A 50,059-nucleotide genomic window follows, 5' to 3' on the forward strand; every position below is an offset into this window, starting at 1 on the left:
AGTGGTTCACCGGCCCCGGCAACACTCTCCACAATGGCCTCGACGGAGCCATGTGTCTGGACGGCCAAACCCTCGAGGGCAGAACCCTCACGAGCATCGTTCAGGTCATCCCGTGCAACGGTGGACCCGCGCAGCAGTGGTGACTGCGGGCTGAACATTCGAACCAAATTCCTGCCGATTCCCGCTCAGGCCGGGCTGTTCGGAAAGCGATCGGTTCCCAACACGACGGCACCCGAACGTGAATCGGCAGGATTGTGGTTCGGGTCCCGTGTCGAAAAGGGGTGTTGCGAAGTCGGAGTCCGGTTACACGGTCAGCCGGCCTGCTGCCTGTTCGGCAGTCATGAGGTTGATGAAGGCCGAGCAGCTGATGAGCACGTACCGCGCCAGTGCCTGAGTGATCCGTTCGGCGGGCACCGTCTCCCCGCCGTGCCGGACTCCGTCCTCGTCGCTGGTCCATCCGTAGAGCTTCGACCACGCGTCCAGCAGTGCTGGATGCGCGAAGTTGTCGGTCTTCTTCAGGTGAATCAGTGCCGCCCCGAGGGTATTTTTGCCGGTGATCGGTGCCAAGAACGCCTCGACAGCGCTGATGGATTCCTTGATCGAGTTCGGGTAGTCCGGCTTCTCGCGATCGGCGAGCAGACTCAGCGCGTTCTGCAGATGGTGCGCAGCGGACGGACTTTCGGTGGTCAAGGCTCCTTCGATCTCGGAGAGCTCATGGCTGTCTGCGATCGGCACGACCTTCCCATCGAGCAATCGGTACCCCGCCTTGTACATCTCCAGAACGCTGTTGAAGGTAGTGGCCAGACCCTGGTCGAGCTGCACTAGTTCTTCGAGCAGGTCGTACACCTCGAACCACTCACGGTTCTTGATCCAGTCCTTGATTACCACGTGGATATTGCTGCCGGAGAACCGATCCCAGTCCTGTTCCATCAGAATCGTCCAAATCCCGAAGAACTCGGTGAAGCTGGCCATGTACTGGAACTTGGGCTTGAAGTAGAAGGTGTAGGTGACGTTCCACAGCTGGGTGCGGAGAGCATCGTCCATGCTCTCGATCTGGACAGCGGACCGGACAGGAACCAAACCGCGGCGCTCGGAGAATCGCATCAGACGATGATGACGGAGCGGGCGGACAGGCAGCACTGCCCCTTCACGTTCCGGCGCCCTCCCTCCCTGTCTCTAAAACGACATCGCTTTCGAGATCCGTTGTGCGGCAGCCAGCTTCGCTGGATGGATCGGTCTTGGAACCCCATCTCCGAATCAACGTTTCCGGCGCCCGGGGGCCATGCCCTCTACGGCCAGCTTCCGGTGAACCCTGTTCCGGGAGCGTTCGGAAAAGGATCAGTCGGTGGACCGGCTCACGGGGGTTGGAGATCTGCGATCGCGTTGTAGCAGTAGCGGCACAGGGTCAGCGGTCCAATCGTTTCGCCGTCAGCTTCGACCCGGATCAGCAGGCCTGGCTCGGCTGCAGCGAGGCAGGTCGATTCCCCGTCGCCGGGGTGGTAGAACGCGCAAACGCATCGGCAGCCACCCGGGCGGTGCTGTTCCCAGGAGACCATCGCCCACGGGCGGACGGTCAGTATCGGCGGCGGTTCGGCCATGATGTCGCGGCACCCGGTCGTCAGCGGGTGAGCCTGGACCACCGTTCGTGTGCGGATTGGCGGGTCATGCTCGCGGCCTTGCCGATCGCGTCCCAGGAGGCGCCCTGTGCGCGTGCCGCCCGCACGGCATCGGTGAGGCGGGTCTGCGCCTCGGCCACCTCGTTCGCGGCCAGCTCTACCTGATAGGTGCCCAGGGTGGGTGCGATGTGCTCCTCCCAGGCGTCCATGACCAGGTCCTCGATCTCCTCGGACAACATGGCCTCGTCCGAGTAGATCCGGAGTTCGTCGAGATCCTGCGCCGCCGGGGTCTGCGCCCGCTCCCACAGCGGGCCCTGCCAGTGGGTGCTGCTGCGGGTGGCGATGTCCGAGCAGTCCGAACAGATCGCGCGCCAGCCGATCACCTCGGACTCGGGGCGGTGCTGCCAGTCGTCGTAGTCGAGCGGCTTGCCGTCCGGCCCGGTGGTCGCGATCGCAGTGCCGGCGGAATACGAGCCGCCGGACATGCCATCGGCGAAGACGAACGCGACATAGCCCTCGTGGCGCCCGTCCTCGGTCTGTCGCCCCATAAACCCTCCCAAAGTAATGTAAGGATTTCCTGACATCGTATCAGCACGTCAGGCTTTCCTGACAGATTTCAGGAGAGATTGCCCGCACGCGAGCCCCACTTGCGCCGATGTTCTGTCTCTAAAACGATCGCTTTCGAGATCCGTTGTGCGGCAGCCAGCTTCGCTGGATGGATCGGTCTTGGAACCCCGTCCCCGAATCAACGTTTCCAGTGCCTGGGCTGTGGGCCACGCCCTCTACGGCCAGCTTCCGGGGAAGCCTGTTCCGGGAGTGTTCGGAAAACGATCAGTGGTCGCCCGGAGCGTCGTCGGTGGCGGTGGCCCGGGCCTGGTCGGGTGGCCCTGGTGGAATTCGTCGTACCGTCCGTGCCGGGAACTACCGTTGTGTGCCGATCGGGCCGGTTGTGGTGTCATGTGGGTGTGGGTGGCTCGGCAGCGGGGTGCATGACGGCGTGCCACCACGATTCGAGCCGACTCGGCTCCGGCCAGCGCACCACCGGCTCATCGTCATCGGAACCGCCGGTGATGGCGGGTGCGGTCGTATGCCGCTTTCCCGGCCGGCGAGCGAGCCTGTCACCGCGTTCGCGTGGGGTTGCTGTCATGGCGCACCTCCGAATCCCTGCCCGGCGCCCGGTCTCACCGGGGCGGGCTGGATTCCCAACTCGCGGCGGTGGGTGTACGCCGAGGTCGACCGCGCGCGAGGAAAGCCACGAAGGCCCAAGGGCGGCAATGCCGAGGGGTCTGCGCCACCACAGAGGGAGGCCGACATGCGCCAGCGTAGGCGTTCAAGGTCAACGGCAGGCGACGTTCGAGCCGATTCGCCGGGGTCTACACCCCGAGATCGAACCTGGCGGGCGCGTTCGGACAACGATCGCAGGATCTCCAAGCCACAAGCGACACATACGGATTGGCCCCGCCTGCGCCTGCCTCTCGGTAGCCCGACCCTCAGGTTTCAGCCACGTGGGCGAGGTGGGCTGCGGTAGTCATCGCCGCTGTGCCCGTGGGCTCTGTGAGCCGGTGTCGGCCACCGGCCCGGGGCGCCACCGCGGCGGGGAGCACGACGGTGGGTGGGTCCAGCAGGACGTGCAGGCGGGCGATGAAGACGTCGATGCTGCCGTAGCGCGCGAGGACCTGCGCGAGCAGCTCATGCACGGTCGATCCCATCAGATCGGTCATGTCACCCCATTAAGGTTCACCGACCGGTCGGGCCGGTTCCCTCCGGCATTCTGCACGACAATCTCGATCACTTGGCTAATTCCGAGATGTCGGTGACCATCTGCGCCTGGGCACTCTCGATTCGTGCCACCAGCGCGGTATTCGGGCCGCTCCGGCACACGATCTCGATACGGTGCGGTGCGGGTGAGCCGATCGGGGAGCGTGGCGGAGTTCCGGGTGCGGTTATCGCGCCGCGTTCTCACCTCGGATCACCCCGGCCGGGGTCACAAGTGGACGACTCCGGAATCGGTGCCCCGCTTCGCTGACTCCGAGCGGGGCATCGTGCTCGGCGGCCGGGTGGATCGGCCCTCAGACTCTTTCGATCCACCCGGCCTGAGCAGCAATTGGGCAGCGGGCCATCGAGCGGGTGGCCGAGCGACCAGGCACCGGGAGGGCGTGTGAGGAAATCCGGGCCGGATACTTCACGCTGCCGGCCGGGGCGCACACGCTGTTCTACCGGGTCACCACCGATGATGTCGTCGACATCGTGCGTATCCTGCACCAGCGCACATGAACATCGACCGCCACCTCTGAACCCCGACGCGCGGAATCCGGGCGGCAAGCCCGTAGCCGGTGGACCGCCGCGGCTGCTCGCTGGGAAGGTGATACCGGTCGGGCGGAGAACGCAACGACAAACGCTCGCCTCGCGTGGTGAAGACGAGCGTTTGCCGAGCGGGCCCCGCGTCTGACCAGTGGTCAACCGGCTCCGGCACACGCGGAGTCGGGTGTCCTAGAGGTCGACGGTCTCTTCGATGATGTGGGTGCCCAGTTCTTCGGTGAACAGCGGGTCCCGGTCGGCTGCCGCGCCGGTGATGAGGCCGTCGAACTCGCTGTTCTCGTAGTCGAAGCCCTCCGCGGTGATACCCGGGCCTGCGACCTCGAGTCTGCGGGGGATGGCCGGCCAGAAGCCGACCCTGTTGAGCGCGTCGGCCTCCGCGGCGCTCAGGGTAGGGCTGGCGTAGGACACGAACTGCCTGACCGGGTGGTCCATGCGGTCGGACTCGCACCTGGCCAGGGTGTAGCGCAGTTGCAGGGCCCCGCGCCCGATCCCGCACACCGTGAACGGAGACGAGCCCACGCGCTCGCCGATCACGCGGAGCAAGACCTCCAGCACGCTGCGGTGGGCGGCGCCATCGAGAGTGTCGCTGGTGCCCAGCGACACCAGGATCAGATCGGCGCCGGCGACGCGCAGCGCTTCCCGGAACGAATACCCCGGGCTGTCGAGTTGCCGCGCGAAGGCGCCAGGATCGGCGCCCGTCATGTCCGGGTCGCCCACCAAGATGAACGGTGCTCTCAGCCCGTCGTCCTGGGCGGGAAACACCGCTGCGCTGCCGAGCAGGAGAGGCCAGTTACTGGCTGGTGCCACAGTCGTCATCGTCGAACTCCTCACGTCGTCGGGAAGAGAAGAACCGAACGTGCAATCAGGCAACCCCGCAGAACAAACCCACACGGGGTGCAGGTTGGCAAAGCCTAAACGGCACCACCGGCCAGGTGGTGCCAGGGGTGTGGGGGCCAGATCGGCGAAAAGTCACGCTAAGCGGTTTGGCTATCAATCCGCGCAGCACAGCGGGCGCTACCGCAGATAATTTCCGTAGCCGCCGGCGCGGAGCGCGGTCCGGTCGCGCTCGGAGTCCCCGGTGGTGCTCTGCGGAATCCGGCGCCTAAGCCAGTACCGCAGACAACGTGCTCTTATCGGCGCACCGGTAGCGACCGCCCTAGCTGTGCCGCTCCGGTGCCCTCGTTCGAGGGCGGAAACGAGAAGTGCCAGGCGAGCACCACTCCCTCGATCGGCTGCGGGCGTGTATACACGGACCTGTCGGCGGGTGGTGAAAAGATGGCTGTGACCAGGCGATAAGACCGACACCCGATCGGCTCGAAAAATCTTCGAAAAAGTTTCAGGGTTTTCCGGACCGCCGTGACTTATGAGGGGAAGACACCCGAAGGGAAGGGTGCCATCCCCTCGACTCCGGAGACGCCCGCATGAATCGAGCAGCCCGGCCGGACGGCCCCGCGGCCGATGACGCGCGCATAGAACCGGATCCCTGTGTGCCGGAGCTGTGGCTGGCAGACGCCGAATTCGCCGCCGAAGCCGAGAATCTGCGCCGCCTCGAAGGTGACGAACAGATCCTGCTGACACTACAACTCGGCCAGTTCTCCGATTACGACTGGAACCCGGTAGCGCTCGAACTCGCGCGTTACGGCATCGCGGTGTTGACATCGTGGCTCCGCAGCCGACTCATCTTCGCCCGGGTCAAACAGCGCACCGGCTACCACCTCGCCATGCTAGACAGCTGGCCCGATGACGACACCGCCATCGACCTCGCCCACGACACCGTCACCGACGCCCTGAACTATTTCCGCGACAGGATCCTTATGCCCGGCAAGTGGCGCGCCGAGCGCGGCGCCAGCCTGCGGACCTACTTCATCGGGCAGTGCCTGTTCCAGTTCGCCAACCACTATCGCTCGGCCTACAAGACCGAGATCCAGCGGCGCAGTCACGAACTGCTGACCGATGACGACACCCTGTTCGGCGGGGTGCAGCACGATGTCGAGAACACCATCGTCTCGCGGGACGAACTCCAGTCCGCGTTGGCCCAGATCAACAAGACGGTCGCCCGCGCGGCAATAGATATGAAGGCCCGCGGATACACCATCAAAGAGATCGCGGCTCAGTTCAACAAGAGCGAGAAGCAGATCGAGAACATGCTGCTCTACCAGCGAAAACTGATCCGGAAGGCGTCATGAGCGACAACCACCACATGGACAAGCTGATCGAACAGTCCTCGCTCGGCACCAGGCACGCGAAACGGATGCGCGCCAGCGTGCCGACCGCGACCGGCCGCGCGATCGTCCGCGCTGCGGCGGCCCGGACGCAGGCAACCAAATCGCTGAACGACACCGGGAAGAAGAAGTCGAAATAAGTTTCAGGGTTTTCCGGCCTTCCGACACTTATAGCCCGGGTACCGGGTGCTCAATTCCAAGCCCCGGAGTCATTGAGTGAAGGAGGCCAAGATGGCCAAGGCATACCGTTCGGCGATCAGCGGACGCTACGTCAGCAAGGCGACCGCGGCCCGGAACCCGCGGACCACCGTCGCCGAGACCGGACGCAACCGCAGCAGCGGCACCCACCATCGCTCGGCGATCAGCGGACGCTACGTCACCGGTGCGACCGCCGCGCGGCACCCGGAAACCACGGTTACCGAGCGCGGAAACTGATTGGTCGAGGTCCTGGGCTGGTTGAAGCAGCCCAGGACCTCGGTCCATGCCTACCAGATGCGGAGTTGTGAAGTGACAGAAGTCGATCCCCGGGTCGCGGCAAAGAATGCTTCGATCGAGTCGCGGTTGAGTCAGTACGTGTCCGACCGCCGACATATTGCAGCCGCCGCAGCACACGATCGGGTCCAGCAGAAGTTCATGCGGGAGCACCAGCCCGAGGGCGGGCAGTGGGGCGCGCCCTGCCTGGGCGAGCACGACCAACCGACATCCTGGCCGTGCAGGTCGATGGAGAGTTTCGACGACCCACTGGCCTACATGGATTGAGGGGCACACTACAGAGAAAGGAGTTCCGATGGAACGGCACAGTTTCAAATTGGAGTTGCCTGCCAGTACAAGCTGGGGTGAAGTCAAGGCCATCGCCCTGGAACAGGTCGTGTATCCCCACATGCATCGAGCGGGGAAGAACAGCTACGCCGACCTGATCGTGAACGGTGACACCAGGCCCACCGCGCAGGGCATGAGCACTTTCACCGGCGAATACCTGATCTAGCAACCACGCTGTGCTGCGAGGGCCCGGACCGCGCTCCGCGCCGGCGGCCACGGAAATTATCTGCGGTAGCGCCCGCTGTGCTGCGCGGATTGATAGCCAAACCGCTTAGCGTGACTTTTCGCTGATCTGGCCCCCACGCCCCTGCCACAGCAAGACGTGTCGACCAAGCCATCCCCGTCGACCCCGACCGACATCGACACCGACGCCGCCTCGAGGCCGAATGCGGGATCTCAACGACCATACGGCCGGGTAGGGCTGCAGAAATTCGCCAAGGGCCAACAGATCTCGATACCGTACGGTCCTCACCACCGGAGCCAGGGAAGTCCCATGTCCTCAACACAAGCCGTCAAGTTCACCCCCGTACACGCAGATCAACCGGATGCCCCGACCGCACGACTGGCACTGGACCCTGACACCACCTATTCCGTGGAATACAACCTCGTCGCCAAGGCGGCCGGTGTCGGCAGTTTCGCGACTGCGCGACTGGACCTCAGCGGCACCACCATCGAAGGGTCCGAAGGAACCAGCGCATCGGCCGTAGCAGCGGGTGAGACGCTGGTATTGGCCGGCCGCACTGTCTTCACCACCGATAGTGACGTGGCAAGACTCGAGCTCATATTCTTCCCCGGCCCACCATCATTCGACACCACCTTCGAACAGGCCCAACTGCGCTACGACAAGACCAGCTGAGCGACCGCGGCGACCACGGGCTGCTGACAAGGGGGGTGCAGCAGTTCCGCGCGGCAGCCGAGCCCTGGCCTGCACCACACGAGCCGGGCTGACACCGGCGCCAGGGAAAACGCCGGTAGGCAAGATTGTGAAACACCGGTCGCCGGTACGCATCCCGAGCGATGCCGACGAGCACAGACGGTCATCGATCCGGTGGACCCGGTCTGTGGCCCCGCCCGGCCTCCGGGAAAGAACCGGGCGGGTGGGTATCCCACTCCACAGATGGCCACCGGAGGGGAGGCGACCGAGAAATATCGTAGGTGCGTCGGCCCGATCAGGCCTTTCACCACGCCGCTGCGGAAGTGGTGGCCTAGCCTCGAACCAGGTTGGGACAGCGATGGCCAACCGCCCGCGGCGGAAGGTCAGTTGTGCTCGGGCACCGAGATTTCCGCCGGTGAGCGGTCGAATCGGAGTCCGCGCCAGGACGGGTGGCGCAGGCCGGTGGCGGTGCGTTCGCGGTAGGCGACATCGCCGACCAGGTGCGGGGCGACCCAGTGCGCGGTGGCCACGATCGACGACGGGATCTCGCCGGTGACCGGCGGCGCGGCAACGGCCAGGGCCAGCAGCTCGCGCTGCAGCGAGCGGCGGGTGGCGTCGCTGAACCCGGTCCCGACCGCACCGAGCAGCACCAGGTGCCCGCGCTCGTCGTGGGCGGCGACGAGCAGGGACCCGAACACCTCGCCGCTGGTGTGGCCGGCGAGCCAGCCGACCACCACTACCTCGGTGCAGCGGCGCAGCGGGAGTTTGCGCCATGCCTGCGACCGCCCGGCCCGGTAGGTGCTGTCCACGCGCTTGCCGATCACACCCTCGATGTCGTGCTCGGCGGCGACCGCCAGCATCCGCGAGACCGGGATGTCGAGGTAGGACGGCGAGAGCAGGATCGGGCCATGGGGCAGGCCCAGCCGCTCGAGGCGCTCACGGCGTTCGAGGTAGGTCAGCGTGCGCAGGTCCCGGTCGCCGAAACCCAGCAGATCGAACACGTACAGGCACGCCGGCACCGCCCGGATCAGTGCTGGGCTCGGCCGTGTCACGCCCAGGCGGCGCCCGATGCGGGAGAATCGCGGCACCCCGTCGCGGTCGGGGGCCACCAGTTCACCGTCGAGGGTGATCTCCCGTCCCGCCGCCAGCGACAGCAGGGCGTGGGAGATCTCGGGGAAGGCCGGTTTGAGGGAGTTGCCGTTGCGGCTGGTCATGTGGCACACGCCGTCGGAAATCCATGCCAGGCAGCGGATTCCGTCGTAGGTCCATTCGTAGGCGTACCGGGTGTCGTCGTCGGCGGGAGCGGGCCCGGGCGTGGCGAGCATCGGCGCCGGATGGCGCACCATACCCCGAACCTACCCGCGAAAGATACCGAACGGTCGCATCATTGTGATGCTCCGGAACTCATCGACTGTTGATTACCCTTGATATGGCTCGGGATGCCTACTGCATCAGCCGTTCAGAAAACGATGGATCTGGGCACGGCGAGCTGTGTCCCCTCGCTACGGTGACCTCACTCGTTGACAGACAAGTCCTTTGAAGGACGGATCCCGTGCCTTTTCTCGTTATCGGCATCATCGGCGTCGTGTTCTGGATGATCGGATCCACGAACGGGTGGGACGCGACGTTCTGGATATGGACAGCCGTCATCGTGGCTCTCATCGTGGGCTGGGTCATCTACGACCAGTACGACGTCTGACTCGACTGGCCTGGCAGCCACAGGTTTCCGCGGTGTCGAGAATCGATCGATTCATCGACACCGCAGCGCGCGAACAAGAATCGGCAGGATCTTGGTTCGAATCCGGTGTCGAGAAACGTGTGTCCGCGGCCCGCCCACAGATGCAGACTCGGCCAGGACCGGCGTGGAGTCTGCATCTTGGTGGTGGCGCGACACAGGCCGGCGTCGTCTCCGATTTCCCGGACCGCCTCCAGCCGTTGAGGATCCGCCGGGAACCTGGCCGGCGGTGGCTTCTTCTGCCCCGTGCCATCGACAGTCCAGCCACCTCCGATGATGGCAGTCGGGCTTCACTCGAGAGCATGCCCGGCTCCTGGCGCTACTTCGACGTCGATCCGGTGATGAACCAGTTCAGCGATGCCATAGTGCGGTGAGGGATTGGAAGGTTTGCGGGAATCTGTTGGCAGTGAACAGAAGTCCGCCTGCGGCGATGACCGTGATGACGATGAGGGCGATGAGAGTGACCCGCAGCGTTGCCGGCGCCACAATGGTCACCACGGAGACGGGCAGTGCTGTCAGCGAGACGATGAGGGCCACTCTTACTCCTGATAATTCGGGTTCAGCGGGGTCTGGCTCGGCTACACCGATCCGCTGAGTCGATGTCGCTTCCGATCGCCGGCTGAAGTCGTCGTGCGTGGTTGCATGGCTGGTAGGGCCGTGTCTGAGCCATGGTCGTGTCCTGCGTTGCCGATTGGTCGGAAGTGCTTGGGGTTCGCGCCTTGCTGGTGAGCGTTGATAGAGCTCGGGCCAGGTGCCATCGTCGATCTGGGCGTCGAAGGTCATCGACACCGTGACCACCCGGTCGGCGAGTTTTTCGAGGTCGTCTTGTCTCTGCCCGGCGGTGTCGGAGAGCTGATCGGCGTATCGGCTCACCGTGTCCGCTTCCGAGACCAGGAACAATCCGACAACTGCCAGAAGGTTTGCTGTCACGCTCTGTGCATTGCCTGCCGCGCCATAGGCGCAGCGGAGTGCGGCGTCACGGTCGGGAACGGGCTCGAGCAGTTGATTGTGCTCGCTGCCGAACAGCTCTGCCATGAGGTTTTGCCAGCGTTGAGAGGGCGATGTCGCAGTCGAGCCGTGGCTGCGTTTGGTGCTTCTGTCCAGCTCAGCGTGGGCACTGTCTAGATCGGTGAGAACCGACGATCCCACGACTTCGACGCAATGCCGCACTATGACAGCCAGGATCATATCCAAGCGTCCGTATCGAGTCACAATTACGTCGTTCACGCATTCACTGTCGACGCTGCAAGCCGGACTCACAAGCATTTCTTCGTGAATATCTCCAAAATTCATCGGCAGATACGTGAACCAGAAAACCAATCATGATCAGTTTCGGGAGCCTATTTTTATTCATGAATGGATTCGTGAACGCAAATTCTATTCGTGAACGGATACATGATCGTCTCTCGCCAGAGTGAATGGAAGCGCGAACCGAGAACGTTGATCATGAATCGCCGAGAAGACGAGAATCGATCGCTTCCGAACCCGGCTCGGGAGCTTGATCATTCGTGAACGAGCAAGAATTTTCGTGAATGCGCGGAAGTTGCCCATCGCCTCTATTGACGGCCCCCGGAATGCTCGTCGACAATTCGCGCATGACTGCAATCCGGCCGGTCACCGGCGAGCCCGATCGGCAATCCCGTGACGAGGAGTTCTATCAAGATGTGGTGTACCTCGTGATCGAATCGGCGGGTGCCGGCGCGAATGCCGTTGTCGACTCGGTGCTCGCGCAGTTCGACGAAGCTGGGGTCTCGTACCACCGCGTCTACGTCGATGGGCTCCAGATCGACGACGCGGTGTTCTACGCGGGTCTGGTCGTCGTGCTGCCGGACCAATGGCCGGAGGGCCCGGCGCAGCTCGAGAGGCTGAAGCAGGTCACCGCCTACGTGCGCCGGTACCGGGAAGTCCGGCCCGAGGGCATCCTCGAGGTGAGGAACGGCCGTCCGGGGTTCATGTCCGGCGTCGTCCAGATCATCGGCAGTGCACCGCTTCTCAAACACCCGGAGGTACGGACGCTCGAGCCGCTGTGGTGCCGGCCCCACACCGTCGACCCGTCGTCGAGCTCGCCCACGGTCGACATCATGGCGGCCTATCGGGGGGAGCTGTTGCCCCAGACCGAGTCCCAGGTCGACCGCCTCCAGCAATCGGTGTGGGACTACCTCGAGGGCTGGAACGTCCGTACCCCGGAGCAGGTGGCGCTGGTGCACGCAGCGTTCCTCGAAACCCTGGAGGAGTACGACAACCGCGAGAAGTACCGGCACTTGGCCAATCCGTTGGGAAATCCGAAGCGGGGCAACATGTTCCGCATCACGCTCAACCGGAAGAACGACTTCCGGCCTCCGAGAGGGTACTCGAAGGGGTCGGTGAGCGACATCGACAAGTGGAACGCGGATGCCTCGAGCACCGTGCGGACCTTCGGAGAGATCGTCAAGCGGTACTACCCCGAGATCAAGCTGGCCGGCCTGGGAAGGCGAGGCGCGACCGAGAAGGTCCGCCTGCTGTACGCCAACATCCGCAGGGCGCGGGTGTTCCTCGGGCACGTGCCGGCCATGCCCGAGCCGCCGATCGCGGAGGGACCCGATCGACACCACGAAATTCAGGAATAGAATCCGATTCGGGGAAATTATTCACGAAAATCGAATACCCTCACGAAATGGCTCAGGTTTTCGAGCGTGACTCACGTACGAAAACCTGAGCCATTTCGTTGCTCATGCTTCCTTTGCTGATTCACGATGGACCTGTCGACTAATCCCCGAATATCTGGAGATTGGAGGCATGTCGCTCAACAATGTGCCTCGTGTCAACTGCGTACTCGCGAAGGAATGCCTTACACGGCGTGATGAGTGCCTTCTCCGTCATGGCGAGGCCCAGCCCGATGGCATGGTCGCCCGGACGCGTCGATGTGTGAAGTCGGCGTTCGCGGTGATTTCGGATCACAGCGACGATATTGCGCGTGCTGCCGCCCTCGCCGCCACCGCCGCGAATTTTGCGGCGCTGGCGTTCGAGCATTTCGGATTCCACGGGACCGCGATCGCGCTTCATTTCACCGCGATTGCTCTGCGGGTACTGACCTGCCGAATGATCTACGTGCTGCTGTGGGCCGTGATGAAGCTCGTGATACAGACGGTGCGCCGCATCGCCCTCGGTATCCGGATCGGCCTCCACGCCGCGGCCGACATCGTGGTCGGCACCGCCCGGCGGGCGGTGAAAGCGGCCCGCCGCCTCATTCACCAGGTGAGGCGGCGGGCATAGCGCCAGGCGCTTCTCGACCATCGCCCCCGGGGTCTCGCTGGAGCCCCGGGGGCATTTTCGTGCCCACAGGCGCTCAGCGCGGCGGTGGTCTGCAGCGACACCAGGCTTGTCACCGCTCATTGCCGTACCGACCAAGGACGAGATGGACGCCATGGACGACGAGCCCACCAAGCGCATCGCGAGCAGGGACCCGATGTTCGGCAAGGACGAGAAGGTCGCCCTCCTGCGCAACGCCGTCGAGGCAATGTCGGTGGCCCGATCCCGGTTTGTCAGATAATGGCGTATTACCTGCCGGTCAACGAAGCCGACCCGGCGTCGTGTCGTTTTGGGGTACACCCCAGCACCACGCTCTGACCTCCGCCCAAAAGTGTTGATCTAGGGTCAATTCGGCCTATTTCCTGACATACGTCTGCTGATGTCCTAGACTTCAAGTTGACACTTTTGCTGATGGGAGAGGGTCATGCCGAGATTGATGGCGGTATCGCTGACCGAGCCGCAGGTTCAGGCGCGCACGAAGACGGTCACGCGGCGCATGGGCTGGCGGGGCCTGCGCACTGGGGACCGGCTGACGTTGTGCCGCAAGGTGATGGGCCGCCGCCGCGCCGACGGCCGGGTGGAGCCGCTGGTGCGCATCGTGGACGTGGAGGTCGTGGCCGTGGATCGCGAGCGCCTGGACGCCATCACCCCGGATGAGGTTGTGGCCGAGGGATTCCCGGCGATGTCTCCGGCCGAGTTCGTGGAGTTCTTCTGCGACTCCCACAGGGGCTGTACACCCGAGAGCACCGTGACCCGCATCCAGTGGCGCTACATGGACACCGAGGCAGGGCAACAGCTGGAGCTTCCCACCGGGCCGTTCGACACCGCAACGAGCAAGGAAACGCGATAACCGTGCGAGTGGGCTATGTCAGGGTCAGCACGGTCGATCAGAACACCGTCCGCCAGCTCGACGGGGTCGAGGTCGAACGCACCTTCACCGACAAAGCGTCCGGCAAGGACACCGACCGCCCGAAGCTGGACGAGCTGATCGCGTTCGTGCGCGACGGCGACATCGTGCTGGTGCACTCGATGGACCGCCTCGCCCGCAATCTCGAGGATCTGCGTCAGGTCGTGCGCACCCTCACCGGCAAGGGCGTGCGGGTGGAGTTCGTGAAAGAGCACCTGACCTTCACCGGCGAGGACTCGCCGATGGCGACGCTGATGCTGTCGGTGATGGGGGCCTTCGCCGAGTTCGAACGCTCCCTGATCCTGGAACGCCAGCGTGAGGGCATCGCCGCGGCCAAGGCCCGCGGCGTCTACACCGGCCGCAAGCACGCCCTCACCGACGCCCAAGCCCACCAGCTGCGTCAGCGCGCCGCCGGCGGAGAGAAGAAGGCCGCCCTCGCCAGGGAATTCGGCATCAGCCGCGAGACCGTCTACAGCTACCTCAACGCCAGGCCCGCGCTACCTGCCGACCGGCGTGCGCTGCCTGACGTCGGCGGTGTCAGCCCCACAGTGGTCCACGCCGAAGTGGAGCCCTCCGAACTCAGCCCCTCCGACGTACCCGCACCGGCTCCTGCGCTGGTTCCACCGGTGGCGCCCGCTGCCGCGCCGGCGCGTGGTCGGCGGGCAGATTCCCGTGTCCGGCAACCGAAGTCGCGGCGTGAGCGGTGGCTCGACCCGAAGGCGACGGTGCGGGAGCTGGTCACCCTCACCCGCGACCCGGACACCGGTGATCACCGGGTCACCGATGGCGACGAGTACCTCGGCCGGATCGCTCGCCAGATCACCGCGACCGGCCGCCGCGGACGCTGGCAAGCCTTCGACCCGCACAACACGGTCCTGCGCGCCGGTCCGTGGGGCACCGTCGACGAAGCCTTGACCGGATTACTGACCCACCACCTCGACCTGCCAGTTGGCGACCCCGAATAAGCCGCGAGAAAGCAAGAGGCGCCTCACGTCCCTTAACGTGAGGCGCCTCTTGTGGCTGTGTTCCCAGTGTGGGCGGCGGAGTTCACACTCCGCGCTACGCCCTCTTGAGTACCCGATCAGACTCCGTCGTCGCCCTCTCGTGTCACAGCCGTCCTGCACCACGACGGGGTCGCTGGGTCGGGGCACGGTCCGAGTCGCTGGATTGCGATTGGTTCCGACCGGGCTTCCTAGGTGCATGCTTCACATTACATAGTGATCCCAATGTTGTCAATCTGTGTCTTTACTCTATATATAGATGCGACTATAATGCCCGGCCAGATACCCTTGCGTCTCGCCATGAGATACCCTTATGGTGATGAACGACGTACCTTTGTAGTTAGGTATGGGATTAGTTTCTAGTGCGAAGTAGTAAGGGAACTATGAATTCCGTCGATAACCTGGACGCCACGATAGCACCACAGGCGTCTCCTGAGGGTGCGCTGAGTCCGGCCGACCTGCTGCTGTTCGGGGATCTGGGGAAGCCTCAGTTCGAGGATCCGGCCGAGTCGGTGTCCAAGGATTCACTCGAGGCCGCGCGGGCTCTGGCCCGATCGCTGGGACGACGGGTCGACGGCCCGGTCCGTAAGTCGTTCGTGCGCCCGATGACACCCGAACCTGGCCTGGTCGCCCCGTTGGCGAAGATCTACAGCGGCGGGCGTAGCGGCACGGTCGCGGTCAAGCTGTACCTGGCGCTGCTGTGGCAGTGCGCGGCCCCACCGTTCTCGACCGACAAACCGGCGCGCGCGTGGGCGACACTGCTGGACCTGGAAGATCCAGCAGGCAAGGGCGCCCGCAGGATCAAGGACGCCCTGCGCGCCCTGTCCGAAGCGAACCTCATCCGCCTGCAGGCCCAGCCCGGCTATCCGAACGTCGTCACCCTGCTCGACGAATCCGGCAGCGGGGCGGAGTACGAGCTGCCCTCCAGCGCCTACAGCCACGCCCAGCGTCACGGCGCCGAAGAACTGCGCCTCACGGCGCTGCGCTACTTCAAGGTCCCGCCGGACCTGTGGACCCAAGGGCACATGCAGAAGCTGCGCGGTCCCGGCCTCGTCATGCTGCTGATCCTCCTCACCGAGAAAGCAGGCATCGGCGAGAAGGTCTGGTTCAGCACCGAAGAGTTCCCGAAGCGCTACAACATCTCCCACAAGACCCGTGCCGCCGGCACGCGCGAGCTCCTGAGCAGGGGGCTGCTCACCGTCGAATCCCAAAGCCTCGGACCACGACCCGGCGCCAGCGCCTTCGACATGCGGCGACGCCGGAAGGTGTACCGGCTGACACCGATCGCGCAGGTGCGCGCACCGGAGAACCTTCCCAGCCCGGCCAGCTCCCCGAAGACACCTCAGCCCGCGAGCCAGAGCTGAGATTGCTTCGGGGACAGGAAGTTGCGGGCTTGTCGGCCGATTTCAAGTAGGCGCGAGCAGCACGCCGGACGCGAGCCCGGCTGATCACAAACAACTTCCACATGGTGAGCTGCCCCGCAGGCGGCTAGAGCAACCAGGACACCAGGTGCGAGATGAGGATCGCTGAGAAGACCAGCGTGACGAACCCGAGGGGCAGCATCCACCACCGCACGCGGGTCTCCTCACGCAGTTCCTTCGGCAGGACACCGGCGGCGCGCAGGGCGCGGATCTCACGCAGGGTCTGCCTCTCGCCGGGCGTGAGTTCGGACCGCGGGCGGATCGGGCAGTACGGGCTGTAGTGCCAGCCCATCGTGCAGTGGGTGCAGATGTAGCGGACCTCGTGAACCATGCCGCACCTCCCCGTGTGCATCCCACCGCACCCCGAACCGTGAAACCCCTTCCGTCCCCGAGGGTATCCAGCCCCTACGACAGCCCCGGCCGAATTCACCTCCAGCCCTTGCTGTTCGCAGATACCCCGTGCCCATCAAATCTCTTGCATTCTGGCCGTTAACTTCCGCTATAGACCGGAAAGGCGACAGGCCCTTCGTCCTTCGCTGAGGCTCTGATCAGCCAGAACCCGGACTAGCGGTCGACTGGTGAGCATCGGCCGTCGCGCCAGCCCCGGCAGCGCGACCCCGCCGCTATCGGCAATGTCGACTGTGTCTTGGCATATGGCGGGCCCGAAAAAGATCGACACGACGTGGCGTGCGAATTACCAGACACCTGAGGGCCTTTCCTACACTGACGGCCATGAAGATCGGCGCCGAGCTGTTCGACCGGGTGACTACCGGCGCGCAGAAGGCTGCCTTCGGTCGCCTCAATGAGGCTTTCTCGGTCGGCGCCCTCTCGGTGGCGTCAACGATGAAAGCATTCGCCCCGGAGGCGTCGGTGGCGTCGATGAAAGCACTCCTCCCGGAGATGTCGACGGTGGCGTCGATGAAAGCACTCCTCCCGGAGATGTCGACGGTGGCGTCGATGAAAGCACTCGCCCCGGAGGCGTCGACGGTGGCGTCGATGAAAGCACTCGCCCCGGAGGCGTCGACGGTGGCGTCGATAAAAGCACTCCTCCCGGAGGCGTCGACGGTGGCGTCGATGAAAGCACTCGCCCCGGAGATGTCGGTGGCGGCGCTCTCCGCCTCGTCTGTGGTGCAGGATGTGGCGAAGCAACTCTCTTCCACGGTGTCCACGACGATGGACATGGGTCGGTTCGCCGCCGCTGTGCAGCCCAACCTGGCCCTCCAGGCGGCGGTGCGCGCCTGCCAGCCCGACTTGTCTGCCCCCTTCCTCACCGAGGCCTTTTCCGCTTCTCACTTCGAGCCCCCGAAGGTCTGGAAAGAGCTCGGGGACAGAGTGCAGAGCCTCCCGAACGTCTGGAAGGACCTCAAGGACCAGCTGCGCAGCGCGAGCTCACTGCTCGTCGATGTTCGGGCGCTCCGCGAAGCAGCGGCCCGACGACTCCGGGCATACCGACGGGAAGTCTTCTTTCGGGTCATCCGGTACCGCCAGCGGGCGAAGGCATGGCTGTCCGGGGCGCATCCTGCTGCGAGAATCCGCAGCGAGCACAAGCTGCGCGAGGCTTTCCTCCGTGCGTTCGCGGCCAAACGTGCCGAGATCGCTTACGGGCGAGCACGACTGGCTCTCCGTGAAGTTAGCTGTACGCCGCCTGGGCGACTGGTCGTCGCCCGTCCTCACCTCACCCGTGGCCCCAACTCCTGCAAGTCGATCCGAACTCATCGACCTGCAGGACTTTTACACACCTGACCCGTGGTCGGGCGTGTGGTCCTGCCCAAATCCCCTTGGAGGGACCACATGTTTACCCCGGCTATCGCCTCACTGGCGCCCGGGCTCACCGCGGTGATCTGGTTGGTCGCTGCGCCCGTCCTCGTCATCTCACTGCTGATTCCAGTCGTCGTGGCCGTCGCCCTGTGCGGCAGCCGTGAACGCGGCCTGCGGGCCCGGAACATCCTGCGCGACTTGCTTACTGCGCTGCGGGCCTTGCTGCGGGGAGGCAAGCAGTGAGCGGGCGCCGGCCGGGCAGGCCCATGCTCTGCTCCCATGAGGCGCTGACCTTGATCGTCGATCTGTTCGACGCCGAATGGTCGTACCGGCGCATCGCGGACGCACTCAACGAGAAGAGGCTGTCCACCCCTGCCGGCACCGCTCCCTGGAACGCAGCACACGTTCACCGCCTCGTGAGAACGGCGGGTGCCCGAGAGGTGGCCACGGCCCTCGGCAAAACCCTTGCGCTGAATCGGCGGGCCGCCTGACCGATCGCCGGGCACACGGGTGTCCAGAAAACTGGGCACCCGTGTGCGGTCCACTCGCTATCGGCCAATCCCGTGGTCGGGCCCGCGCCTCAGGTCCGGAAGGTGGCACTTGGCGTCGCGCCGGCCAGCGACGCGTCAGTTGAAGTTGGATGTTCGGTGGTGCCGACGTCCAGATGTAGTCGGCACTTTGCGGGCGCGGGAGTCGGCTCGGTGGCGAACCCTTCGGACTTCCATGCTCGCCATCGGCTCTGCGCCAACTTCATTCGGACAGTGCCATCCACATGCCAACTAAACCTGGACAGTGCCAACTACATCTGGACAGGACATGCATCGCTCCCCTACGTGATCACTTTCCGGACTCGAAAACTCCACACACCTTTTGCACTGTCGTGGATTTCCGGGCAAATTTCGTCCGGCGAAAATCGGTAGGCTCGCTGGATGGCGACCACTCTCTGCCCGCGATGTGGTGATTCCGTGCCCTCGACGGCTGGCCAGCGTGGCCGCCCTCCGGTGTGGTGCTCACCGGAATGCCGACGCCTGGCCTCCGAGGAACGCCGTGCCGCACGTGCCGGCGGGCGCGCGGTCGAGGTACACGAGCAGGTCCGGGAGAAGGTGATCGTGCGCACCCGCTCCATCTCCCCCGACAGCGCAGTGGACAAGGTGCTCTCCGACAGCGCGGCGACCGAGAAACTGCTGCGGGTACTGGCGCACCGCCGACGCCACGATCCGCCCCAGACAACGAACGAGAAGTGGACCGATCAACGGATGCGGCCGTTTCTGTACGAACTGTGGCAGGCCTACCACGACGCGGCCCCCGAAGCGCCAGTCGCGATGCCCGAGACAGTCGAATCGACTGCCGCGACCGCTGCAGCGCACCGTGCCGCGGTCGCCCTGGTGCTCAGTTCACCGCGTTCCATCCGCGAGGTGCTGACCACTCTCGCCGGGTGGGCGCGCGCGGGAACCCTTGCCCGCGGCGAGCATTCGGCGACTGTGCGGGCTGCCGGTGAATTCCTCGACGCGATGCTGGCCAGCCGACTGCTCCGCGCCCGCCGCTGACCTTCATCCCGATCGCTCGCGTGGTGTCTCGGTGGCAAGCCAGCGCAGCTGGGGCGGCAGCTATTCGAAAGGTGACCACCTCGACAACCGCCGGCATCCGCGCCGCGGTCCGCGAGCCCGCCCCACCCCTTCACTTGTTCCAGACGTTCCCGACTGGTTTTCCGTTCCGCCCCGGCCCTGGTTTCTTGACCACCCTCGATTGAGTGCTCGCAGAGCGAGGGTGGTCAAGAAACCGGAAGCCCGCGGACGGAAGGGCCGGGGCGGAACGGAAAACCAGCAGTTCACCCGAACCTTCCGGGTGATGACCAGGGTGATGACCAGCCTGATGACTGGCCTGATGACCAGGGTGATGACCCTGCTATCCCGTCGGTCATCACCCTGGTCACCGGTCTGGTCATCATCCCTGCGGGCCGTGTGCGTTCCGCCTGCTATCGGCCGATCCCGTGGTCAGGTCCGCGGCCCCGATCCAGCGGCCGGTGAGACATCTCGGGCGTGGTACCGGTCGACGGTGACGGGTGCCATTGGGTGGCGTTCTGGGTTGTGGTCTGGGTGCGGGAGGCTGCTTCACGGGCCTGCTCGGCAGGGGTGAGCTTCGCCCGCCGCGCGTGTTCGGTTTCGACGGTCTGCAGGTCCCGCTGTAGCTCGTAGAGGTAGGTGGCATCCTCGTTGGCGTGGTGCTGGTCGGCACTCAGCGCCATGTTCAGCCGCGTCTTCTGGTCTCGCGGGTCGGCGTGCCGCAGTGTCGAATTCCAGTCGTGCTCAGGCACGCCGGCCGCCTTCGCGGCGACCTCGGCGGCTCGGGCGGAACCGGTGACGTGTGGCGCGATGTCGTCGAGCTGGGTGAGGGTCTCAGCGAGCTCGGCCTGCAGTTTGCCCCGTGCCAGGACCTTGCGGCGCGGCAGCTCGGCCAGCTCCTGCTCCAACCGGGTGCGCTTCCCGACGAGTTTCTGCTGCGCGAGGGCGAGCTGAGCGGCGTCGTCGCGGGCCTTCTGCGCGGCGGGAATCTTCTCCGCCGCCCGCGTCTCGGCAGCGAAGGCCGCACGGACCTCCACAGCACGCGGGCCTTGGCCCGTCCGACACGCCTCGACCTCGGCGGCCAGCAGCTCGACCTCGGCCCGCCGATGCGCCAGTTCACCGTCGAGCAAGGCATCGGTCCACTCGCGCGGGCTCAGACCCTCCGACCCGAACCCCCTACTGGCTATCGCCGCCGACCGCAACCCTGCCCGCTCGGTATCGGACAGATCGCTGTAGAACACCCGCCGCTGCTGTGCGGCAACGGATTCCGCTGGCGGTGGCGTGATCGGCCCAGGGGCCGCAGCATCGACCTGGCGCGCGTCGACGTCGGTCGTGTGGTCGGGACCGGTCGGCTGGTCGGTCTCGGGCGAGACAGTGATGGCTGCGGCGGCCAGGCCCCGTTGCGCGGCCCGCCCGGCAGCGGCCGTGAACACCTGCGCGGCGTCGCGGTCCCATTGGAAGCGGCGGTCTTCGAGCTCGCTCTCCCATTGCGCGCGAACCGGATCCAGGTGCTGGTGGGTCATGAGATCGACCTCCACCGCGCGCCCGAGTTCCCCACGCGACCGATGCGCCCGCGCGACTTCGACTACGACCGCCAGCGCCAGCAGCAAGAGCAGAAGCATCAACGCCAGCAGCAGCGCCGCCATCAGCACCGCGGCGTCCTCGCCCGCCTCACGCCGATGGCTGCGCGGGACACCGACTCCGGGGTTGGTCAGCAGCAGTTTCGCCGTGTCCCCGAACACGTTCGACTGCGCCGTACGCGTCGGCCGCCATCGCTGGGATGCGCGTTCGACCTGCGCCGACCGCGTCATTTCCTTCGCGGCCGCCGCGAACGCACCGGGCTGATCGCCCTCGAAGACCTCCGACCAGGCCGCGAAGACGCCGGCGGCCTGCCCCGCCATATAGGCCCACTGGCGCCGGTCACCGTGCGGGATCTGCGCGAGCCGCTCGCGCCATCCCGCGATGTCTTCAGCGGCCCGCTGCCACGCGTCCACGCCGTCCCCACGCTCACGGCGCGTCGTCTTCGACGCGCCGCCGGTGCGCGCATTCCATGCGGACAAGGCTTCTCGGCGGGCCTGGGGGCTGTCGTCCCACTGCTGTTCGCGCAACGCGCGCAAGGTGAGGTCCTTGGCGAGTGTGCCGCCGCCGACCCACGGGCCGATCTCGCTGCCATCGCGACGCCAGCGCACCGAGTAGCCGGTCACCTCGTCGGTGGTACCGGTGGCGTAGCGCGGGCGGATCGAGATCCCCACCGCCCGCAACCCGGTCACGAACTCCGTCTCCGAATCCGAGGCCACCGCGTGCGCGCGCACTAGCCGCCGCAACCGTTCCCGCTCGGTCTCGGGAGCATCGAGGCGTTTGGCGCGCTCGATCTCCGCGCGCGAATTCTGCGACAGCCCACCACCTTCCTTCCGCGTGGTGAGGATCTGCAGCCCGAACTCACGCTCCAACTCCCCGCACACCTCATCAGCGCGCGGCCAGTCGCCCTTGGCCTTGCCCGGCCCGTAGTCGAAGGTCGACACCTTCGACCCGTCTTCGCGGATCAGCGAGGCCGCGATATGGATGTGGTCCTGGCCGTCGCCCTTCTCGCCGGAATGCCCGTGCCGCACCGCCGCCCACCGCGCCTGGGCGACCTTGCCGTCCTTGGTGCCGGTGAATCCCATCCGCGCCATGAACTCATTGACGACCTGCGACCACTTCGCATCGTCGAGCTCCTCCCCCGGCTGCAACGCCAGCACGCAATGCCACACCGGCGCATTGCGCATCACCGACTTCTCGCCCTTCCGCGCGGGCTCGACCACATCCGCACCAAGCTCACGGCCACCCACCCCGACCGCGACTGGCTTGGCCCTCATCCGGGCCTGCGTGCCGTAGAGCGCGCGCGGGATCTCGATCTCGTGCGCCACCGACAGGGCCGCCTCACGCGACGCCGCGGTGACCTCCGGACTCTTGCCGTCGAAATGCTCCAGGAACTGGGCGCGCATCACCGTGGGCGAGCCCGCGATGATGTGCCGGTCCTTGTGTTCGTTGTGGTCGCCCTTGCCCAGCAGGTAGACCATCAGGCCGCCGAGCTTCTGCCCGCGGGATATCTTCGCGATCACGCCGGCCACCTCCGCGCCCGTGGCCACCGGCGGCTCATCGCCGCACCGCTTCCCGCGCCAGCTCCTCCATGCGCTCGGCTCGCTCCCGCAACTCCGCCATCGTCTCGCGCAGTTCCTCGACCACCTCCAGTACCTCTGCGATCTCCCCCGAGGCGACACCGGCGGCGTTGAACGCGTGCGCGATCTGGTTCAGGTTGCCGCCGATCTTCGCCAGCTGCTCCAGCCGCACCTCGTCCAGCGCGCCCGTCGCACTCATCAACGACGCCGACAGCGCCTTGCGCTGCGGCCACGGCAGCCACGGCTTATCCCCGCTCCGATCGCCCTTCGACGACGCCGGCGCCGGATACACCGCCGCCTGCACCACGAACCACGGCACCGTGCAGGACACCTCGTCCGCCAACTGCGCGACCTTCGCGAACTCCGCCGCCGAGAACACCACCTCCAAGGTCCGCTTCTCCCCCTCGATATTCGGGCGCCGCCGCCGCCGGCGCGCCCGCGCCAGGTTCTGCGAACCCCGCTTCCGGCCCTCCGACGACCCCGCCACACCCTGCTCCGCGACCACTCGCGACCACCTCCGCTCGTCGGAAAACCTCGGCCCAGCGCAGCGACCACCCGCCAGGGTGGGCTCCTCCCCCGGAGGAGCACCTCGTTTACCCTGGGTAAACGTTACCTTGCTCCGCCTGGGGCTCAGTATGAGTGTACCGGGAAGATGATCAGGTGGGAGCGTTCGTTGACGTGACTGCATAGGGAGATGGTGGGCGCGGATTCGGCTGATCGGGGGCTGTGTAGGACACGGTGTGGGACGGACACGGTAGGACACGGTGTGGGACGGACACGGTGTGGGAGGTGACAGAGCGGTCGGTTTGCGCGGTGGTCGTAGCGTCGGGTGAATGAGTGGATCGCATGCCGAGCGTGCCGACGAGTTCGCGTTCCAGGCCAAACAGGAATTGCAGATGCTGCTGAAACTGACCGAGTCAGCAGTGATGGCGGACAGCGTCGAGCCCGGGTCGACGTATCGGCTCGCCGCCAGCACGGCCGAGGGCGACAAGGGTCTCCACGGTCGAGGTGCGGTGGATGCGCATCCGAGCGCTCCAGAAGCAGGCGCAGATCCACGCCACGCTCGCGCTCAACGACACCCTGCTCGTGCGCGACCTGTAGTCTCCGAGAACGCGACAGTCCCCGGCGGATACGGACCGCCGGGGACTGTCGCGTTTCTGTGCGAGGGAGGTTATCCGCGCAGGCTGATCACCGGTGCCATGGGGCCGGTGCGCTCCTGCTCGACCTGGGTGGCGAGTGCCAGCCATCGGCCCGTGGTGTCGCGGTGGGGACCGATTTTGTCGCGGTAGATCCGGTCAACGCCGAGGCCCTGCCGGCGGTGGGCGATCAGCACGCGGGCCACATCGGCGACGGCGTACCGGTCCTTGCGAGGAATCCGGGGGTGTACCTCAGCGGCCAGTGCCCACAGTTCCGCGTCGTCCTCACCAGTTCCCTGCTCGGTTGCGGCCTCCTCTGCGCGGTGCTCGGATTTCTCGGGGTGTACGGGTGCACGGTTTCCTCGGGGTGCGCGGTGCACGGCCTCCTGCACGGGTGCGCGGTGCACGGTTTCGGTCACCTGGTCGGGGTGCGCGGTGCTCGGAAACTGCTCGGTTTCCTCGGCGGGGCTCCACGGTTCGGCCTCCGTGACGGTCTCGGCGACTGGAGCCGGGTGCACGGTTTCCTCGGCCTGCACGGTCTGCACTGTCGGGGCAGCGACAGCGGTCTGCGCGGTGTGCTGCGCCGGCGTGTGCTCGATACCCGGAAGGTGTGCAGGTTCGGGCGAGGTGCCGTCGTCCAGGTCAGCGAGGCTGTCACCGAATTGCGCAGGCCCGGTGGTGTTGGCGCTCTGCGCGGTGTGCTGCGCGGTGTGGACCGGTTCCTGCACGCTCAGCTCGGGAGCCGTGGCGGCCTCCTCGCTGGGAGCGTGCTGCACGGTTCCGTAGGCCGTGGTGCGCGGAAACTGCTCGGTTCGGGTCGTGGCGGATTCGGCGCGCTGCACGGTTGCAGTGGCGGCCGGGGCGGCGTGCTGCACGGTTTCGTCGGCCTGCACGGTTCCGACCTCGGGGGCGTGCTGCACGGTTTCGGGTAGTGCGTGCAGGTTGCTGCGCGGGCCTGCACGGTGCACGGTCGGCACCTGCGGCAGGTGCACGGTTTCGCCGGGGGTGATCTGCGCGGCCCAGATTTCGCGGGCGTGGGTGTAGTCCTTGCCGAGGGAATGCAGCACCAGCATGCTCGCGCCGATCATCGTCGGTGCGATGCCGTGCAGGGTGGCCGCGTAGTAGTGGCCGTCCTTCAGGTACGGGTAGGTGTTCATCGCCAGGGCGAACCCGAACAGGGCGATCTCGGCCAGCCGGGTGACGGTCGAGGGCTCGTGGCCTGACTCCTGCACCTTGGCGGCACCGAGGGCGAGGATGATCAGCAGGCCCGAGATCATGCCGTCGACAAGGAACGACGCCCAGAACATCGGGTCGGCGGATCCACCCGGCGCCATGTTGTTCTGCACGTTGATCGCGCTCCACACCAGGCCCGCGCAGATGATCGCCGCGCAGCCGAAGCGGGTCCACCGGTTGTAGCGGTGTAACTCGGCCACCCGGGACGCCGGCGCGGCCGCGCGGCGCTGCGCGGCCAGCGCCTTGCGCGCGTCGACCGCGTCGCGGATATCGGCTTCCCGGATCGTCTTGCTCGCCTGCCGGATCGCCGCGGCGGCCGCCAGCTGGTCGACCAGCTCGGCGCGTTCCAGCTCCCGCAGAGAGGCGCGTCGGAACTCCGCCAGCTCACGCTTGGCGGCCAGCTCGGCCTCCGATGGCACTTCCGACAGCACCGCGTCGGCATCGCCGTCCAGCAGCGCCAAGCGCTGACGCGCCGAGGTCAGCTGATCGGCCAGCGCCTTCGGATCCGGCACGGTCACGGTGTGCCCGCGCGGATCGCGGGGCGGTGTGGTTTTGAGGCGGGAGAACATCAGCGGACCTCTTTCTGGGCGTTGAGCTGGTTTTCGAGTCGGGTGATGGTCTTCTCGGCGGTGGCCAGTGCCCGCTCTAGCGTCTGGGCGCGGGTGTCGGCGGTGGATTGGAAGCGCGCGATCTCAGCGGCATGGTCGGCGCGGGCCTGCTCGCTTTGGGCGCGAGCGTCGGCGCGGACGCCGGCCAATTCTTCCTGCAGTCGGGTGATTTCGGCGCGGTCGCCGGTGGCGCGGGCCTTGGCGTCGGCGACGGCGTCGGAGAGCTGGGTACGCAGCCGTTCGGCCTCGGCGCGCGCGTCGGTGGCGGCCTGCTCGGCGGCGCGCTGCTCGGCCTCGGCGTGATGCTGCGCTGCGACGGCGGCGGCCCGCTCGTCGTTCGTGGCCGTGATCTGCACTGCCGCAGCACGTTCCACCTCTTCGATGCGGTTCTCGGCGGCCCGTTCGGCAGCCTCGACGTCGGCGCGGGCCTGCTGCTGCGCGGTCGCGACCTTCCGCTCGGCGTCTGCGGTGCCCTCGGCCAGCTTGGTTTCGGCCGTTTCGGCGCGGGCGTTCGCGGCGGCGACCTCTCCCCGGGCCTCGGCGAGTTTGGCGTCACGGTCGGTGAGCGCGTCCTCGGCTGCACCTTCGGCCAGCGCCTTGTCCTCCATGGCGCGGGCCAGCTCACGGCGCGCGGTGAGAGCGTCGGCCTCGGCCTCGGCGGCGCGGGCGTTCGCGGCGGCGATCTCGGCGTCGGCGTCGCGGCGCGCGGCCGACACCTCCGCGACAGCGGCATCCGGATCCCCGGCGGTGGCCACGACCTGCTGCGCGGTCGCGAGGATCTCTTCGAGCTGGGCGCGGTGTGCGGTGGTGACCATCTCCCACTGCGCCAGCAGCTCCGCGAGGGAAGCCCGCGCGGAGGTGACCGGGCGGCCCGCAGGCTTGCGGCGCGCCACAGCACCGCCGGCGGCTTCGAGGGCCTCGTCCTTCAGGGTGCGTTTGCGCTGGAACGCCGTCGGCCGGTCATGCATGCGCAGCGTGCCGTCCGGGTCGACGTGCGCCTGCCCGCAGTAGTCCGTCGGTCGGCCCCGGCCCTCCGACGGCGGCAACGGATGCCCCGCCACCTGGTACTCGCCCGTCTCGACGACGTAGGCGACCGGGAATTGACAAACGCGCTGCTTGACCGTGCCGGAACCGGCGGGCCCGGCGCTCTCGGAGTGTTCACTCATACCCCCGATTCTACCATATTTCGTTTCATTTTAAACGTTAAAACAGATTTGAAATACGTTTTAACGTAACGTTTTTCTCGCGGTCGAGCGTCCCCACTGGGGTGCGCGGGGGTCGCGCGTCTGCCGGGGGCCGACGTTGTCCATCTCGGACAGCAAGCTCGGGGGCCGCGCGGAATCTGGGCGGGAGCGTGAGGGGCCCGGTTCTGTGGGGAATCGCTGGCGGCCGGGTGACGCGGCGACTACGACCTGGTCATCATCGACAACCCGCCGTCGCTGCTGCGCCAGCTGCTAGCTAGCACGCCTAGCATGCATAGCTAGGCGTGTTTCGCCTGCTAAGGATGCTTGCTAGTGGTGTTAGGTTCGCTTCGTGAGCATCGACAGCGAGCGGAGTCAGCCTCGGCGGCTCGTGATTGCGAATCAAAAGGGCGGCGTGGGGAAGACCGCGACCGTTCTGGGTCTGGCCAGCGCGATCAAACACGCCGGCGGGCGAGTGCTGATCATCGACATGGACCCCCAGGGCAACGCCACCGGCGGGGTGGGCGTCGAAGTCGAGGCCGAGCAGAAGACGGTCGCGGACCTGTTCGACCGCGGCGTCAAAACCGGCGACCTGGTCGACGTAGTCGTGGCCTCGGAATGGGACGGCGTCGACATCGCCCCCGCCGACATCGAGCTGGGCACGGTCGCGGAGTCCGGCAACTCCGATGTGGTGTGGCGGCTCGACATGGCGTTCGAGGGCGTGGACCTGTCCGCCTACGACGTCGTGCTGTTCGACTGCCCGCCGACACTCGGCACGCTGCTGTTCGCGCCGCTGACAGTCGCCGATGAGGTCCTCATCGTCACCGAGGCCAGCCGCGACAGCCTCAAAGGAGTCAGCGAGCTCGAGCGCACCATCCAGCGCGTGCAGCGCCGGCCGAATCCGCGCCTGAAAATCGGCGCGATCGTCATCTCCAAGTTCAAGGCCCGCGGCGAGCACCTGAGCCGTGAGCCCGAGCTGCGCGAGGCGTACGGGACCCTCGGCGAGAACGGCGGCCTGGTCGCCCGCACGAAGATCCAGGACCTCGGAGCCCGCGAGGACGCCCACTCCGAATCCAGGCCCATGCACGAATTCCGGGGTGGCAAGGCCCTCTCGCTGCAGGTCGCCTACACCGACCTCGCCCGCGAGCTCGGACTCCCGGCAGGGGTGCCCGCATGAACGCCGTGAACCGCAAGCCCGCGATCCAACGCCACCATCCCGCCGACGACATCCCCGAGAAGCCCGCAGCAGCTGCGCCTGCAGCAGAGCCGGAGCCATCGACGGGGCCCGCGCTGACCGTGCAGGCCCCGTCGATGGCGGCCCCAGCGCCAGCAACTCCGCTCCAGGAACGACTGATCGAGCAGCACAACGTCCGCATCCGGCCCTCTACCAAGGAGCGCCTGGGCCGCGCCGTCGACAAGCTGCGCTACGAGACCGGAGACCGGTCGATCTCCATCGCCTCCATCACAGACCAGGCGCTACGCGAATACCTTGACCGCAAGGGCTGCTAACGCCCTGAGCTGCACAAACACGGGCTAGCTAGGTCTGCTAGCGCACCTAGCTAGCACGCGGTGCGATCCCTACTCGCGTGCTCACACGCGGGGAACTCAGGTCACCGACGAACCGTCGCGGGCCTGCTGGGCGAGCTGGCGACGGGCGTACTCGGCCGCGCGTGCCCGGTCGGCGGCCCGGCTGGTGGCGCCCGCGCCGATCGCTCGGCTGTACCGCATGGCCTCACGCCGACCGGGGGAGTCCGGCCCCGCTGCCGCCATCGCCGCGGCCCGGGCTTCCTCGCGCTGGCGGGCCCGGTGCTGGCGTTCGGCCTGCTCGATCTCGGCTTCGCGGGCGCGGTCCAGCGCGGCCGGCGGTGCGTCGATCGGGGTGTGGCCGAGGAGCCAGGCCAGGTAGCGGTATGGGTTGTCGGGCCGGTCGAAGATGCGTTTGCCCGCGATGGTGACGTCGTTGAGCGCCATGTACACGTCGTCGGCGGTCCATCGGGCCAGTGCTCGTTTGGTCACCACGGCCGCCAGGCCCTGGGTGGGCATCCGTCGTACCCAGGACGGGAATCGCGCGTCGGCTTTGATCCTGGAGGCCAGCAGTAGGGCCTCGGGATCGTAGGCTCGGGTCGATTTCTTGCGCGGCCCTTTCTTGTCGATGCCGCGCGGAGCGCGTCTTTCCCTCACGTTCTTGGTGGAAGAGACCACCGTCTCTCGTAACAGAAAAAGGGAACCGCCACTTCGTGGCAGAGGGGTGACAAAGTCCTGTTGGAGAAGGGTTTCCACTACCTGGTTATCCACAAGGTGTGAGTAAGCGGGTGACTCGATAAGGGCGGCGACGGCCGTCCAGCCGCGGTACCGGTCTTCGCGCTCCCAGCCCTCCAGGCGTTCGGCCTTGGTGCGGTGTCGGCCCCGGAAGACCACCTGGCGCAGGTCCATGAGCCTGCCCAGCTCGCGGCAGCGTTTCACGGTGCGGGGGCTGCGTTCCATCACTTTGGCCAGGTGGCGCACCGAGGGGCGGCATCCGCGGCCGTCGATGATGTTGGCGCACTGGGACTCTGCGATCAGCCAGGCCAGGAAGGTGGAGCGCTTCACGCTGGGGGCGCGCAGTGTGGCGCGCAGCTCGTGGTAGAGCTCGTCGTAGAGGGCCAGGCCGACAGCGACCCATCGCCGGCGCGACCACCAGCACGATGGGACGTCCTTGTAGGCGTCCTCGGGCAACTCGAGTCGCAGTGGCGGCAGCGCGAACAACGCAGCCATCGGCCTGAGGCCGCAGCGGCGGCGCCGGACAGGGGAGGAGGTGCAACCTCGTCCAGATACACGAGAGGGCAGCCCGACCGAGACATCCGCAAAATCGTGACCGGCTACACCGGCTGCGATCCTTTGTTGCAGACGTACGGCCTTGCTACCCTGAGAACCGCTTCGCAAAAGCGTGGTCCTATCAGGGTCCTGAAGAGCCCCCAGTTGGCGCTGGGGGCCTTCGCAATTTTGGGGTCAGTTTCCGCGCGTCATCAGCACGCGACTAGCAACTCAGGCTGACATCGGAAGCGATTCTTGGTTCGGGTCACGAACTCCGGGATATTCGGGCAGGCCCAGCTCGCGCCTCAGCGCAATCTCCAGCAGTGCTCGCTTACTCAGTCCTCGCGCACTGACGGCCGCATCTAAGGCGTCGATGACTTCGTGCGAGAGGTTCGTGCCGACAGGTTTCGTGGCGGGGAGCTTCTCTCTAGCCATGACAGCAAGTACTAGTACTTTCCTGGCTGAGAAAGTGGGAGGCGCGCCGATAGTTCGTGAGTAATTGCGGAAGTTCGAGGCCGAGTGCTCATGTCGCAGGCGCAGTTTCGATTGCGGCCCGAACATCACGGGCCTCGATGAGCTGACTGGCCCCCACGAGGCGTGAGATGTGCAGCAGGGCTGAGTTGTGGACCTCTTGCGCAGGGTGACGAGTTGCGTTGGAGGCCACTGCATCTCGCACTACCCACGGGATGTACCCGCGCTCGAAGGCGTCGAGCGCGGTCTTCAAGACACATGCGTCCGTGGCGATTCCGCAGATGACGAGGTCGGTGACTTCCAACTGATCGAGTAAGGCCAGTCCCTCGTCGGTCAGCGCGGTGTACGTCTTCTTGTCCAGGATCTGAGCGCCGGCGCGTGATGTGAGCGGTACCAGCTCCTCGACGATGTCAGTCTCGGGCGGGCCGTAGAGGGCTCGCCAGCCGATCAAGGTCTCGTAAGGGGAGCCCTCATAGTTCCAGTATCGGGTGAAGATGGTCGGTCGCCCTGTGTCGGCCCAGCGGGTGGCCAGATCGAGGATCACTGGGACTGCAGGCGCGGAATGCTCATTGACGAAACCGTTTTGGGCGTCGACGACCAGCAGGGCCGCCTTATCAAGTGAGAGCGTCATCGCCCTGCCTCCTTGAGTGCTTCCATGGCGACGCTGAGTTGTTCGGGCAGGCCGCTGGTGGACACGATCGCGTCGCGCATCGCCTGGTGCTGTCCAGTCTCCTGGGGCCGAGGCGTAAGCAGTACCGAGCGGGCCGCGCGTAGGAATCCGTACCCGTAGTTGTCGAAGATCTGCGGATCTGAGCCGTTTTCGACCTGCTCGTTGATGTGGGCGGTCAGTGCCCACACGGCTTGTAGGCCGATCTCGAGTGCGACGAGGTCCTGTTCGGGCAGTGCTCGCAGGGGGTCGTGTGGGTGGTAGACGACGCCGGACCAGCTCGACCAGGCGCCCGAGACTCCTGGGGTGCTAAACGATTTCATCTCCTGCGGGTGATATCCGGTGGAGAAGAGTTCCTGTTCGACGCGCTCGCCGTTGACCTGTGCAGCGGCCAGGTCTTCGAGGTCGTGGTCGACGAGAATGCGGGGGGCGCAGATCAGGCGCAGCCCAGTGTCGAGCATGGTGCCGACCCAGGGAGCCGAGTACACCCAGTAGAGGCTGAGCACGTAGGAGGCCTGGACGGATTCGCCGGTGAGGCTGCTGAGTTGGGCGCTGGCCCACTCCAGGTTCTCCGTGTAGGACCGGTATCGCCAGATGGCCAGAGTGGTCACATCAGGCACCTCAAGGTCCTCGACGAGGTGGATGATCGCAGTACCCCAGGGCCAGACATGGAGGGTGCACTCGTCGCCGGCGTCTTCCATGCCTACAGCCCAACAGGGTGTTTTGCCGAGGTACCCGGTCATCTGTTCCATACCGAGCTCGGTGCTGAGCCGCTTCGCAGCGGCGGCTCCGATGTGCATGGCGATGAACTTGTGTGAGCGGACCCCGATTTGACTGCTCGCCATGGGTGCGAGGGCACCGACGGCGAGCAGGACATCGCCGGGTGGGGTGGTGCTCGACTCCCACGACGTGACATGTCCAGGCTTGATGTCACGGCCGACGAGTCGGCTCAGCGCTTCGGCGAAGGCTTTCGGAGACAGCCCAGCGGCTGATCTGGCCAGCGCCACACGGTTTCTCGCGATCGAGCGGTAGTCGGGCTGGTAGCTCGATCGCCTCGTGTGCAGTCCTGTGACAGTGCCAGGGCTCTGCGGGAGACGACTGACGTTCACCCTGCCTCCTGGATCGAGGTATCGGAGGCGGGCGAGTGCTCGAGACTGAGGTTGGAGTAGACCTCCTCCATCTGCGTTTCGAGGCGGGCGACCCGTTCCTCCATCTGGGCTTCGAGTCGAGCGACCCGGTCGCGCAGATCCTCGAGCTCGTCGCCGCTGGCGGTGTCAGGCTCTGTCGCCGACCGGACGAAGCTGCCGAGACCGTGGAAGGTCTCGACGAGGCCCTCGTCGCGGAGTTCGGACAGGGCTCGCTCGACGGTGTTGACGGAGACCTCCCACTGTTCGGCGAGGCTTGTCTTGGAGGGCAGCTGGTCGCCTGCAGCGTAGGTACCTGAGCTGACCTGCTGTCGAAGGTCGTCTGCTAGCTGCTGCCATCGCGGACGTCCGGGTCGTTTGGTCATGAAGCAAGAGTAAGTGACCCGGTATGACCCAGTCTCATACCACTCATACCTATTGACTTGGTATGACCTTTCTTGCTGTACTAGGTCATAGGTATCAGTAGGTATGAGTAGTGAGGACATGTCGTGACACAACAGCACACGAGCAGGGAAGTCGAGGCGACAGGGAACCTGATCCGGCTGGCAGAAGGCGCGGCACTGGTGCGCATGCACCCGCGGACCCTTCGCCGCTGGATCGCGCAGGGACGGCTGACCGGCTGGCGGATGCCGTCCGGTCACATCCATGTCGACCAGCGTGAGGTTCTGGGCCTGGCGCAGCCGATGGCGGCCGACACCGCTATCAGCACCTCTGACGAGGGCGCGGCGTGATGAACCTTCGACAGTTGATCCTGCACCCGCCCCGCCCGGGTGCGCCGGCCGCCGACTTCAGTGCGGCGCAGGTCGCTGGGCTGACTGCCGAGGTGGCGCGGCTTCAGGCCGAGCTGCGTTCGATGCAGGTGCTGGTGGATGAGGTGCTCGACCGCGAGAGCATGCACGTCTACGCGCCGGACATGGAGTGCCTGACCACCGCTGCCGTGATGGAGCGCCTCGGCACCCCGCGGGCCCGCCACCGGGCCGCCGCTCTCACCGAGGTGACCCTTCCCGGTCGCGCCGCGCTGGAGGTGGCGTGATGGCCCGCCGCGTAGTCGACATCTACGTCCCGGTCGTGCTGGCCGTGCCTGCGGTCGGTGTCCTGCTGTGGGGCGTGTTCCTCGCGGCGGTGGCGGCGGCCCTGATCGCTGTGGCGGTCAGCACCGCGCACTTCAGCGACGGATCGTCCACCGTCCCCACGACTTTGGGCGATTGCGCCCCGTTCTGCGCGATGCGCTCGGACGCCGCGCCCGCTCCGGAGGTGACCCGATGAACGGGCTCACCGCTACGGATCTGTTCGCCGGTGGCGGCGGTAGCTCGGAAGGGCTGCGCCAGGCCGGATACGACGTGCTGATCGCCGCCAATCACTGGCAGACGGCGGTGGACACGCACAAGGCCAACCACCCCGACACCGAGCACCGCCTGGCGAATCTGTCGGAGACCGATTTCCGGTCCTTCCCGCGCACCGATATCGCCTGGATCTCCCCGTCGTGTGTGTGGCATGCCCGCTCGGGTGGCCGTAAGCAGCCGCCGGTGCAGGCCGAGCTGCGCCGCGCCGATGAGGGATCGATCGACCGCGCAACGGCTTTCGCGGTCATCGCCGCGACCGAGGTGCACGCCTACGACGCGGTGATCGTCGAGAACGTCCCCGAGTTCATGAACTGGGGGCGCGGCGTGATGTACCGCTGGTGGCTCGACGGCATGACCGCGTTGGGCTACAAGCACCAGGTCGTCACCCTCAACAGCGCCGATGTCGGCCCGAACCCGGTGGCGCAGAACCGGATCCGCTTCTATGCGGTCTTCACCCGCCACGGCGACGTGAACCTGGAGGTCACTCCCGGGCCGCGCACCCCCGCGACCGCGATCCTCGACCCCGACCTGGGCGAGCTCAAGACCAGCCACGGCTACGTCGCCGCCCAGGTCGCCGAGATCGCGGTCCCGAACGTGCCGCACCTGACGGTGTACCGCAATCACGGCCGCGCCCGGCGTGCTGACCAGCACCAGCTGGCGACCGTGACCGCGGGCGGCAATCACCACGGCATCGCGACCGTCACCGACGCCGGCGTCTACCGGCGGCTGCTGAACAACCGCGAACGTGCACGCGCGCAGGGCTTTCCGGAGGACTACGTCTTCCACGGCAAGTCCGTGCCGGTGATCAAGAACGGCAAGCGCCGCTATATCGACGAGGTCCGAGCCCAGATCGGCAACGCCGTCTCGGTCAACGTCGCCCGCTGGTTCGGCGAGCGCATCGCCGCTGCTCTGGAGGTGGCATAGCCATGGACCGCAGTGTTAAAGCCCCCGGTAAGGAAATGGATCAGGAGTGGCGCGAGGTCTGCGTCGCTGCTGGTGTCGCGGTCGGTGTCCCGACCCTGGTCGAGGCCGCGGGGTTGTCGGTGTGGCTGGCGCCGGTGTTCGGCGGACCCGCCCAGGACGTGCCGCTCAAGAACCCCGCCGCCCTGGGCTGGCACCTGTTCGCCGAGCAGTCCCTGACCTGGTCGCCCGAAGCGTGGGCGGGGCTGGGAACGGTCGCGGTCTCGACCGTCGCCGGTGTGGTCGGCTCGGTCGTCGCGTGGCGTGCGGCCTGCGAGCAGTGCCGCCAGCTCAAGGCCAAGGCCCAGTCACGCAAGAACGAGAAGGCGGCCCAGCGTAAGAACGGGAAGCCCGCGAAGGCTCCGAAGGCGTTGGCGCTCAAGCCGATCAAGCCTGCCGCGATCGACACGCAGGCCCGCTACATGGGTCGCGGTCACGAGCTCGACGACCTCACCGCCGCTGCCCGTGCGGCCAAGGCTGCCGATCTGAAGGTGCAGCTGAACGACGGCGACGCGCCGGGTGTGCTGGTGGCGCGGGCGGTGCTCGACGGGCGTGAGATCTACGGCTCCTACGAGGACCTGCACCTCGACATCTGGGGCCCGCGTACCGGTAAGTCGAGCTCGCGGGTGATTCCGGCGGTGCTGGACGCACCCGGCGCGGTGGTGGCCACCTCGAACAAACGTGACGTCGTGGACGCGACCCGCGCGGCCCGTAAACAGGTCGGTGACGTGCACGTGTTCGACCCGCAGGGCGTCGCTGGCGAGGAATGCACCTGGTACTGGGATCCGATCGCGTGGGTGTTCGGTGATGGCCGCCCGGCGGGTGTGCAGCGGCGTGCGGTGCAGCTGGCGGGCCGGTTCGCCGATGACGACGACTCCGGACAGCGCGACGCGTTCTTCGATCCCGAGGCCCGCAGCCTGCTGGCGGCGCTGATCCTGGCGTGCGCGGTGGCCAAACGCCCGATCACGCAGGTGTTCCAGTGGGTGACCAAGCTCGACAACGACGAGCCGGTCGAGATCCTGCACAACGCCGGATTCCCGCTGGTCTCCTCAGCGCTGTCGGACCAGTACAGCAGCCCGGTCGAACAGCGCGGCGGTGTCTTCTCGACCGCGAAGAAGATGGCGATGTGCCTGCAGTTCGAGGACATCCGCCCGTGGGTGACCCCGCCTGTCGAGGGTGAGAAACCGCGTCGCGCTTTCGATGTGGAGGCGTTCGTGCGCTCGCGCGACACCCTCTACCCGCTGTCGATGGAAGACGAAGGCTCCGCGGGCCCGCTGGTCACCGCGCTGTGCGCGGCGATCGCCGACGCCGGCGCGACCGAGGGCGGCAAGCACCCGCGCGGGCGGCTGCCGGTGCCGCTGTTGCTGGTCCTCGACGAGGCCGCCAACATCGTGCGCTGGAAGGACCTGCCCAAGCAGTACTCCCACTTCGGGTCGCGCGGCCTGGTCGTGATGACCGTGCTGCAGTCCTGGGCCCAGGGTGTGCGGTGCTGGGGTGCCGACGGCATGACCGCGCTGTGGTCGGCGGCCAACGTCAAGGTGCTGGGTCCCGGCCTGGACGACGCGGCGTTCCTGCGGGACCGCTCCGAGTTGATCGGCCCGCACTACGAGCTGCTGGCCTCCACCTCCCACAGCAGCAGCAAGTCCGGGTCCTCGAACTCGACGAGCACCCAGCGCACCAGCGAAACCACCTTGCACTCCAGCGATCTCGCCGCCCTGCCTGTGGGCCGGGTCGTGCTGTTCATCCACGGTCACCGCCCGGTCCTGGCCGAGCCCGTCCCGTGGTGGGACCGCCCCTACGCGGCCCAGATCAAGGCCGTGCTCGACGAACTCGACAACACCAGCCCGGTCGAGCAGCGCCCGCACCTGCACGCGCTGCCGTCCTGGACCGACGACGAGGAAGGCAAAACCGCATGACCACCACCGAAAACACCACCCCTGAGCCCGTGGCCAACGGGGCCGTGACTGCCGAGAACGACGCTCAGGCCCTCGCCGCTCAGGTGATCCCGGCCGAGGACCTGGGCGAGCTGCTCGAAGGCGCGATCCGCAAGGCCGTCACCGGGCAGATCGGTGCGAAGGCCAAGGAGATCGCCGAGGGCGTGGTCGCGGACATGCTCACCCCCGAGGTCGTCGCCGGCATGCGTCAGACGGCGATCTACGAGGCCGAACTGGCGCTCAACCCGCCGGTCGTGGAGCCCGAGCCGGAACCGGAACCGGAGCCGGTCGCCGAGAACGAAGAGGAGGAGCAGCAGCCGGAGCCGCCGCAGAAGGAGTACCGCAGCGTCAAGGCCTTCGTGGAGAACTACGTCGCGCAGATCTATCGGCGTGAGGTGTCCAAGCCGGGCAGTGAGAAGACGCTGCGCTGGTGCCCGGAGTGGTGGCGCCACGGCGAGGCCACGGGCCGGTTCAAGGCGATGTGGCGGGCCTTCGAGGCGCTGCGCCAGGGCGAGACGGTGGAGCCGTCCAAGTGGTGGCTCGACCACTTCGACCAGCACATGGACCGCCTGTTCGACCTTCAGGGCCCGTTCAAGTACTGCTCGGTCGCTGACGGACACAGCGACAAGCTGGTCAAGCTGCCGTGCACGCCCGCCCCGGAGTCGGTCTTCGGTGAGCACGCTGATGAGCCCACGGCCACCGACAACCCGTTCGAGTACATCACCGCCGCCGGGTTCTACGTGCCCGAGCCGCGCCCGGTCCGCAGCAGAATCGCGTGGGAGGTCCCGGAGTGAGCGCCACCTTCGCGAACTCCGCCTCCCACGCTGCCGCGCAGGGTTCGTGGGAGCGGATCACCACCGCGCTGGAGCAGGCGGTGGGCCCGGGCCGCCCGGCGCGGGAGTGGACCAAGTTCTACTGCCCGGTCCACGAGGCCGACGGCCGACGGCACAACCCGTCGCTGATCGCGAAATACCTGCCGGACGAGGCGAAGACCAAGATTTCGTGCCGGGCGGGCTGCGACGACCGTGAAGTCCTCGCCACGCTCGGCATGCAGGTCCGCGACCTGTACGACCGCCCGCGCACCGCCGGGCCCGGTGCCGGGCGGGCCCGTGCACCGCGCACCCCGGTGCGGCAGCCCACCCGCGCCGACCGCGCCATCGATGCCGCCGGGCTTCCCCTGGTCAAACCGAAAAGAGAGCTGGGCCAGCAGGTTTCGCCGTGGCGCCAGAGCGCTGTCTACACCTACGACCGCGCCGATGGCAGCCCCGCCGGTGAGGTCATCCGCCACGAAGCGCGCTTCGCCGGAGGCCGGGACAAGAAGTTCCATCAGCGCGCCCGCACCGAGAACGGTTGGAGCGAGACCGGTTTCGCGCCGGTCCCGTTCCGGCTGCCGCAGGTCCTGGAAGCCATCGCCGACCAGCGGACCGTCTACGTCTGCGAGGGCGAGAAGGACGTCCTGGCCGCCGAGGCCGCCAACCGGGTCGCGACCACCAACGCCGGCGGCGCGCTGGCCTGGCGTCCCGAACATGCCGAGTGGCTGCGCGGCGCGGGCACGGTCGTGATCGTCGCCGACAAGGACGCGCCCGGCTACCGCCGCGCCGAGCGGGTCATGGCCAGCCTCGTCGGCCGAGTCGGACGGGTGCGGGTCGTGCAGGCCGCGACCGGCAAGGACCTGTCCGACCACATCGCCGCCGGTCACGAAATCGGCGATCTGGAGCCGATCCCGCACCTGGATCCCTTCACCCCCACCGGGCCCGCCCGGACACCGGAAAACCCTGCAGCCGAGACCGATTCCGTCTCGGCTGCTTCGTCTCTGCAGAAAGAAGGACCCGACATGAGCCTCGCCTACGGCGCCAACGAGCACGCCCAGACCCACCACGACGACACCGTCGACCACATCTCCAGCCAATGGTCAGCGTTCCTGCGGGTCATCATGATGCAGCTCATCGAGCGCGTGCGGGCACGCATCGAAGCCGCCCGCAAGAAAGCCGATGACGCGGCCGCCGCCGACCAGGAGGCCAAAGCGCGCGCGGAGGCGCAGCTGGCCGCTGACCAGGCTGCGGCCGAGGCGAAGCTGAACAAGCTGCGCGCCGCCGGGTTCGCCGACCTCAACCGCCGCGAGCTCGCCGACGCCGTCGCCGAGGCGGTCGGCTGGTCGGGCGAGTCCGAAGTCGCCCGCCAGTCCCTGGCGCTGCTGCGCACCCATGTGCGTGACCGGTACGGCCTCGACATCGACCCCCTCACCGGTGCGGACGCCCCCGAGGTGGCGGGACAGCCGGATCTGATGGCCGAGTTCGGCCGCCTGGAGGCCGAGAATGCCCGCAGTCTGCGGGTCGAGACCGCCTGCGATCACATGATCACGATGGTCGCGGCCGAGGACCTCGACCAGAGCGTCAAAGAGCAGCTCTACGGCGAGATCCACAAATGGCACACCGACCCGAGCGCCGCGCGTCTGGGTGAGCTGACCCGCAAGCTCGCCGACAAGGGCGTCGGGGAACAGACCCGCCGCCAGATCCGATTCGTCGCCTCCTATCTCGGTGCCCCGCTCGATGAGGTCCCCGGCGGGAAGGTCGATGTGATCTCGGCGGTGTCCCCTGCCGCCGAGCTGCGCCGGATGGGCGTCTCGCTGGTCGACCCGGGCGAGGAGGTCAAACCGCACGTAGACGACCTGCTGCGCGGATGGCAGGACCGGCTGCGGGTGGGCAACACGCGCATGACCGCCACCGCGCGCGCCGAGCTCGACGACGCGATGTCGGTACTGACCCCGGAGGACCAGGAGAAGGTCAAAGCCCGCGGCAAGGCCATCCTGGCCAACCCGGCGGCCCACTTCGGCAAGCTGTGGCCCGCTCACGTCGACCGCGACGCGCTCACCCGCGACGTGCAGCAGCTGGTGCAGCTGGCCCCTCTCGTCGAGGCCGACGCGGTCCGCGCCGGCGGAATCGTCGAAGGCACGACCCTCGCGCTGATGGAAACCCAGATCAGCGAGCACCGCAAGAACATCACCACCGCCATCACCGCCGGTGAAGGTCTGCACCAGCTGGAGAAGGACCAGCTCAAGGCGATCCTGCGGGAGCTGGAGGCCGGGGTGACCCGCGACTACAAGCACCTGCCGCAAATGCTGTTCGCCGACGACCGATCCGGGGCGAAGGCCGACGCCAAACGCAGCGTGCAGCTCGCCCACGAGGCCGCCGCCGGGCGCCGCCATGAGGTCGAGAAGGTCCTCGACACCAACGCTGTCCCGCGCGGCACGGTGCGCCGGGCCCGCGACGAACTCACCAAGGTCGCCGACACCCATGCCGCCATGGCCGCCGGGCGCGCGAGCCTGTCCGACTACGAACAGACCCGCATCGCCGAACGCTTCGACCTCAAACTCGCCCAGCTCGGGGTGTCCGAGCCGCTGCGCAACAAGGCCGCCGCTGTCGTGCGGGCCGCCGCCGGTGAGGCCGCCGGCATGGGCAAAACCGCCAACCACATCGCCGATCAGTGGGACCAGCGCCGCGAGGCCCTCGCCGCCAAACGCGCACCCCAGACCCCGGCGCCGGTCGCCTACGACAGCCCCGAGCGCCGCGCCGGGCTGGAGGCCAAGCTGCGCGCCGAGGGTATGGACGCCGACCAGATCGCCCAGCACCTGGCCGCCGATGCCGGACAGGCCAAACCCGCCTCCGCCGCCGCGGCGGCCGGGATCAAGTTCCGCGACGAACCGCGCCGCACCGACATCGGCGCGGGCGTGCATCGCATCAACCACGCCCCCGGCAAAGGCCCAGGCAACCCCGGCCGAGGCCGCTGAAAACCCCTGCCCCCGGAACCTCCGGGGGCACAACCCCAGAAAGGGAAACACCATGTCCGACAACACCATCCGCCCCGCACGCGACGTCACCGCCGCGCTGTCGCCGGTCGATCTGCTCGCCGACGACATCCTGCGCAACCCTGAGATCGCGGATCTCTACCCCGATCCGGCCGCGGTCATCGTGGAGCTGGCCGCGCGCGCCCGGCACCTGCGCAACCGGCTGACCGTGGTCACCAACGACCTGCACACCGCCGGTGAGCAGCTCCTCGACCGCCGCGTCGAGTGCCGCAACCTGCGCGCCGACAACGAGCGCCTCCACGACGCCGCGATGCGGTACGCGGCCAAGCTCGGGCTCACCAGCCTCGGCGTTCTCGCCGACAACCAGCGCTGAGGTTGCGGCAGTGACCGCTGAACCGAACAAGGGCGACCTGGTCTTCGACTGGATGCTGGCCCCGCCCGAGTATGTGACCCGCCGCCAACTCCGAGCGGCGGGCAAGGGCCCCAACCGGCAGGGCGTACAGGCCTGGCTCAAGCCCAGACGCGAGGGCGGCAAGTTCGCCAAGTTGTTCGACCTGCGCAAAGCGGGCCCGAAACGCGTTCCCTCGCCCGCCCAAGAGGAATCGATCCGCAAGGCCACCGAGGCCCACCAGTTCAACGCCGCCGCCCGGCGCGGATTCTCCCGCGCCGAGATGACCACCGTGACCGACCCCGGTCCCGGCTGGGAGCACACCCCCACCCCGAAAGAAGGAAATCCCATGTCCGACAACAAACTCGAGCAAGCCGCCGAACTGGTGGTCAGCTCGCAGTTCGGTTCGACGTCGATGTTGCAGCGCAAGCTCCGCATCGGATACTCCGAAGCCTGCCAGCTGATGGACCAGTTGCAGCAGTACGGCATCGTCGGGCCCAGCGATGGCTCCCGCGCCCGCGACGTACTCATCAAGGGCGGACAGTTGCGCGACGCTCTTTCCGGTGTCCTGGCCAAGGAGGAATCGCGCGCGCCGGCGGCCCTCGTCGCCGACGAGCTGGAAGAGCGCCTCACGGCCTACACCGACAGCCTCGATCGTGCTCCGGTGGACCACAGCTACGACTACGGGATCCATATGCAGGATCCGGCCGCCAACAGCGAGGACTTCGAAGCCGAGTACGCCGAGCGTGTCCAACGCTTGGAGCGGGAGGTGAGCCAGACCCGAGCAGCGTTGGACAAGCACCTGGACGACCATCGGGAGGTGCTGGCCACCGACAGCTACTGGGGGCCGCGCCTGCCCGACACCAGGCCGATCGAGCAGGTGCAGGCCGTCCACGGCCAGGCCGTCGACTCGACCCTCGATATCCATCTGCGCGCGAGCGAGCTGGAGCGGGCGGTCGAGCAGGCCCGCGAGGTCGGCCGGGAGGACGAGGAGCTGCGGGCCGAACACGCCCTCGATGAGCATCTGCGCGAATACCGGGGCGAGCTGTCCCGCGATTCGTATTGGGACGCGCACTACGCCGACCTCGACCGCGCCGACAACCCGGGCATCGCCCCGCACGGGCACAACCAGCGCATCGCGTTCCTGCTGGCCACCGTCGCCGCCAACCAGGCCCGTGTCGACGACGTGGCCCTGGCCCAGGCCGTCGACAACGCCCGCACCGAAGGCGAGGACGCGTTGGAGGCGTTGCGGGCCCGCTACAGCGAGGACCAGGCCGCCGCAGAGGCCCGCCTGCAGTCGATCCCCTGGCACAACCTGCCCGCCACCGTGGCGGTGTTCTCCGACGCGATGCTGTGGAGCGGCAACTCCGATATCGCCCAGGAGGCGCTGAATGAATTGACGGGCCGCTACGCCGCCCAGTGGGGTGTGGTCGTCGACCCCGAAACCTTCAGCGTCCGTATCGATCCCGACTTCGACGCCCAAGCTGCCCAGGACCGCGCGGATGCGGATCGGCTGTGGCAGCGGGAATCGGCGGTGGTGGACATCGTCTCCGCGATGCCGTTGCGGGCAGCAGTGAAGGGTCAAGTAGCCGAAGCGATCACGGCCTGGCGCGACCAGATCGACCCCGACGACCCGCTCGCGCACCTGACCAGCGAGAGCGACCGGCGGTTCGGGCTGGCCACCGCTCTGGGCCGCGCGCAGCTGTCCGAGGCCGACCGGGCCCGTGTGGAGTTCGTCGTGGACTACCTGCGCGGCAAGACCCGCGAGGCGAATCTGCTGGCCTCCCCGGTGTTCGTCGACCCCGGCGAAGAGGCCCGCGGGCGCATCCCCCGAGTCCTCGACGTCTTCCGCGACAACCCGAACGCCGCACGGTTCGTGACCGAGGAAATCGCGGTCATGACCGCCGCCGACCAGGACAAGGTGCGCGAGGTCGGCACGAAGATCGCCCACCGCGAACCCACCGACCTCGACATCTGGCCCGGATACGTTGACCGCTACGAGATCCGCGAGAAGGTCACCGATTACGTCGCCGACACCTTCGAGCTGCGCGCCGAGGCCGACCTCCTCGCCGAGGGCACCATGACCGCCGAGGAGCGAGACCGCTTCGGTGTGGTCTTCACCCTCCCCAGCGGCCACGTCACCGACGAGCTCCACGAACGGATCACCCGGCTCGCCGACGGCGCCGACGAACTGCGGGCGACGATCAGCAGCGGCAAAGGCCTGGCCGCGATCGAACGCGGCCAGCTCTCGGAAACCCTCCACGACATCGACGCCGGCCGCATCCGCGACCGCGAGAATCTGCCGGAGCTGCTGTTCGCCGACGAGCGCAGCAAGGCTGATGCCGAGGCCGGGCGGATCAGCGAGGCCGCGTCGGTCCTGTCCTCGGCCGCACGTGAGGCCATCGCCGAGGTGATCGAGGGTGCCGATGTCCCTGTCGATCACCGCAATGACCGACTGCGGTACGCGGTGACCTCGATCTCCGACAGCATCTACACCGTGGCCTGCGGCTCCCGCTCCGGTGACCTGCCCGCCGACCGCAAGACCTACATGGACCGGCGCGACCGGCTGGCCCAGGCCCTCGCCGAAGAGAAGGTCCACCCCGAGATCCAGAAAGACGTCCGGGCCCTCGTCGACGGGCGCGCACGCCAAGCCGGGGAGATCGGTCGGGCCGCCGCCGAACGCACCGACCAGTGGACAGCGAAGATCGAGCGCGTCGTCGCCACCCGCGACGACCAGATCGCCCAACGTCGGGCCGCCAACGCCGGACAGGCCGCCAACGCGAGCCGGGCCTGCACCACCCGCCCCGAACGCTCCAACGGGCAGGAACACCCGCGGGCCCGCACCACCAGCCGCGGGCGGCCAAGCTCCACCGGTATCAGCCGATAACTCCGATAACCCATTCGAACAGCGACAACCCCGGGCGGCTCCTATCCGCCCGGGGTTGTCGCTGTGTGAGGGTATGCCGCCCCCGACCTCGACGACGTTCCGGCCTCTCGCCCCGTACCTGTCCATACCCGTGTGTACCCGTGTATGGGCAGGTGTGGGCGTGGTCGGCTACCCGTAGTTGGGGTCGTCGCCGAACAGCGGAAGCTGCCGCGAGGTGGAGGGTCCGCCGAGCTTGCGCAGGCAGCGGGCGCAGGTGACCTCCGCCCGCGTCGGTTCCAGCACGGTCGGAGACCAGCCCGCGACACCGGTGCGGCACAACAGTTCCGGGACTTCTTCGCCCTCGACCCACTGGCCGAGGCTGACCGCGTGCACGGTGCGCCCGCGCCGGACGACCGCGTGCACGCCCGGATCACCGAATACCGCCCGGGCGGCCGAAGCGAGCGGCGCGATATCGGTCATGGTCCAACGATAGGGACGGGCGCCGACATCCGCGGTCTGTCCTCGTCCAGAGCACGCGGGCCCGAAGAAGTATGTCAACCCTAATTTTGTCGGGCCCGTGTTGACTCCTGCGTGAGGTCAGTCGTCATTATCTTCGTTGCGGTCGGGCCGCGTTGGACCCAAGGCGTGCAGACTGTTCCGATGGAGAGCGGCGGCGAGGCTGACTACGTTCGAGGTCCCAAGGTCACATACGACGCGCCGATTGCGCCGATCGACTTCGAAGCCTTTGACCCTGAAGGGAATTCGTACGAGATCACAGCGTGTGACTCCTGCCTGCCATGGCGTGCTGAAGTCGTACTCGACGCCGAAGACCGCCGGCCGTTGGTCCGAGAATGGCATGCGGTTGAGTGCCCGGTGCTGGTCGATCTCCTGCAGGGGTGAGGTTCACCCTCAGCAGGACGTCTGGAATGGGAAGCACGGCTGTGGTGGGGTTGTCGGCGGCGCGGGTGCGACGGTCGGGGTGATCACAGTCGTGTTGGCCGGCGTGACGGCCGTTCCCATGTGGGTGAGGGTCAGCACGACCAGCAGCAGGGCCACACCGCCCGCGATCACCCCGAATGCCCACAGGATCGGGATGGGTGAGGCACTGCGGTAGCCGTGGAAGTACATCGATATGTAGCGCCCCCGCCTGGGCGCGCGTCGGTCGGTGAAGCGGCCGTACCCGCTCACGTAACCCCCGCCCCTCTTTCCCCCGCGAGAATGCCGCCGCACAGCTTCAAACCCCATGAGCGGCAGTATGACCCGAGGGCCCCTTAGGGCACATGGGTTCGGGGCGGCACAATAGATGCGACAACCCCCGGCGGATATCGGCCGCCGGGGGTTGTCGCATCTATTGGTGCTATCCGGGTTGCGTGTCGAGGCCTTCTATCTGTGCGCTGGTGTCTGCGAAGTACCGTGTAGCCCCGGTGGTCGGGGCAGACCGCGCATGCGGTCAGGTCTGCTCATACGGCGACGGGATGTGTCGGCCAGACTGCCATTCGTTACCCCCGATGTGGCCTGCTCAGTCCAGGTTGGGTGTAGCGCTGGTCATTCCGGGGATGAAGATGTTGACGGGCCTGTAGTCGGCATCACCGGGGAACTTCACCCCGATGGTCCCTCCCTTGCGCAGTATGCTCCAGACGAAGTGCAGAACGTCGATGCCGACGTTGAACAGCTCGCTCTTGGTCATCTTCGATGCCGCAGTCATTTCGTCCAGCAGCGTCGTCGTGCTCGGTCGCTGGGTAACCGACACTCGGTCGGTGGCGCGTCCCTCCTCCTTCACTGCCATGTGTAGACCTTCCTTTCAAAAAACGGTGAGGGGTTTCGGGGCTCCGAGAGAAGCCCCTCACCGGCAATCGAGTCGCCGACCCCTACGGTGTTGCGGCCGGCGCCCTGTGCATACGCGTCATGTAGAACAACCACGCGAAGGCGAGCACCGAGACCACGAGCATCATCGCGGTGACTGCGATGGTCGCGGGCACCGGAAATTCTTCGTAGCAGGCAAACCCGAAGACCGCAGCAGGCGTTGCTGTCGCGAGGGTCCCGACGATCAAACCCGTCGCACTGGGCAAGTGCCGCGCCGGAAGCTCGCCCTGGGCCGTCGTTTTGCCGTTCTCATGATGGATGCTGATGCTTGCTCGCCCACTCTCCGCAGGAGAGTCGTGCAGGTAGAACTCGGGCACGGGGGGCTTGCTGGTCGCCTTGGGTTTCGGCTTCTTACCTTTGTCCGCCTTGACCTTGACCGGCTTCTTCAATGATTTTTCCTTCCCGGCTCCCCAGGAAGAGCGAGGCACCCCGATGATGCGGATCGATCACCGCGCTGCGCCGAGCGCCTTCAGGTCAGGGGTTTACCTCTAACCCGAGGGTTGCTCTTCTCTGGTGAGGTCAGCGGTTCGCGACCGTGACCTGCAAAAATGTCCATAGGCAGTCCTTTCTGCGGTTGTACGCACCCACCATACACCAAATTGGTGCAGATGTGCGTTTCCTGGACAGCACGCAGGTACGTGTCGTCGATTCGGATCACTTAGACGGCGAGGTGTTCGCGTTCGGAAACGATGGCCGAACACGAGTACTGCCGCCTAAAGGGACCCCCGTTCTTGCAGTACAGAGACGACCAATCCGCACTCCGTGCGGGGGTCTGGAGTCGTGATGTCCCCAGCAGTGCTGCCGAGCTTGCCGACGGGCCGTCGGGGCGCCGCAGTAGGCGCAATAATTACATTCAATGCCACAGAAGTAGCCAAATCTTGCTACTATCGTGCCATGTCCAGTAATAGTCACGCCTCTGAGCTGATTGGGGTGGCGGCCGAGCAGTGGGGGCTGATCACCAGCAGACAGGCGAATTCCGCTGCCGGGGTCAGCCCTCAGCAGCTCAAGCGCATGGCTGATACCGGCGTGCTGGAGCGGGTGCATCATGGCCTGTACCGTCTGGCCCGGTTCCCTCATGACGAGCTTTTTGACCAGCGGGTCGCTTGGATCGCGTTGGACCCGGCCCGGCTGGCCTGGGAGCGTCTCGACGAGGAGGTACCTACTGGGGTGCTGTCGCATCGCAGTGCCGCCGGCCTGCATCGCGTGGGCGATATGGATGCCGATGTCGTGGAACTGACTGCGGTCCGCCGAATCCGGCTCTCGGTGCCGGACGTGACTATTCACCGTGGCCACCTGGCCCGTTCTGATTGGCAGGTCGTCGATGGCCTGCCGGTTACCACCGCCGCCCGCATGATCGGGGACCTGGCCGCAGAATCCACTGATGCGGGGCATCTCGCCTCGGTGGTGCGTGACGTGCTCGCGGGGTCGCTGGCCTCGACCAGTGAAGTGGTGGAGGCGCTGGCCGACCATGCCTTCGCCTACGGGCACCGTGCCCTGGACGGGCAGGGTTTCCTCGATGCGCTCATCGAGCAGGCCGGGGTGCCTGAGACCACTCGGGATCTCGCGCAGCGTGCCAACCTGGCAGACCTGACACGGCTGCTTGACTTCGCAAATTCCAATGTCGAACAGTCGCAGCGGCCGACGTCTCTCAGTGTTGACCTTGTGGGGCCGGGGATGTTCGGAAACAGCGCAGCCTTTCAGAACCTGCGCTCCGCACTGACCGAAGCCGCGCGCAGAAGCCTTCTTCAAGCCCTGGCATCGAATCCTGGCCTGTTCACGGTCGCCTCCAGCGAGGCGGCCAGGGCAGCGATGCGTGAGCTGAGTCGCGGTGGAAACCTCGCCAACTTCTCAGGAGCTGTCGATCCAGCTTCACTCCTGCTGCACGCCAGAAGCATTCCCGAAGCGGTCCCCGCACCCGGGACCGATGATGACAATCCCGGCGGCGAAACAGAGGAATCGTGAGCACGCCCTCGCGCGGACCGCAGGCCGTCCGCAACAGCGTCACCGACCATCTCAAAAGGCACGCCAAGATATCTGGGGAGCCGTTCAATATTGTGAAGCGGCGCTTCGTCATGTCCCGGTTCCTGGCACGGGTCTTCACTACCGATCCGCAAGGATGGATTCTCAAGGGCGGCGTGGGAATGATGGTCCGGCTCCCCGAATCGCGCTACAGCAAGGACATCGACATCATGGCGGTGTCCCGAACATCCGATCCGATTGCGGACCTGCGCCACGCAGTGAGCGAACACATCGACGAGTTCCGTTTCGAGATCGGCCCAGCGGCCCCGCTGAGCAACGGCAAGGGCTCGACGGTGACAGTGACCGCGCGCATCGGGGTCACTGCGTTCGAGACTTTCAGCATCGACCTCGTCGAATGGCGCCGCCCGCTGGTCGGCCCTGTCGAGCATCACCGCATCCCCCGAATTGTGGACACCGCCGACTTTCCTCCCGAGACAACGGTGCAGCTCTACCCCCTCGTCGACCAGATCGCCGACAAGATCTGCGCGATGTACGAGCTGTACGGGGTTGTGGCACAACGGTCTTCGGGCCGCTACCGCGATCTGGTCGATCTCCTTCTGATCAGTATGTTCCTGCCGATCGATCTGGCCGAGGCCGCCGAAGCAGTCGAGCGGGAGCGGGTGCTTCGTGGAATCCGCCAGCTGCCCGAGACCCTCATCAGCCCCGGCCAGGACTGGCACAACGGCTGGACGAAAGAAGCCCGGAAAAGCCCGCTTCCCGCAGAGCATCATGGACTTGAGGCCGGGCTGCGGGCGGCGGGGCACTGCTACAACCGAGTGCTCAGCGCACTGGCAGCCACGAAGAGATCCTCGCGATGGAACCCTGAACGGACCATCTGGGAAGACTACTGATCACCGTGTCCCCGGACCGCTATCGAGAACTCCCATTCTCGATAGCGGTATTCGCTTCGACTGCAGGCTCGACAGTTTCGCCTTCCGGGGGAGGCCGGCGGCGTTGTTCCTCGTTGCTGATCTCAATGTCGAGTGCTTGCCGGAGCATCGTCCACGCTTCTTGGTTCGAGGACGAGGTATTCGCCGACGCGGTCTCACCCGTGTCCTCGGTGTGAGCGCCCTTCACGGAAGGAAGGTCCTTATAGCCGAACAGAACCCGGAACACCAGAATGGGGAGGACGACCGACAAGCCCACGAACCACACGGTGGTCCTCGCCATCTTCGCGATGACACGGACCCAGGTCTTCTGCGACTGGGTGAACAGCCAGCGCGCCAAGAGAAGCGACCCCAGCTTCCGATCGCTCGCCCATCGATCGATTCCGGGCCGGAGCCACGCCAGATACTTATGGTTGAGTGCCCGGACCGCTGCGGGGATCGCCAGTTTCGCGACGACGAGCACCAGCACAGTGATGATCGGAAGTATGTAGAGGGCCAGGAAGATGGCCCGCCCCGGGCCGCCGGCCTGCCAGAGTAAGGCTATTCCGACAAGCAGGGTGTAGGTCGCACGGGAATCATCGACGGCGTGCACGCTCGGTGTTCTCAGCTCGGCAAGGGCCGCGCGAATCAGCCCGCCGATGGCAAGAACGATCGACACCCAGGACAGAACGACGATTGCTTCAGCGTGGGCAGCGACGTAGGACACGAGGTTGCCCAACGTTCCTGTCCCCCAACCGGTGCATGAATGCAATGCCCAGCGGACTGCATCTACCGGTGCGGAATCCGTTGCGGCAGCAAGGACCATAGAACTCGACGCGAGGACTCCTGCTAGATGCCGAAGTCTCGGCGCGGAGGTCGCGTTCGGAACCGCTTTCAAGAACAGACTGGTTAAGTCCACAGGGGTCTCGGCCCATCTCGAGTCGTGGGTTTGCACGGCAGAGTACTTCTCACCCTTGGCCGGCCCCTGCGCGACGGCCCGGCGCGGAGCTGCCGCCACAGCGTTCTGGCCTGCAAGGGTTCCGGTTTTGCGCACCGAAGTGGGCGCGCTGTCGTGTGGTCAGGGGGTGACGGTGGCGCTGTCGAGTCGGCGATGGATCATCGACAGCATCGTGAGCAGTTCGAGCAGATCGTCGTCAGGGAAGGTTCTGAGCGCCCGCGGGTCATGCGCGGTGGGGTTGCGATACATGCTGTTCAGCCCCTTGAGCAGGTTGGCGAAGCCGGTTTGCTCATCGCGGTCGGTTGCCGTGCTGCCGCTATTGATGGCGATCACGGGCGTGCCCGTGCTGCCGAGCGCCAGTACCGCGTCGACCAGTTTCGCTCCATCCCCGCTCTGTCCTGACATCTTGCGCAGGCGGTCGAAGACGCCCTTTGTCCCTTCGAGCGCGGCGTGGAAGTGGCTTTTCTTCAGCAGCTCGACAGTGCAGTAGGCCAGCACTTCCGGGTGCGTGCGGCGGCGGCGCAGCTCTGCCCGCAGTGTGGCCGCGTTCTTGCTGGCCTCGTCCAGGGTGGTGGCGACCGTACCGCGGGCCAACTGGCCCTGCTCGGTCACGCGCAGCCCGACGAACGACAGCACTTCGTTCAGTCCGTCTTGGCGGCGTGTGAACTCCTCCGGCTTGTCGCGGTAGCGCACCGGCTTCATCGCCTCGGTGATGAAGGTGATAACGCGTTTGGGCGACTTGTCGTGGGCCTGCCGGGCGGCCAGCGCCGCCTCCAGTCGCTTCCACTTGGTTATCCGGCCGGGGTCGGGGATGTTCAGAAGTCTGAGCAGGGCCTCGATTTCGGGTCCGGTGAATCCGTGTTCGGTGTCGCCGAGCACCTGCGCTACCCCGACAAGGACAGCGGCGTCCCACATGGGTTCGGTCACGGTCGAGAGGAGACCACGAACGAACGGGTGTTGTCGAGCGAGTTGCTGATCAGCTATCCCGGGCAATCAGCAGGACGCCTGGTACGGGAAGCACGGCGTCAAAACGACGATGCCCGACATCGTCGAGTGCGATCGGGCGGGCCGGGCGCATGAGGTTGTTAAGGATCTTGAAAGCTGGCCTGGATACTTTCGCTTCGCGTCGGACGGAAGATGTTC

Annotated in this window: 53 protein-coding genes and 1 pseudogene; 32 read left to right on the top strand and 22 right to left on the bottom strand. The window is 66.6% G+C overall.

Features of this window, described 5'->3' with window-relative positions; translation table 11 throughout:
• Window positions 1-303: 303 nt before the first annotated feature.
• The 4 genes from ACFXIV_RS45010 to ACFXIV_RS45025 all read right to left on the bottom strand — a co-directional run bounded on the left by ACFXIV_RS45010 (window position 304) and on the right by ACFXIV_RS45025 (window position 3,337).
• Complete coding sequence (locus ACFXIV_RS45010; RefSeq protein WP_379403658.1) at window positions 304-1,104, bottom strand: AbiJ-NTD4 domain-containing protein; 801 nt, start codon at window positions 1,102-1,104, stop codon at window positions 304-306.
• Window positions 1,105-1,355: 251 nt separating this feature from the next.
• Window positions 1,356-1,598: a DUF6372 family protein gene (locus ACFXIV_RS45015; protein WP_379421462.1), complete on the bottom strand. Its 243-nt coding sequence runs from the start codon at window positions 1,596-1,598 to the stop codon at window positions 1,356-1,358.
• A 20-nt stretch (window positions 1,599-1,618) separates the two neighbouring features.
• Window positions 1,619-2,164 carry a hypothetical protein gene (locus ACFXIV_RS45020; RefSeq protein WP_379403657.1) on the bottom strand — a complete coding sequence of 182 codons (546 nt, stop codon included), beginning with the start codon at window positions 2,162-2,164 and terminating at the stop codon, window positions 1,619-1,621.
• Window positions 2,165-3,106: 942 nt separating this feature from the next.
• On the bottom strand, window positions 3,107-3,337 hold the full coding sequence (locus ACFXIV_RS45025; RefSeq protein WP_379403655.1) for a hypothetical protein: 231 nt from the start codon (window positions 3,335-3,337) through the stop codon (window positions 3,107-3,109).
• Between the two features lie 406 nt (window positions 3,338-3,743).
• On the opposite strand from ACFXIV_RS45025, the gene ACFXIV_RS45030 reads away from it, so the two are divergent.
• Window positions 3,744-3,890, top strand: a complete 147-nt coding sequence (locus ACFXIV_RS45030; protein ID WP_379403654.1) for a type II toxin-antitoxin system RelE/ParE family toxin — start codon at window positions 3,744-3,746, stop codon at window positions 3,888-3,890.
• 216 nt (window positions 3,891-4,106) lie between these two features.
• Here ACFXIV_RS45030 and ACFXIV_RS45035 read toward each other — a convergent pair whose 3' ends face one another.
• Complete coding sequence (locus tag ACFXIV_RS45035) at window positions 4,107-4,751, bottom strand: hypothetical protein (RefSeq protein WP_379403653.1); 645 nt, start codon at window positions 4,749-4,751, stop codon at window positions 4,107-4,109.
• Between the two features lie 605 nt (window positions 4,752-5,356).
• Here ACFXIV_RS45035 and ACFXIV_RS45040 point away from each other — a divergent pair.
• The 6 genes from ACFXIV_RS45040 (at window position 5,357) to ACFXIV_RS45065 (ending at window position 7,832) form a co-directional block, all read left to right on the top strand.
• A complete protein-coding gene (locus tag ACFXIV_RS45040; RefSeq protein WP_379403652.1) occupies window positions 5,357-6,121 on the top strand; it encodes a sigma-70 family RNA polymerase sigma factor in 765 nt (254 codons plus the stop codon).
• Between the two features lie 14 nt (window positions 6,122-6,135).
• On the top strand, window positions 6,136-6,297 hold the full coding sequence (locus ACFXIV_RS45045) for a hypothetical protein (protein ID WP_379403651.1): 162 nt from the start codon (window positions 6,136-6,138) through the stop codon (window positions 6,295-6,297).
• A 91-nt stretch (window positions 6,298-6,388) separates the two neighbouring features.
• Window positions 6,389-6,592 carry a hypothetical protein gene (locus ACFXIV_RS45050; protein ID WP_379403650.1) on the top strand — a complete coding sequence of 68 codons (204 nt, stop codon included), beginning with the start codon at window positions 6,389-6,391 and terminating at the stop codon, window positions 6,590-6,592.
• A gap of 138 nt (window positions 6,593-6,730) precedes the next feature.
• Window positions 6,731-6,916: a hypothetical protein gene (locus ACFXIV_RS45055; protein ID WP_379403649.1), complete on the top strand. Its 186-nt coding sequence runs from the start codon at window positions 6,731-6,733 to the stop codon at window positions 6,914-6,916.
• Between the two features lie 28 nt (window positions 6,917-6,944).
• Window positions 6,945-7,142: a hypothetical protein gene (locus ACFXIV_RS45060; RefSeq protein WP_379403648.1), complete on the top strand. Its 198-nt coding sequence runs from the start codon at window positions 6,945-6,947 to the stop codon at window positions 7,140-7,142.
• Window positions 7,143-7,469: 327 nt separating this feature from the next.
• Entirely contained in the window at window positions 7,470-7,832 is a 363-nt protein-coding gene (locus ACFXIV_RS45065) for a hypothetical protein (RefSeq protein ID WP_379403647.1), read from the top strand.
• 401 nt (window positions 7,833-8,233) lie between these two features.
• On the opposite strand, the gene ACFXIV_RS45070 is transcribed toward ACFXIV_RS45065, so the two are convergent.
• Complete coding sequence (locus tag ACFXIV_RS45070) at window positions 8,234-9,196, bottom strand: ATP-dependent DNA ligase (protein ID WP_379403646.1); 963 nt, start codon at window positions 9,194-9,196, stop codon at window positions 8,234-8,236.
• Between the two features lie 206 nt (window positions 9,197-9,402).
• On the opposite strand from ACFXIV_RS45070, the gene ACFXIV_RS45075 reads away from it, so the two are divergent.
• Entirely contained in the window at window positions 9,403-9,549 is a 147-nt protein-coding gene (locus tag ACFXIV_RS45075; RefSeq protein ID WP_379403645.1) for a hypothetical protein, read from the top strand.
• A gap of 387 nt (window positions 9,550-9,936) precedes the next feature.
• On the opposite strand, the gene ACFXIV_RS45080 is transcribed toward ACFXIV_RS45075, so the two are convergent.
• Window positions 9,937-10,905, bottom strand: coding sequence for a hypothetical protein (locus tag ACFXIV_RS45080; protein ID WP_379403644.1), 969 nt, complete (start codon window positions 10,903-10,905; stop codon window positions 9,937-9,939).
• A gap of 275 nt (window positions 10,906-11,180) precedes the next feature.
• On the opposite strand from ACFXIV_RS45080, the gene ACFXIV_RS45085 reads away from it, so the two are divergent.
• The 6 genes and pseudogenes from ACFXIV_RS45085 to ACFXIV_RS45110 all read left to right on the top strand — a co-directional run bounded on the left by ACFXIV_RS45085 (window position 11,181) and on the right by ACFXIV_RS45110 (window position 16,145).
• A complete protein-coding gene (locus ACFXIV_RS45085) occupies window positions 11,181-12,191 on the top strand; it encodes a hypothetical protein (protein ID WP_379403643.1) in 1,011 nt (336 codons plus the stop codon).
• Between the two features lie 169 nt (window positions 12,192-12,360).
• Entirely contained in the window at window positions 12,361-12,837 is a 477-nt protein-coding gene (locus ACFXIV_RS45090) for a hypothetical protein (protein WP_379403642.1), read from the top strand.
• A gap of 106 nt (window positions 12,838-12,943) precedes the next feature.
• Window positions 12,944-13,114, top strand: coding sequence for a hypothetical protein (locus ACFXIV_RS45095; protein WP_379403641.1), 171 nt, complete (start codon window positions 12,944-12,946; stop codon window positions 13,112-13,114).
• Window positions 13,115-13,297: 183 nt separating this feature from the next.
• Window positions 13,298-13,723 carry a hypothetical protein gene (locus ACFXIV_RS45100; RefSeq protein WP_379403640.1) on the top strand — a complete coding sequence of 142 codons (426 nt, stop codon included), beginning with the start codon at window positions 13,298-13,300 and terminating at the stop codon, window positions 13,721-13,723.
• Between the two features lie 2 nt (window positions 13,724-13,725).
• Window positions 13,726-14,262 (top strand): annotated as a pseudogene (locus ACFXIV_RS45105) (recombinase family protein); the annotation flags it as partial.
• 902 nt (window positions 14,263-15,164) lie between these two features.
• Entirely contained in the window at window positions 15,165-16,145 is a 981-nt protein-coding gene (locus tag ACFXIV_RS45110) for a hypothetical protein (RefSeq protein ID WP_379403639.1), read from the top strand.
• Between the two features lie 124 nt (window positions 16,146-16,269).
• Here ACFXIV_RS45110 and ACFXIV_RS45115 read toward each other — a convergent pair whose 3' ends face one another.
• Window positions 16,270-16,533, bottom strand: a complete 264-nt coding sequence (locus ACFXIV_RS45115; protein WP_379403638.1) for a hypothetical protein — start codon at window positions 16,531-16,533, stop codon at window positions 16,270-16,272.
• A 401-nt stretch (window positions 16,534-16,934) separates the two neighbouring features.
• On the opposite strand from ACFXIV_RS45115, the gene ACFXIV_RS45120 reads away from it, so the two are divergent.
• The 4 genes from ACFXIV_RS45120 to ACFXIV_RS45135 all read left to right on the top strand — a co-directional run bounded on the left by ACFXIV_RS45120 (window position 16,935) and on the right by ACFXIV_RS45135 (window position 19,507).
• Entirely contained in the window at window positions 16,935-17,945 is a 1,011-nt protein-coding gene (locus tag ACFXIV_RS45120; RefSeq protein WP_379403637.1) for a hypothetical protein, read from the top strand.
• Between the two features lie 48 nt (window positions 17,946-17,993).
• Entirely contained in the window at window positions 17,994-18,203 is a 210-nt protein-coding gene (locus ACFXIV_RS45125; RefSeq protein WP_379403636.1) for a hypothetical protein, read from the top strand.
• Between the two features lie 50 nt (window positions 18,204-18,253).
• Entirely contained in the window at window positions 18,254-18,451 is a 198-nt protein-coding gene (locus ACFXIV_RS45130) for a recombinase family protein (protein ID WP_379403635.1), read from the top strand.
• A gap of 474 nt (window positions 18,452-18,925) precedes the next feature.
• The gene (locus tag ACFXIV_RS45135) at window positions 18,926-19,507 is read left to right on the top strand and encodes a hypothetical protein (protein WP_379403634.1); all 582 of its coding nucleotides are present in this window, start codon (window positions 18,926-18,928) and stop codon (window positions 19,505-19,507) included.
• Between the two features lie 428 nt (window positions 19,508-19,935).
• On the opposite strand, the gene ACFXIV_RS45140 is transcribed toward ACFXIV_RS45135, so the two are convergent.
• The 4 genes from ACFXIV_RS45140 to ACFXIV_RS45155 all read right to left on the bottom strand — a co-directional run bounded on the left by ACFXIV_RS45140 (window position 19,936) and on the right by ACFXIV_RS45155 (window position 26,823).
• A complete protein-coding gene (locus ACFXIV_RS45140; RefSeq protein WP_379403633.1) occupies window positions 19,936-22,623 on the bottom strand; it encodes a relaxase/mobilization nuclease domain-containing protein in 2,688 nt (895 codons plus the stop codon).
• Between the two features lie 34 nt (window positions 22,624-22,657).
• Window positions 22,658-23,185, bottom strand: coding sequence for a MobC family plasmid mobilization relaxosome protein (locus ACFXIV_RS45145; RefSeq protein WP_379403632.1), 528 nt, complete (start codon window positions 23,183-23,185; stop codon window positions 22,658-22,660).
• Between the two features lie 666 nt (window positions 23,186-23,851).
• Complete coding sequence (locus ACFXIV_RS45150; RefSeq protein ID WP_379403631.1) at window positions 23,852-25,618, bottom strand: hypothetical protein; 1,767 nt, start codon at window positions 25,616-25,618, stop codon at window positions 23,852-23,854.
• Window positions 25,618-26,823 (bottom strand): hypothetical protein, encoded by a 1,206-nt coding sequence (locus ACFXIV_RS45155; protein WP_379403630.1) that lies wholly within the window; start codon window positions 26,821-26,823, stop codon window positions 25,618-25,620. The genes ACFXIV_RS45150 and ACFXIV_RS45155 overlap by 1 nt, the downstream gene beginning before the upstream one ends.
• Before the next feature lie 367 nt (window positions 26,824-27,190).
• On the opposite strand from ACFXIV_RS45155, the gene ACFXIV_RS45160 reads away from it, so the two are divergent.
• Window positions 27,191-28,015 carry a ParA family protein gene (locus tag ACFXIV_RS45160; protein ID WP_379403629.1) on the top strand — a complete coding sequence of 275 codons (825 nt, stop codon included), beginning with the start codon at window positions 27,191-27,193 and terminating at the stop codon, window positions 28,013-28,015.
• A complete protein-coding gene (locus ACFXIV_RS45165) occupies window positions 28,012-28,347 on the top strand; it encodes a hypothetical protein (protein WP_379403628.1) in 336 nt (111 codons plus the stop codon). The genes ACFXIV_RS45160 and ACFXIV_RS45165 overlap by 4 nt, the downstream gene beginning before the upstream one ends.
• A 96-nt stretch (window positions 28,348-28,443) precedes the next feature.
• Here ACFXIV_RS45165 and ACFXIV_RS45170 read toward each other — a convergent pair whose 3' ends face one another.
• The 4 genes from ACFXIV_RS45170 to ACFXIV_RS45185 form a co-directional block, all read right to left on the bottom strand.
• Window positions 28,444-29,592 carry a hypothetical protein gene (locus tag ACFXIV_RS45170; protein WP_379403627.1) on the bottom strand — a complete coding sequence of 383 codons (1,149 nt, stop codon included), beginning with the start codon at window positions 29,590-29,592 and terminating at the stop codon, window positions 28,444-28,446.
• Between the two features lie 562 nt (window positions 29,593-30,154).
• On the bottom strand, window positions 30,155-30,733 hold the full coding sequence (locus tag ACFXIV_RS45175; protein WP_379403626.1) for an isochorismatase family cysteine hydrolase: 579 nt from the start codon (window positions 30,731-30,733) through the stop codon (window positions 30,155-30,157).
• On the bottom strand, window positions 30,730-31,614 hold the full coding sequence (locus ACFXIV_RS45180; protein WP_379421463.1) for a hypothetical protein: 885 nt from the start codon (window positions 31,612-31,614) through the stop codon (window positions 30,730-30,732). Before ACFXIV_RS45180 ends, ACFXIV_RS45175 begins: the two co-directional genes overlap by 4 nt.
• A 260-nt stretch (window positions 31,615-31,874) precedes the next feature.
• Window positions 31,875-32,279, bottom strand: a complete 405-nt coding sequence (locus tag ACFXIV_RS45185; protein ID WP_379403624.1) for a GntR family transcriptional regulator — start codon at window positions 32,277-32,279, stop codon at window positions 31,875-31,877.
• Window positions 32,280-32,402: 123 nt separating this feature from the next.
• Here ACFXIV_RS45185 and ACFXIV_RS45190 point away from each other — a divergent pair, with 123 nt between their 5' ends.
• Genes ACFXIV_RS45190 through ACFXIV_RS45230 form a run of 9 tightly spaced genes read left to right on the top strand, consistent with a single transcriptional unit; the run spans window position 32,403 to window position 43,231 of the window.
• The gene (locus ACFXIV_RS45190; protein ID WP_379403623.1) at window positions 32,403-32,645 is read left to right on the top strand and encodes a hypothetical protein; all 243 of its coding nucleotides are present in this window, start codon (window positions 32,403-32,405) and stop codon (window positions 32,643-32,645) included.
• The gene (locus ACFXIV_RS45195; RefSeq protein ID WP_379403622.1) at window positions 32,645-32,947 is read left to right on the top strand and encodes a hypothetical protein; all 303 of its coding nucleotides are present in this window, start codon (window positions 32,645-32,647) and stop codon (window positions 32,945-32,947) included. The genes ACFXIV_RS45190 and ACFXIV_RS45195 overlap by 1 nt, the downstream gene beginning before the upstream one ends.
• On the top strand, window positions 32,947-33,180 hold the full coding sequence (locus tag ACFXIV_RS45200; protein WP_379403621.1) for a hypothetical protein: 234 nt from the start codon (window positions 32,947-32,949) through the stop codon (window positions 33,178-33,180). Before ACFXIV_RS45195 ends, ACFXIV_RS45200 begins: the two co-directional genes overlap by 1 nt.
• Window positions 33,177-34,181 (top strand): DNA cytosine methyltransferase, encoded by a 1,005-nt coding sequence (locus ACFXIV_RS45205; RefSeq protein ID WP_379403620.1) that lies wholly within the window; start codon window positions 33,177-33,179, stop codon window positions 34,179-34,181. Before ACFXIV_RS45200 ends, ACFXIV_RS45205 begins: the two co-directional genes overlap by 4 nt.
• A 2-nt stretch (window positions 34,182-34,183) precedes the next feature.
• Entirely contained in the window at window positions 34,184-36,133 is a 1,950-nt protein-coding gene (locus ACFXIV_RS45210) for a type IV secretory system conjugative DNA transfer family protein (protein ID WP_379403619.1), read from the top strand.
• Window positions 36,130-36,945 (top strand): DUF4913 domain-containing protein, encoded by an 816-nt coding sequence (locus tag ACFXIV_RS45215; protein ID WP_379403618.1) that lies wholly within the window; start codon window positions 36,130-36,132, stop codon window positions 36,943-36,945. Before ACFXIV_RS45210 ends, ACFXIV_RS45215 begins: the two co-directional genes overlap by 4 nt.
• Window positions 36,942-39,938, top strand: a complete 2,997-nt coding sequence (locus tag ACFXIV_RS45220; protein ID WP_379403617.1) for a toprim domain-containing protein — start codon at window positions 36,942-36,944, stop codon at window positions 39,936-39,938. Before ACFXIV_RS45215 ends, ACFXIV_RS45220 begins: the two co-directional genes overlap by 4 nt.
• A gap of 52 nt (window positions 39,939-39,990) precedes the next feature.
• Window positions 39,991-40,329, top strand: a complete 339-nt coding sequence (locus tag ACFXIV_RS45225; RefSeq protein WP_379403616.1) for a hypothetical protein — start codon at window positions 39,991-39,993, stop codon at window positions 40,327-40,329.
• A gap of 10 nt (window positions 40,330-40,339) precedes the next feature.
• Entirely contained in the window at window positions 40,340-43,231 is a 2,892-nt protein-coding gene (locus ACFXIV_RS45230; RefSeq protein ID WP_379403615.1) for a DNA translocase FtsK, read from the top strand.
• Between the two features lie 168 nt (window positions 43,232-43,399).
• Here the strand turns inward: ACFXIV_RS45230 and ACFXIV_RS45235 are convergent, their stop codons facing one another.
• A complete protein-coding gene (locus tag ACFXIV_RS45235) occupies window positions 43,400-43,690 on the bottom strand; it encodes a hypothetical protein (protein ID WP_379403614.1) in 291 nt (96 codons plus the stop codon).
• A 180-nt stretch (window positions 43,691-43,870) separates the two neighbouring features.
• Between ACFXIV_RS45235 and ACFXIV_RS45240 the strand changes: the two genes are divergently transcribed.
• Window positions 43,871-44,110: a hypothetical protein gene (locus ACFXIV_RS45240; RefSeq protein WP_379403613.1), complete on the top strand. Its 240-nt coding sequence runs from the start codon at window positions 43,871-43,873 to the stop codon at window positions 44,108-44,110.
• Window positions 44,111-44,119: 9 nt separating this feature from the next.
• On the opposite strand, the gene ACFXIV_RS45245 is transcribed toward ACFXIV_RS45240, so the two are convergent.
• From ACFXIV_RS45245 to ACFXIV_RS45255, 3 genes are all read right to left on the bottom strand, one after another.
• Window positions 44,120-44,398 carry a hypothetical protein gene (locus ACFXIV_RS45245; protein ID WP_379421464.1) on the bottom strand — a complete coding sequence of 93 codons (279 nt, stop codon included), beginning with the start codon at window positions 44,396-44,398 and terminating at the stop codon, window positions 44,120-44,122.
• Between the two features lie 331 nt (window positions 44,399-44,729).
• Entirely contained in the window at window positions 44,730-44,996 is a 267-nt protein-coding gene (locus ACFXIV_RS45250; protein WP_379403611.1) for a hypothetical protein, read from the bottom strand.
• A gap of 82 nt (window positions 44,997-45,078) precedes the next feature.
• Window positions 45,079-45,462, bottom strand: a complete 384-nt coding sequence (locus tag ACFXIV_RS45255; protein ID WP_379403610.1) for a hypothetical protein — start codon at window positions 45,460-45,462, stop codon at window positions 45,079-45,081.
• A gap of 505 nt (window positions 45,463-45,967) precedes the next feature.
• On the opposite strand from ACFXIV_RS45255, the gene ACFXIV_RS45260 reads away from it, so the two are divergent.
• Together ACFXIV_RS45260 and ACFXIV_RS45265 are read left to right on the top strand one after the other, a co-directional pair.
• Window positions 45,968-47,035 (top strand): type IV toxin-antitoxin system AbiEi family antitoxin domain-containing protein, encoded by a 1,068-nt coding sequence (locus ACFXIV_RS45260; RefSeq protein ID WP_379403609.1) that lies wholly within the window; start codon window positions 45,968-45,970, stop codon window positions 47,033-47,035.
• Window positions 47,032-47,943, top strand: coding sequence for a nucleotidyl transferase AbiEii/AbiGii toxin family protein (locus ACFXIV_RS45265; protein WP_379403608.1), 912 nt, complete (start codon window positions 47,032-47,034; stop codon window positions 47,941-47,943). The genes ACFXIV_RS45260 and ACFXIV_RS45265 overlap by 4 nt, the downstream gene beginning before the upstream one ends.
• Window positions 47,944-47,962: 19 nt before the next feature.
• Here ACFXIV_RS45265 and ACFXIV_RS45270 read toward each other — a convergent pair whose 3' ends face one another.
• Together ACFXIV_RS45270 and ACFXIV_RS45275 are read right to left on the bottom strand one after the other, a co-directional pair.
• Window positions 47,963-48,697 carry a hypothetical protein gene (locus tag ACFXIV_RS45270; protein WP_379403607.1) on the bottom strand — a complete coding sequence of 245 codons (735 nt, stop codon included), beginning with the start codon at window positions 48,695-48,697 and terminating at the stop codon, window positions 47,963-47,965.
• A 339-nt stretch (window positions 48,698-49,036) separates the two neighbouring features.
• The gene (locus tag ACFXIV_RS45275; RefSeq protein WP_379403606.1) at window positions 49,037-49,843 is read right to left on the bottom strand and encodes a TIGR02391 family protein; all 807 of its coding nucleotides are present in this window, start codon (window positions 49,841-49,843) and stop codon (window positions 49,037-49,039) included.
• Between the last annotated feature and the right edge of the window lie 216 nt (window positions 49,844-50,059).

This window comes from Nocardia sp. NPDC059236, assembly GCF_042754085.1.
In the GTDB taxonomy this organism is placed as follows: Bacteria; Actinomycetota; Actinomycetes; order Mycobacteriales; family Mycobacteriaceae; genus Nocardia.

What these genes read in the sequence shown, in the direction of transcription:
- ACFXIV_RS45010 (WP_379403658.1), bottom strand. Translation starts at nt 1,104, where the DNA reads ATGCGATTCTCCGAGCGCCGCGGTTTGGTTCCTGTCCGGTCCGCTGTC.
- ACFXIV_RS45015 (WP_379421462.1), bottom strand. Translation starts at nt 1,598, where the DNA reads ATGGCCGAACCGCCGCCGATACTGACCGTCCGCCCGTGGGCGATGGTC.
- ACFXIV_RS45020 (WP_379403657.1), bottom strand. Translation starts at nt 2,164, where the DNA reads ATGGGGCGACAGACCGAGGACGGGCGCCACGAGGGCTATGTCGCGTTC.
- ACFXIV_RS45025 (WP_379403655.1), bottom strand. Translation starts at nt 3,337, where the DNA reads ATGACCGATCTGATGGGATCGACCGTGCATGAGCTGCTCGCGCAGGTC.
- ACFXIV_RS45035 (WP_379403653.1), bottom strand. Translation starts at nt 4,751, where the DNA reads ATGACGACTGTGGCACCAGCCAGTAACTGGCCTCTCCTGCTCGGCAGC.
- ACFXIV_RS45040 (WP_379403652.1), top strand. Translation starts at nt 5,357, where the DNA reads ATGAATCGAGCAGCCCGGCCGGACGGCCCCGCGGCCGATGACGCGCGC.
- ACFXIV_RS45045 (WP_379403651.1), top strand. Translation starts at nt 6,136, where the DNA reads ATGGACAAGCTGATCGAACAGTCCTCGCTCGGCACCAGGCACGCGAAA.
- ACFXIV_RS45050 (WP_379403650.1), top strand. Translation starts at nt 6,389, where the DNA reads ATGGCCAAGGCATACCGTTCGGCGATCAGCGGACGCTACGTCAGCAAG.
- ACFXIV_RS45060 (WP_379403648.1), top strand. Translation starts at nt 6,945, where the DNA reads ATGGAACGGCACAGTTTCAAATTGGAGTTGCCTGCCAGTACAAGCTGG.
- ACFXIV_RS45065 (WP_379403647.1), top strand. Translation starts at nt 7,470, where the DNA reads ATGTCCTCAACACAAGCCGTCAAGTTCACCCCCGTACACGCAGATCAA.
- ACFXIV_RS45070 (WP_379403646.1), bottom strand. Translation starts at nt 9,196, where the DNA reads ATGGTGCGCCATCCGGCGCCGATGCTCGCCACGCCCGGGCCCGCTCCC.
- ACFXIV_RS45085 (WP_379403643.1), top strand. Translation starts at nt 11,181, where the DNA reads ATGACTGCAATCCGGCCGGTCACCGGCGAGCCCGATCGGCAATCCCGT.
- ACFXIV_RS45090 (WP_379403642.1), top strand. Translation starts at nt 12,361, where the DNA reads ATGTCGCTCAACAATGTGCCTCGTGTCAACTGCGTACTCGCGAAGGAA.
- ACFXIV_RS45100 (WP_379403640.1), top strand. Translation starts at nt 13,298, where the DNA reads ATGCCGAGATTGATGGCGGTATCGCTGACCGAGCCGCAGGTTCAGGCG.
- ACFXIV_RS45110 (WP_379403639.1), top strand. Translation starts at nt 15,165, where the DNA reads ATGAATTCCGTCGATAACCTGGACGCCACGATAGCACCACAGGCGTCT.
- ACFXIV_RS45115 (WP_379403638.1), bottom strand. Translation starts at nt 16,533, where the DNA reads ATGGTTCACGAGGTCCGCTACATCTGCACCCACTGCACGATGGGCTGG.
- ACFXIV_RS45120 (WP_379403637.1), top strand. Translation starts at nt 16,935, where the DNA reads ATGAAGATCGGCGCCGAGCTGTTCGACCGGGTGACTACCGGCGCGCAG.
- ACFXIV_RS45125 (WP_379403636.1), top strand. Translation starts at nt 17,994, where the DNA reads ATGTTTACCCCGGCTATCGCCTCACTGGCGCCCGGGCTCACCGCGGTG.
- ACFXIV_RS45150 (WP_379403631.1), bottom strand. Translation starts at nt 25,618, where the DNA reads ATGTTCTCCCGCCTCAAAACCACACCGCCCCGCGATCCGCGCGGGCAC.
- ACFXIV_RS45155 (WP_379403630.1), bottom strand. Translation starts at nt 26,823, where the DNA reads ATGAGTGAACACTCCGAGAGCGCCGGGCCCGCCGGTTCCGGCACGGTC.
- ACFXIV_RS45165 (WP_379403628.1), top strand. Translation starts at nt 28,012, where the DNA reads ATGAACGCCGTGAACCGCAAGCCCGCGATCCAACGCCACCATCCCGCC.
- ACFXIV_RS45170 (WP_379403627.1), bottom strand. Translation starts at nt 29,592, where the DNA reads ATGGCTGCGTTGTTCGCGCTGCCGCCACTGCGACTCGAGTTGCCCGAG.
- ACFXIV_RS45175 (WP_379403626.1), bottom strand. Translation starts at nt 30,733, where the DNA reads ATGACGCTCTCACTTGATAAGGCGGCCCTGCTGGTCGTCGACGCCCAA.
- ACFXIV_RS45180 (WP_379421463.1), bottom strand. Translation starts at nt 31,614, where the DNA reads ATGGCGAGCAGTCAAATCGGGGTCCGCTCACACAAGTTCATCGCCATG.
- ACFXIV_RS45185 (WP_379403624.1), bottom strand. Translation starts at nt 32,279, where the DNA reads ATGACCAAACGACCCGGACGTCCGCGATGGCAGCAGCTAGCAGACGAC.
- ACFXIV_RS45195 (WP_379403622.1), top strand. Translation starts at nt 32,645, where the DNA reads ATGAACCTTCGACAGTTGATCCTGCACCCGCCCCGCCCGGGTGCGCCG.
- ACFXIV_RS45200 (WP_379403621.1), top strand. Translation starts at nt 32,947, where the DNA reads ATGGCCCGCCGCGTAGTCGACATCTACGTCCCGGTCGTGCTGGCCGTG.
- ACFXIV_RS45205 (WP_379403620.1), top strand. Translation starts at nt 33,177, where the DNA reads ATGAACGGGCTCACCGCTACGGATCTGTTCGCCGGTGGCGGCGGTAGC.
- ACFXIV_RS45210 (WP_379403619.1), top strand. Translation starts at nt 34,184, where the DNA reads ATGGACCGCAGTGTTAAAGCCCCCGGTAAGGAAATGGATCAGGAGTGG.
- ACFXIV_RS45215 (WP_379403618.1), top strand. Translation starts at nt 36,130, where the DNA reads ATGACCACCACCGAAAACACCACCCCTGAGCCCGTGGCCAACGGGGCC.
- ACFXIV_RS45225 (WP_379403616.1), top strand. Translation starts at nt 39,991, where the DNA reads ATGTCCGACAACACCATCCGCCCCGCACGCGACGTCACCGCCGCGCTG.
- ACFXIV_RS45235 (WP_379403614.1), bottom strand. Translation starts at nt 43,690, where the DNA reads ATGACCGATATCGCGCCGCTCGCTTCGGCCGCCCGGGCGGTATTCGGT.
- ACFXIV_RS45240 (WP_379403613.1), top strand. Translation starts at nt 43,871, where the DNA reads ATGGAGAGCGGCGGCGAGGCTGACTACGTTCGAGGTCCCAAGGTCACA.
- ACFXIV_RS45250 (WP_379403611.1), bottom strand. Translation starts at nt 44,996, where the DNA reads ATGGCAGTGAAGGAGGAGGGACGCGCCACCGACCGAGTGTCGGTTACC.
- ACFXIV_RS45260 (WP_379403609.1), top strand. Translation starts at nt 45,968, where the DNA reads ATGTCCAGTAATAGTCACGCCTCTGAGCTGATTGGGGTGGCGGCCGAG.